Genomic DNA, 55,455 nt, shown 5'->3' with positions numbered 1-55,455 from the left:
GGCCGCCGACCACGGCGTCGACTGGCGCACCCGGCGCGAACGGGTCCGCGACCACATGGCCCTGATGCGCGCCCTGTGGGCCCCGGCGCCCACCGGCCACCAGGGCCCGTACGCCCGCGTCCAGCCGAGCTCCGCCCACCCCAAGCCGGTCCAGCCGCCGCGCGAACTGGCCCCCGGACAGCCCCTGTACGGTCCGCGCACGCTGATCGGCGGCTCGGCCGGCCCGAAGCTGTTCGCGGCCATCGCCGACCACTGCGACGGCTGGCTCCCCATCGGCGGACGCGGCCTCACCGAATCGGTGCCGGTGCTGCGCCGGGTCTGGGAGGACGCCGGGCGCGACCCCAAGTCCCTCCAGGTCGTCCCGTACGCCGTCCAGCCGACCCCCGGCAAGATGGGCCACTACGCCGAACTGGGCCTGGAGGAGGTCGTCCTCCAGCTCCCCTCGGCGCCGGAGGGAGAGGTGCTGCGGGTCCTGGACGAGTTCGCCCAGTACCTCTGAGCGGACGGGAACCGCCCGCCCGGCCCGCGCGTGTCCGCAGGTGCCGCCACCGGCCGGCCCGGCTGGTACGTTGGCGCGTTCCGCCGATCAACTCGCTTTCCCTGGGGGATTCTTCCGTGCTCGACCACCTGCGCCTGTCCGTCGCCACCGCCACCGGCATCGCCGCCGTGCTCGCCCTGACGGGCTGTGGCAGCGACGCCGCCCCGGCCGCGGACAAGAAGGAGACCCCCGTCATCGCCCCGGCCCCCGCCGCCAGCCCTTCGGCGGGCGGCGCGGGCGGAGCGGCGAAGGCGGGCACCCTCGACGGCGGCTGGATCTCGATGCAGAACCCGGGCAAGGGCGTGGTGCTCACCGTCAAGGGCCGGACCGCCTTCGTGGTCGAGGCGGCCACCGGGCTGACCTGCGAGGGCACCAGCACCGGCGCCGCCCTCGACCTGACCTGCCCGGCCGGGGCGACCCGCTCCAAGGGCAAGGTCGACTCCGTCGACGCCACCACCCTGAAGGTCACCTGGGAGGGCGCCGCCGGCACCGACACCTTCCAGCGCAGCGACGCCAAGCTGCCCTCCCTCCCGGCCCTGCCGACCAAGAAGTAGCGCCCCTAGGACTCCCACCCCGGCGCCCCGGGGGCCAGCATCTCGCCGGCCCCCGCCCGGCAGGACCAGCGGAAGACCCCGGGCTTGCCCAGGGACACCCGCGTCCCGGGCTCCGCGCCCCGGACGCCGAGGTGGTGGCCCGTACCGAACACCAGCCGCAGCGCACCCGTCCGGAAGGCCACCGCCGACAGGACGGTGGCGCCGACGAGCCGGTCCCACCCGTCCCCGGCGACCACCACGGCCCCCGGAGCGGTGGCCGGTCCCTCCGTCAGGAGCACCGGTCCGGACACCGCGAGCTCCGTCCCGTCGGCGAACGTCACCGACAGCCGCGACTCCGTACGGCGCACGGCGAGCACCCGGGTGCCCCGCAGTCCGATGCGCCAGCGGTCGCCGAGGTCCTCGATCACGGCAGCTCCGGCAGGTGGTCGAAGATGTTGCCGATGCTGTCGCCCGGCGAGCCGTCCGGCATCTGGGGGTGCACCTCTCCGGTCTTGGGGTCGACGAGCATGTCCGGGTTCTTGTTGCCGCCGATCCCGCGCCACGCTCCCTGGGCCTTCACCTTGTGGATCGCGTCCTTGATCTGCTTCACCGAGTAGCCGGTCGCCTTGGCGATCGCGGCCGGCCTGCTGCACAGTCCCCCCGCATTGTGGACCAGGACCGGGGTGGCGCCCGCGAGCACGTAGTAGGTGTGCAGGTCGTTGACCGTCAGGTTGTACGCGCCCCGGAGCTCCTTCCAGTGCGTGACCCGGTCGACCGCGACGGTCCCGCCGTCCGGGGTGCGCAGGGCGTCGCCGGAGTTGAGCTCGGCGGCGTCCTTCCACTGCCCGCGGTTCTCCACCCAGAACGGGTGGTGGTCGGTGGCCGTGAGGGCGCCCGCCCCCTGACCGACGGTGACGCCGGTGAAGTCGACGTCGTCCGGGGTGTGGATCGTGTCGTCGACCCGGCGGGGGCCGTCGGCGCCCGTCCCGGGATCGGTGGCGAAGACGGTGTCGCCGACCGCGACCTCCTCGATGGGACGGGTCGTCGTCCCGTCGCCCATCAGCACCCGCGTCCCGGCCGGGAAGCTGTTGAAGCACCCGGCGACCTTCTCGGTCTTGCGGGCCGCCCGGATCGCCTCGGCGGTCAGCGTCCCGCCGGTCTTGAGCCAGCGCAGGACGACGAGCCCGCCGATGACCCGGTCCGTGGTGCTCAGTTCCTCACCGGTCGCCAGGTTGTGCCCGGTGAGGGCCTCCACGACGCCCTTGCCGTTGCCGACGCCGGGAACCAGGTCGAGCAGCAGCCCCATCTTGCGGTCCTGCTCGGCGAGCACCTCGCGCGGCACCTGGTTCGCCCCGACCCGGTCGGCGACGTGCGAGAAGTCGAACGTGAAGTCCGGAACGGCGAGGATCTTCTCCGCGGCCTTGTTGAACCCGGCGACGGCCGTGTTCATCTGGCCCACGCCCCGGTTCATCTGACCGACGCCCTCGTTGAGCTGCGTCATCCCCCGGTTGGCCTGGTTCAGGCCCTCGTTCATGCCGTCGATGCTCTTGTTGACATCGACCATGATCCCGTTCATGTCGTCCAGGGCCTCGTTCATCTGGTCGAGGCCGCTGTTGATCTGGGTCAGGGCGCCCAGGACGTCGTCGATCCACCGGCCGAACGACCCGTCGGCGACGACCGGCGGCCGCTCCTCGCCCGGCGGGAAGAACTGGACGGCGGTCAGGAAGGCGAGCATCTCGACGGAGTCGCTCGCCGTCCCGCTGACGCGTGCCGCCAGCTCCAGCTTCCCGCGCAGCGACTCCATGGCCGGCTTGGCGGCCTTGAACGTCCTGGCGAACTGCTGGAGCACCTCCAGCCGCTTCTTCGGGTCCGTGTCCGGCTTCGGGTGCAGCAGGAGCTCCGGCTGGAGCTTGCGGAGCGCCTCCACCTCCTTCTCGATCTCCGCGAAGGCGGGCCGCTCGTCGTCCTCCATCCCGCCCTGGAGCGTGTAGAGGACCACCCCCAGGGCGAGCCCGACCTTCAGCGACTTGAGCGCGAACTCCTTGGCGCACTTGGGCCGCTCCAGCAGCGGCAGGTTCTTGCACTTCGCGTACTGCGACACCCTGGCCGCGATCTCCAGCAGGGTGGGCGGACGGTCGAGCGCATCGGCCGCCGCCGCCGTTCCGGCCGCCCCCACCGTCAGGCACATGACGGTGAGGAGGACGACTATCTTCTGTCTGACGTGCTGAAACATGCGTGTCCCCGTTGTTACTCGCGCGTACTGCGCGTGGTCGCGGCCCACGCTAAGGCGTTACCCGAGGTCATGATCATCTTCATGGCCGCCGGGCGGAACGGGCCTGATCCGGCGCGGCAGTTCGGCCCACACCGTCTTGCCGACGAGCCGGTCGGTGACCCCCCAGTCGGCGGCGAGCGCCGCCACGATCCGCAGCCCGTACCCCGACCCCGCCCGGAGGTCCCGCGCCCGCACCACCGGCCGCCGGTCACCACGGGCATCGGACACCTCCACCCGCAGCACCCCCGCCAGCAGCGTCATCCGCAACTCGAAGTCCCGCCCCGGCACCCGCCCGTGCAGGACGGCATTGGCGGCGAGCTCCGAGACGAGCAGCCCGGCATCGAGCGAGAGGGGCGTCCCCTCGGGAACCCCCCAGCCGTGCAGCTCCACGAGCGCCAGCTGCCGCGCGAGCCGCGCTCCGCGCCGGGTGCAGCTGAAACGCTGAGTGAACACGCGTACGAGGGTCCGGGCGGGGCCGGGGGGAGTGGTCATGAGGAGAACGTCCCTTGTGGGGAGGGCAGTTCCCAGCACCGCGGCTACTACTCTTCAACTGTAGTAGCCGACTCTCTGGACAGGCGCAGTCACCGACCGTGAGCATGACGCGGGGAGGTGACCGTGATGACGGCTGACGAAGACGGCACCAAGAAGACCGAACCGGACCCGGACCTGAAGAACTTCGGCGAGACGCTCGCCGCCTTCCGCAAACGAGCGGGGCTGACACAGGAGCAGTTCCACCCCTTGGTGGGCTACTCGGTCCAGTACGTGGCCTCGGTGGAACAGGGGCGACGGCATCCGTCCCCGAAGTTCGTGAGCAAGGCGAACGAGGTCCTGGACACTTTCGGCGTCCTCCAGATCGCTGCCCGCCAGATGAGACGGCGGAGCGGACTGGCGTCCTGGTTCCGCCGGTGGGCGGAACTGGAGGAGGAGGCGATCGCCCTCAATACGTACGAGTGCCGAGTCGTGCCCGGGCTCCTGCAGACCGAGGCTTACGCGCGCGCCCTGGTCGCTGACGTTCTGCCGCCTCCATCACCCTCGGATGCCGAGGACCGCGTCACGGCACGGCTCAAGCGGCAGCAGCTACTGGCGCGCATCCCTTATACGGTCTTCAGCTTCATCATCGATGAGGCGGTGATCAGCCGGCAGACCGGCGGGGCCGAAGTGAGTCGCGGAACCATCGACCACCTGCTGGAGCAAGCCGAGCTGCCAAACGTCGACCTCCAGATCATGCCGCTTGTCAGCTGCCATCACGCCGGCCTAGGCGGAGCATTTCAACTGCTCGAAACCTGGGAGCACGAATGGGCGGGATACAGCGAGGGGCAGCAATCGGGCCGCGTGCTGTGGGACCCGAAAGACGTCAGCGTGCTCCACCAAAGGTATGCCAAACTTCGCATCCAGGCCCTCAATCCTGCTGACAGCATGGGCCTGTTGATGCGAATGCGAGGATCCCTGTGAACAGCTCCCAGCTCCGGTGGTTCAAGAGCAGTTACAGCAGCGGCGACGGCGACAGCTGCGTCGAGGTCGCCCTCTCCTGGCACAAGTCCACCTACAGCGGAAGCCAGGGCGACGACTGCGTCGAGGTCGCCGCCTGCGCCACCGGTACCGTCCACGTCCGGGACTCCAAGCTCACCGCCAGCCCCGAGCTCGCGGTCAGCCCCGCCGGCTGGGTCGACTTCCTGGGCTCGCTCGACGCCTAGTTCGTACGCCATCACTCGAACGAGTGACGAAGGATCCGGACGATCCCCGGGGCCGTCCCGCACGTCACCGGACGGCCATACCGGCCCTCTCTCTACGATAACGGGCACCTTTTCGCGCCGGTGTCCGACTCGGGGCCCGAACCGGCTCTTGTCGGGATTCGCACGCGCTGCCGATCATCCCCTCCGTTGGGCCGACCGGCCCGGTCACCGTCCCGGTGGCCGGGAGCCCCGTCGGCCCCGTGACGGGTGAGGAGCCGGCCTGCCGTGGCTGACACGAAAATCGATCTGCCCCTGAGCTTCCAGGTGCCCGAGGCGTTCACCGACATCGACTTCACGGTCTCCGCCGAGATCAACACCAACCGGCTCATCGACCGGCTGAACATGGTCGACCCGCGCCCCTCGGACGCGGACATCGCGCACGCCGTGCTGACCCAGCAGTCCATGTACGAACTGCTCTCGGCGGCCGGCGCGGTCTACGCGGGCACCCTGCTCTACGGCCCGACCAAGGAGAACCCGCAGGCCACGCTGGCCTCGGCGATCCTCACCGTGACCGCCCGCCCCAGCGAGCTGTCCAACGAGAACACCGTGCACCGCCTCGCCCGCACCATGGGCGCCCTCTACCCGGAGGCCGAGGTCGGCGTGGTCGTCCTGGGCGCGGGACCGGCGGTGCTGCTGACCGAGGAACGCAAGGTGGAGCGGCCCGTCAACCTGCTCGGGGACGGCGGCGGGGCCACCGTGGTCCGCCAGCTGCACGCCTTCGTGCCGATCCCGGGCCGGCTGGCCATGGCCGACTTCGCCATCGCCACCGAGAACCTCGCCGAGTGGGAGTCCTGTGTGGAGATCCTCGCCGAGGTCTGCCGCACCATCACCTTCGACACCGCCGACGCGGCCTGAGACCCGGGGGACGACCGCCATGAAGATCGAGTACCGGCTGCAGCACAGCCTCTACAACCTGCTGTACAGCCCGGGCGCGGACAACCTGGTCTGGGCCGTGCACTCCGAGCTGAACATGTACACCGGTGACGAGTCCTCGGCCATGAAGATCTGGGGCTGGGACCCCGGCGCCCTCACGGACGTCGAGCGCTACAAGATCGACCAGCTGCTCCGGATGTTCGTCTTCCAGCGCGGCTAGGTGCTCGCCGCGCTCAGCCGGGTCGACGAGGAGCTGGGCCGGCTGCTGGCCGAGGACCCGGAGGCGGCGAAGGAGTACCGCCGGTTCGTGTACGGACTCCCGGAGCGCACCCGCAAGGCCCTGGAGGAGCACCGGTTCGACGACTTCCCCGAAGACGTCCGCACCGCCCTGGTGGAGCAGTTACGCGAGCAGCGGAAGTCCGCGGGCGGCGAGGCTGAGGCCGCACCCGAGCCGACGGACGAGCAGCTCGCCTACGGCTACCGGACCAGCTACCAGCGCCCGATGACCACCGCTTCCGGGGTGGCCGTACAGGGCGCGATGGCCTTCCAGCACCCGGCCGTGGCCCGCAACATCGGCTACAGCGCCTCCCTGGCCATGGGCGGCATCTCGTTCAGCTGTGAGCACTGGCGGCTCAAGGACAACGGCTATCCGCGCGAGTGGATCAAGAACGCCGAGCTGTGGGACATCCTCGACATGGCCCTGGCCCTCCAGGCAGAGCTCCAGCTCCAGTGCCTGCTGACGGACCGGGAGTTCACCCGGCTGATCGAGACCCGGGGCGCCGAGTTCGAGTGGCTCAAGGCGGAGGCGGCCCGCCGGGCGGCCGAGGAGGCGGGCGGCGGGTTCTGGGGCTTCCTCGGGGACGTACTGGGCGTCGTCTCGGCGGTCGCGGGCGTCCTCGCCCTGATCCCGGTGCTGACCCCGATCGCGGGCCCGATCGCCGCCGTCACCGCCATCGCCTCGCTCGGCGCGCACACCGTCGACGCGGCCATCAAGGGCGACTGGGACGCGATGACCATCGTCGGTCTGGGCGCGGACGCGCTCGCCGCGCTGCCCGGGGTCGGCGCGGTCGCCAAGGGCCTCAAGGCGGGCCGGACGGCGATGAAGACCATAGGCACCGGAGCCAAGGCCGTGACCAAGGCGAGCGTGGTCTCCAAGGCGGCGGGCAGGTCCTTCCTCGCCACGACCGGCGGCACGGGCGCCTCGGAAGCCTCCGCCGTCTTCAACTACCTGGGCACCAAGGGCGCCAAGGCCGTCGGGGCGTCCACCACCGCGGGCAAGCTCAGCGGCAAGGTGCTCCAAGGTTCCGTCAACCTGTCCACCCAGGTGCCGGTGGTCGTGGAGATGACGACCGGCGCCGACATGGCCGATCCGAAGAACGTGGCCGCTGGCAGCGCGCTGACCGCCAACTACGGGCAGTCCATCGGCAACTGGGGCGCGGGTGGGAACGGCGGCGAAGAAGGCCGGAACGGTCTCCCTGGCCGCGTTCGCCGGGGTGATCGGCCGCCGCTGACCCGGAGGCCTCCCGGCCGGGGGCCGGTGGCGCCCCTACGGGGGCGGCACCGGCCCCGGGGCCCGTTCGCCCCGGGCCGGACGCCAGAAGCGCCCGTCAGGCAGGGCCTGACGGGCGCCGAGGAAGTACTCCGCGTCGCGCTGGAAGCGGACTCCCGGCACGGCGCTGCGGACGCGGGCCCATATCCCGGGGGCCACCCGGTACTCGCCCGCCACCATCCAGGGATCGTCACCGAGCACGAACAGGTTCCGTATCTCCAGGAACTGGTCCCGGTCCAGGGTCACGGACTCGACCAACTCCTCGTCCGCATCGCCGAAGCCGCTCAGGTCCCAGACGAGGTTGTACCCGTCGGCGAATGGATAGTCGCTGCTCATCCGCCTCAAGCTAGGCGGCGTGCGAGGGCGGACGCACCTGCTTTTCACGGCGGCGGACGGGGCCGGGGGTGGGCGGTGCACCCCCGAGGGAGCCGGAGGGGCGCTGGGGGCTGCCCGTCAGTCCACTGTCCTTCCGCGTCGGGCCGGTCCCTCAAGGGCGCTCCTTCGTCGCGTCGCTTCGCGATGGCCTTCGGCCACCCTTGACCGACCGTCCCGCCACGAAACGCCAAAGACTGCCGGGAAGCCCCCAGGGAAACGGCAGGGGGGACGGAGCATGCCCGGGCCCGTCAGAGAAGAGAACGAGGGGCCGGGCCCCGCCAGACCACCCGAAACAGCGACCACAACACCTCACCGGGAGGTTGGGCGCGTCAGATCGCCACGCGCTTCGCCCGGCTTGGCGTCTGCGGCCCGCCCGTGGCTGGACATAAGCCGCCCAAGGCAGCGAAATGCCCCTGCTCGACGGGCGACTGACCCCCGGCAGAAGCCAACCGGCCCCAGACCGCAAGAAGACCCACCTGCGTCGACCGCAAGAAGACCCACCTGTGTCGACCGCAGGAAAAGCCACCTGCGTCGCTCTCTCGCTCCACCAAGCCGCAGACGCACGATCACACCAGGCAACTGGCGGCCATGGGCGGCTTATGTACGGCCACGGACGGTCCGCAGACGCCAAGCCGAGCGAAGGGGATGGCGATCTGCTGCGCGCGGGGGCTTCTGCCGTGCTCGCAGGGTCGTCGTGTCGCTGTTTCGGGTGGTCTGGCCGCCCGGACGGGGATGAGGCAGGCGCACGGCCCGGTTGCCCGGTTGGGTCTGGCGGGGAGGGGTCGAGGGTCCCTGACGAGGGCAGGACATGTCCACTGCCCCGTGACCGTTCTTTTGGGGGTTTCCCGGGAGTCTTCGTTTTTCCGTGGCGGGACGGTCGGTCAAGGGTGGCCGAAGGCCATCGCGAAGCGACGCGACCGAAGGGAGCGCCCTTGAGGGACCGGCCCGACGCGGAAGGACGATGAGACGGACGGGAGACCGCCAAACCCTCCCTGATCCGGATCCACTGCACCCCGCCACTCCCCCGCCCCGCCCGGCGGACGTAGCCTCCCCGCATGATCACTGCCAACACCCACATCAGGGTCGCGCGGCCCTCGCTCGACCTCGCCGCCGCCGAGCGGTTCTACGTCGACGGGCTCGGGCTCGACGTCCTGTGGCGCACCAGCGGGCACGTGCCCGGGGAGCACGACCTCGTGATGGTCGGCCCGGCCGGCGGCGGCTGGCACTTCGAGCTGACCCGGGACCCGGACAGCCCGCTGGCGCCGACGCCGACCGTGGACGACCTGTTCGTGGTCTACCTCGGGGAAGCCCCCGACGAGGCGCTCGTGCGGCGGCTGGTCGAGTGCGGCGGGACCCGGGTGGCCTCCCACAACCCGTACTGGGACGAGTACGGGGTCACCGTCGCCGACCCGGACGGCTACCGGCTGGTGCTCTGCTCCCGCACCTGGGGCTGAGCGGCGCCCCCGAGCGCGCCGGTCAGCCCGCCTTCGGGGTGCTGGGGAGTCCGGCCGTCAGGGCGGAGCCGGCGCCGGTGAGGGAGGTGTCGGCGGCCTGGGAGGCGGCGCCGGCCGCCTGGGCGGTCACCCCGACGGCGGTCTTCGTGTCCTGTACGGCGTGCCCGGGGTGGTCGACGATGTCGCCGACGCGCTTGGCGATCGGCGCCACGGCGGGCTGTGCGTCCCCGTCGGCGGCGTGCGCGACGGCGGGGGTGAGGGCGAGGGCGGCGCCGCCGGACAGCAGCAGGGCGGTGAGGGTGCGCTTCATGGCAGTCATGCCCCGCCCAACGACCCCGCCGTACGCCGGGTCACCCCACACCCTCTTTGGTGTGAGCTCCCTCCACGCACCGACCCCCGATTATGACGCTTGCGTAATATGCCACACCCGTCATACTCGAAGGGAAGGTCCGTGGACTGGGAAGTGATCGTCGTGGAGCCCGCTTTGTCCTGGCTGCACAGTCTCCGCCAGGGTGACCGCCCCACTCTCATCCAGATCAGCAAGGCCCTCAAGGAGCTACGGCCGGGTTCCGCAGGTGCCACCGAGGTCCGGCTCCTGTTCGTCTTCGACCCACTGCGGCGGGCGGTGTTCCTCGTCGGAGGCGACAAAGCCGGCGACTGGCGCGGCTGGTATCGGTCCGCGGTACCCCGGGCCGAGAAGGCGTACGAGGATTACCTGAAGCAACTGGAGGAGGACACCGCATGAGCCAGACGCCCGACGGCCCCCCCGGGGCCGCACGCTGGGACGATCTCGTCGACGAGTTCGGCTTCTCCCCTGCCGAGCAGGAGGACATCGACCGCGGAGCGGCGGAGATGATCGCCGTCGTCCGTGCTCACCGGCTGGCGGAGGTGCGCAAGCGCCAGCACACGACACAGGTCCAGGTGGCCGAAGCCATGGGGGTGACCCAGGCGCGCGTCTCCCGGATCGAGAACGGAGAGCTGGAACGCAGCGAGGTCGAAACCCTCGCCGCTTATGTCCGAGCCCTCGGCGGCAGGCTGAGGATCGTGGCCGAGTTCGGAGACGAGCAGTACGTCCTCGGGTGAACGGGGCCGCCAGAGGAACGGCCGCCGCCCCGGAGCGGGTCCGGGGCGGGGCGGGCGGGGCCGGGGCGGGCGGGGCCGGGGGTCAGTCCTGGACGACCAGGGACGGGGTGGCCTTGGTGAGGACCTCGCCGCGGAAGAAGGCCGGGGTGCGGCGCTGGAGGACGAGCATGATGACCAGGCCGAGGGCCAGCAGGCCGACGCCGATGACGAAGACGCTGCCGACGCCGAGGCCGGGGATGGAGGAGCCCGAGCCGTAGGAGGGGTCCCAGGCGTCGGTCAGGGTCTTGAAGAAGACCGCCGCGAGGAGCAGCCCGCCCAGGACCGGGAAGACGCCCTTGAAGAGCAGGCTGCGGACGGAGTCGCGCAGCTCGCCGCGGAAGTACCAGGCGCAGGCGAAGGCCGTCAGCGAGTAGTAGAAGCAGATCATCAGGCCGAGCGCGAAGATCGTGTCGGTGAGGACGTTCTCGCTGACCAGGGTCATGACGGTGTAGAACGCGCCGGTCGCGGCGCCCGCCATGACGGTGGCGCGGCCCGGGGTCTTGAACTTGGGGTGCACCCGGGCGTAGGAGGCGGGCAGGGCCTCGTAGGTGGACATGGCCAGGACCGTGCGGGCCACCGGGATGAAGGTGGTCTGCAGGGAGGCGGTGGCCGAGGCGAGGACGGCGACGAAGAGCAGGATGCCGAGGACGGGGCCCATGACGGGACCGGCGAGGGCGGCGAAGACGTTGCCGGAGGTCTCCGGGTTGCCGAGGCCGAGGCCGGAGGTGCCGGAGCCGACGGCCATCTGGGCGGCGACGCCGGTGGCCAGGTAGGAGCCGACCAGGACGACCATCGCGATGAGCGAGGCGCGGCCGGGGGTCTTGGCGGAGCCGGTGGTCTCCTCGTTGGTGGCCAGGCATGCGTCCCAGCCCCAGTACATGAAGATCGAGAGGGAGAGCCCGGCGGTGAAGGAGCCCATGGAGCCGACCGCGAAGGGGTTCATCCACTCCCACGAGAAGTCCAGGCCGGTGCCGAAGCTTCCGGCGGAGGCCTTCTGGAGCGCCATGGCGACGAACAGGGCGAGGACCGCGAGCTGGAGGCCGACGAGGGTGTACTGGACGCCCTTGGTGGCGGTCATGCCGCGGTAGCTGATGGCGGTCGCGGCGGCGATCAGGGTGAGGCAGGTGGCGATGTGGACGGCCTTGTTGCCGTCCAGGTCCGCGATCGAGGGGTTGTTCGTGATCTCGCCCGCGAGCAGCCAGAAGTAGGACGTGGCGACGCCGGCCAGGTTGGACAGCACGATGATCGTGGCGATCACCAGGCCCCAGCCGCACATCCAGCCGATCCGCGGGCCGAAGGCCTTGACGGTCCAGGTGAAGGAGGTGCCGCAGTCCGGCATGGCCTTGTTGAGCTCGCGGTAGGCGAAGGCGACCAGCAGCATCGGGAGGAACCCGGCCAGGAAGACGGCGGGCATGTGGATGCCCACCTCGCCGGCGGTGGAGCCGAGGGTCGAGGTCAGGCAGTAGACGGGGGCGACGGTGGAGATGCCGATGACCGCGCTGCCCACCAGGCCGACGGACCCCTTGCCGAGGCCCTTGCCGCGGACCTCGCCGTCGCCCTGACCCTGGCCCCGGGCGACGCCGCTTACCGTGTCTCCGACCTGCGGCCGAACGTCCAGCTGTGTCATGTGTCAGGACGTTAGACGGTGCGGTTTCCACATTCGGAGGACTTAAGTCCGGATCCAAAGACCCCAAAATCCCTGGAATCTTGAGGTCGAGAGAGTTAACGAGCTCGTAATGCAAGGTTCACGGGCCCGCCGATCATCGTTTCGGCGGGCCCGGAGCTTCGCTTTCGCCATGCGGAAACCGCAGCAGTGTCCGTTTTGAGGCTTTTCAAACTTTCCGGTTCAACTTTTGGTCAAGCCCATACGATCGACTGGATTTCGCTGTATGCGTGCAGCGCGTACGAGCCCACGTCCCGCCCCACACCGCTCCGCTTGAACCCGCCGAACGGCGCTTCCATGTTCCGGCCGATCGTGTTCACCCCGACCCCGCCGGCCCTCAGCCGCCGCGCGACACGGAAAGCGCGGGCCGCGTCCCCCGACCAGACGTAGCTCAGCAGCCCGAAATCGCTGTCGTTGGCCAGCCGGACCGCCTCGTCCTCCGCCTCCTGCCCCTCCCCGTCGAAGGGGACGACCACGACCACCGGCCCGAAGATCTCCTCCCGGACCACCCGCATGTCGCTCGTGCAGTCGACCAGCAGCGTCGGCGCCACGTAGAACCCGCGGCCGTCCCCGACCACCGGCCGCTCCCCGCCGTACGCGATCCGCGCCCCCTCCTTGCGGCCCAGCTCCACGTACGACTCCACCCGGTCCCGGTGCGCCGCCGAGATCACCGGCCCCACCACCGTGCCCCGCTCCCGCGGATCGCCCACCTTCATGAAGGCCAGGTAACCGGTCAGCTTCTCCACCAGCTCCGCGTACACCGACCGGTGCACGATCACCCGCGTCGGCGCGGTGCAGATCTGCCCCGAGTAGAAGGAGAACGTCGTACCGATGCCCAGCACCGCCGCGTCCAGATCGGCGTCCGCCAGGACGACCGCCGCCCCCTTGCCGCCGAGCTCCATCAGCTGCCGCTTCATGCTCCGGCCGCACACCTCGGCGATGCGCTGCCCGACCCCCGTGGACCCGGTGAAGGACACCATGTCCACGTACGGGGAATCCACCGCCGCCTCGCCGGCCTCCGCCGAAGCGCCCGACACCACGTTCACCACCCCGGCCGGCACCCCCGCCTCGTGCAGCGCCTCGGCCATCTTGAACACCGACAGCGGATCCTGCGGCGCCGGCTTGACCACCACCGTGTTCCCCATGGCCAGGGCCGGGGCCACCTTCCCCGCCGGATTCGCCCACGGGTTGTTGTACGAGGTGATGCAGGTGACCACCCCGACCGGCTGGCGCACCTCCAGCGCCCCCAGCACGCTCGCCCGCCCCATCGGACCGGCCTCGGTCACCTGCGGGGGCAGCCCGCGCTCCACCGGCTCCAGCGCGCCGCGCGCGTACCGCCGGAAGCGGGACACCCCCACGCCCACCTGCATCCCCCGCGCGATGCCCACCGGCGCGCCCGTCTCGGCCCGCGCGAGCTCCGCCCACGGCTCGAACTCCCGCTGCATGATGTCGGCGGCCCGGTCCAGGATCGCGGCCCGCTCCCGCGGCTCCGTGCGCGACCAGGCGCCGAAGGCCTCCGAAGCGGCCCGCGCCGCCTCCTCGACCTGGGCCCGGGAGGCCTCGGGGGCCAGCCCGACGACGGACTCGTCCGCCGGGTCGATCACCTCGTAGTGGCCGCCCGCGGGCTCCACCCACTCGCCGCCGACGTAGAGCTTCTGGGGCGCCTGGCTCATCGGGTGCTCACCGTCCTCGTGTCCCGGCCCGAACGGAGCACGGTCCCCGGGACCGCCCCCGTCACCTCGTCGTCGCGGATGGTCTCCACGCCGTTGACCCGGACCGAGACGATCCCGATGGCACGGGCGTCCAGGCGCGGGCTGTCCCCCGGCAGGTCGTGCACGAGCGTCGCCGGCCCGGCCTCGATCCGCTCCGGATCGAAGAGGACCAGGTCCGCGTGGAAGCCCTCGGTGATCCGGCCGCGCTCGCGCAGCCCGAACAGCCGCGCCGGGTCGTCCGTCAGCATCTTCACCGCCGCTTCGAGCGGGACCAGCTTGCGGCCGCGCAGGCAGTCGCCGAGGAACCGGGTCGTGTACGGGGCCCCGCACATCCGGTCCAGGTGCGCGCCGGCGTCCGAGCCGCCCAGCATCACGTCCTCGTGCTCCCAGGTCCGGGCGCGCAGCGCCCAGCTGGCCGGGTCGTTGTCGGTGGGCATGGGCCACAGCACCGTGCGCAGGTCGTCGTTGGCGCAGATCTCGACGAGGCAGTGGAAGGCGTCCTGGCCGCGCTCGGCGGCGATCTCCCCCACGACCCGGCCCGAGAGGCCCTCGTTCTCCTTGCTGTACGTGTCCCCGATGACGTACCGCCCGAAGTCGGCCAGGCGCCGGAAGACGCCCGCCTCCTTGCTGTCGGCGCGGCGCAGCAGCTCGGCGCGCACCCCGGCGTCGCGCAGCCGCTCGATCCGCTCGGGGACGGGCAGGGCGAGCACCTCGCCCCAGCCGGGGATGAGGTTCAGCGCGCAGAAGGTGCGCAGCGACATGTTCATGGGGGTCAGGATCGGCATGGTCAGCGCCACGATCCGGCCGCCCGCGGCGCGGGCCCGCTCGCTGGCGAGCAGCTGGCGCGGGACCCGTTCGGGGACGGCGGCGTCGATGGTGAGGACGTTCCAGTTCAGCGGGCGGCCGGCGGCGGCGCTCATGTCGACGAACAGGTCGATCTCGGCGTCGGAGAACTGGTCCAGGCAGCCCGCGACGATCGCTTCGAGCTGGGTGCCCTCGTGGTCGGCGACGGCGCGGGAGAGCGCGAGGAGTTCGGCGGGCAGGGCGTGGCGGGAGGCGACGGGGGCGCCGTCGCCGTCGGAGTGGGTGGAGGACTGGGTGGTGGACAGGCCCCAGGCGCCGGCGTCCATGGCCTCGTGGAAGAGGTCGAGCATCCGCCGGAGCTGCTCGGGGGTGGGCTGCCCGCCGACCGCCGCCTCGCCCATGACGTGGCGGCGCAGGGCGCAGTGGCCGACCATGAAGCCCGCGTTGACCGCGATGCGGCCCTCCAGGGCGTCGAGGTACTCCCCGAAGGTGGACCAGGACCAGTCGACGCCCTCCTCCAGGGCCTTGAGGGCCATCCCCTCGACCTTGCTCATCATGCGGCGCGTGTAGTCGGCGTCCTCGGGGCGGGCCGGGTTGAGCGGGGCCAGGGTGAAGCCGCAGTTGCCGCCCGCGACGGTGGTGACGCCGTGGTTCATGGAGGGGGTGGCGTACGGGTCCCAGAACAGCTGGGCGTCGTAGTGGGTGTGGGGGTCGACGAAGCCGGGGGTCAGCACGAGCCCGGTCGCGTCCTCGCTCGTGCGGGCCTCCTCGGTGACGGTGCCGGGGGCGGCGACGACGGCGATCCGGCCGTCCCGGATGCCGATGTCCGCGGGGCGCGCGGGGGCGCCGGTGCCGTCGACGAGGGTCGCTCCGCGGATGAGGTGGTCGAGCATGACGGTTCCCCTCCTGGGTGGTTCGGGATTCCGGCGGCCCCGGAGGGGGCTCCGGGGGTGTGCGCGTCGGGCCGGGGCGGGGGCAGGCCGCTGCCGCCCGCCCCGGCCCGACGCGGTGCCCTGCCGGGCGGCGGTCCGGGAAGACGCCGCCGCGGCGGGGGGTCGGAGGGCCCCCGGGGGTCAGGCGGACTGGCGGAAGCGGGTCGTGCGGTGGACCGGGTCGGTGTCGATGTGGGGGATGACGTGTTCGCCGATCAGCTTGATCGTGGTCAGCGTGTCCTCCTTGGAGACGCCCGTCGGCAGGCCGAAGGACAGCTGGTCCGCGCCCGCCTGCTCCCACCGCTTGCACTGGGCCCGTACCTCCGACGGGTCACCGCAGATCAGCAGCTCCTCCGCGATGAGGAGTTCGATGATCTCCGCGTTGTACTCCGGCAGGGTCTCCGGCCACTGCGGGATCGCCTCCGGCCGCGGGAAGGTGTCGTGGTAGCGGAAGACCAGCGACTGGAAGCGGTTCATGTTCGCGTTGACCGCGATCTCGACCGCCTTCTCGTGGGTCTCGGCGCAGATCGCCGTCGAGGTGACCATCACGTTGTCGTTGACGAAGGCACCGATCGCCTTCGCCTCCCGGATCGCCGTCTTGTACTGGTCGAGCACCCACTCCATGTCCGAGACCTTCTGGACGCTGAAGCCGAGCACCCCCAGGCCCTTCTTCGCCGCCATCGCGTACGAGGCCGGCGAGCCCGCCGCGTACCACATGGCCGGGTGCGCCTTGCCGTACGGCTTCGGGAAGACCTTCCGCGGGGGCAGCGACCAGTGCTTGCCCTGGAACCCCTCGTACTCCTCCTGGAGGAACATCTTGGGGAACTCGGCGATGGTCTCCTCCCAGATCTCCTTGGTGTGGTTCATGTCCGTGATGCCGGGCATGAAGCCGAGGATCTCGTGGCTGCCCGCCCCGCGTCCGGTGCCGAACTCGAAGCGGCCCTTGGAGAGGTGGTCGAGCATGGTGACCTTCTCGGCCACCTTCACCGGGTGGTTGACCGGCGCGAGGGGGTTGAAGATGCCGGAGCCGAGGTGGATGCGTTCGGTCGCCGCGGCGAGGTAGCCGAGGAAGACCTCGTTCGCCGAGAGGTGGGAGTACTCCTCCAGGAAGTGGTGCTCGGAGGCCCAGGCGTACTTGAAGCCGGACTGGTCGGCCTGGATGACGTACTCGGTCTCCTCGAGCAGCGCCTTGTGCTCCGCCTCGGGGTCGACCTTGGACCGCGCCTGGGGCACGTATCCCTGCACGAAGAGCCCGAATTCCAAGGGGGTTCACCGTCCTTAGGTTTCTGACATGTCGTCAGATTCGATGGGTCCGACTGTTCCACCGCCGGGCGGGGGCGTCAATACCCGCGCCCAGCTGAGCTGACGGTCCATCAGAAACAGGGGGAGCGGGGTCAGAGGATGCTCACCCCGGCCATCCAGCCGCCGTCCACGACGAACGGCTGGCCGGTGATGTACGAGGAGTCGTCGCCGGTCAGGAACAGGGCCAGGCGGGCGATCTCCTCCGGCCGGCCCACCCGCCCGAGCGGCACCACCCGCCGGTAGAGCTCCGCCATCGCCCCGCGGGCCTCGTCCGTCATCCCGTCCGGGTCCAGCAGGCCGGGATTGGCCATCGGGGTGTCCACCGCCCCCGGGCACATGGCGTTGACCCGGATGTTCTTCGCCGCCAGCTCCAGCGCCGCCACCCGGGTCAGCCCGAGGATCGCCGCCTTCGTCGCCGCGTACGCGCCCACGTACGCCATGCCCGTCAGCCCCGTGTACGAGGAGGTGTTCACGATGGTCCCGCCGCCGGCCGCGGCGATCTCGGGCGCCACCGCCTTGATCCCGAGGAAGGCACCCACCTGATTGACCTCGATGACCTGCCGGAACTCCTCCAGCGGGGTCGCCGTCAGCTCGTTGAAGCGCAGGATGCCCGCGTTGTTGACCAGGCCGGTGACGGGGCCGAAGGCCTCCTTCGCGGCGGCGACGGCGGCCGCCCAGTCCTCCTCCCGGGTCACGTCCAGGCGCACGTACCGCGCCCGGTCCTCCCCCAGCTCCTTCGCGACGGCGCCGCCCTGCTCGTCCAGTACGTCGCCCAGCAGCACCCTCGCGCCCTCGGCGGCGAAGAGCCGGGCCTCCTGCTCGCCCTGGCCGCGCGCCGCACCGGTGACGATGACGACGCGCCCGTCCAGCTTGCCCATGACCGTGCTCCTAGTCGTTGAGGAGGGGGGCCACTTCGGCCCCGAAGGCGGTGATCTGGTCGATCAGCTCGGCCCGGTCGCGGCTGCGGAAGCGGACCTGGATCTGGTCCACGCCCAGCGCCCGGTACTCCCGCAGCGACTCCGCGAGCACCTCCGCCTTGCCGGTCAGGGCCCGGCGGCCGGTGTCCCAGCCGGGCTCGCCGACGTACAGCGCCTCGGTGATCGCGCCGATCTCGACGGGGTCCGCCACCCCGGCCGCCTCCCGCAGCGCGCGCAGCCGGGCGATCTGCTCCGGCAGCTTCTCCCGCGGGTCGCCCTGCGGGAGCCAGCCGTCGCCGCGCACGGCGGCCCGGCGGACGGCGGCGGGCGAGGAGCCGCCGACCCAGACGGGGATCCGCGCCTGGGCGGGCCGGGGCAGCTGGCCGAGGCCCTTGAAGGAGAACAGCTCCCCCTCGAACTCCGGGTACTCCTCGGGCCCGAGGGCGGCGCGCAGGGCGTCGAGGCTCTCGTCGAGGACCGCCCCGCGGCGCGCGAAGTCCACGCCGAGCACCTCGAACTCCTCCTGGACGTGCCCGGCGCCGACCCCGAGGACCAGGCGGCCGCCGCTGAGGTGGTCGAGGGTCGCGTACTGCTTGGCGGTGACCAGCGGGTGGCGCAGGCCGACGATGGCGACGTGGCTCAGCAGCCGCACCCGCTCGGTGATCCCGGCCAGGAAGGCCAGGGTGGCGACCGGGTCGTACCAGACGGTGCTCATGGGACCGGCGAGGCGGCGCGGGATCGCCACGTGGTCGCAGGTGGCGAGGTAGCCGAAGCCCGCCCGGTCGGCGGCCCTGGCCACCTCGGCGAGGTCGGCCGCGCCGGCCGAGGCCTCCCAGGGCTCGGCGTAGATGGTGCTCTGCGACTGGACGGGAAGCTGCATCCCGTACGCCAGCCGGCCTTCCGGAAACACGCGTGCCATGCCGGGCCCGCCTCGCCTTCGTCTGCCGGATCGTGGTGCCGGTCGTGGGGCCGGCGTGGTGGGCCGGTCGTGGGGCCGGCCGTGGTGCGGGCGCCGTCTCACGGGCGCCGTGTGCCGGGCCATCGTCGTAGCTGACGGGTCGTCAGGCAAGGGGTGGGGCGGCCACGGCCACTGACCCGCGCTGCGCCCGACGGGTGTCCGGGCCCGGCGGATCCGTGCCCGGCACCCGCTCCCCGTTCCGAACGGACCGCTCCGGGCCTAGGGTGCGCGCGTGGAACTGATGCTCACGCTCATCAGCGGGCTCGCCTGGACCCTCGTGTACCTGGAGGCGATCCGGGTCGGGCTGCGCGACCGGACGTACGCGGTGCCGGTGGCCGCGCTCGCGCTGAACTTCGCCTGGGAGGCCACCTACGCCGTCGTCGAGCTGCGCGGCGGCCCCTCCGCCCAGGGCGTGGTCAACGTCGTGTGGGCCCTCGCCGACACGGTGATCATCTGGACGTACCTGCGCCACGGCCGCGCCGAACTGCCCGGCTTCGTGACCCGGCCGCTGTTCGCCGCCTGGAGCGGGCTGCTCTTCGCGACGGCCTTCGCCGTCCAGTGGCTCTTCCTCGCCCACTTCGGGACGCACGACGCCACCCGCTACTCGGCGTTCCTGCAGAACCTGCTGATGTCCGGCCTGTTCATCTCCCTCTACGCCGCCCGGCAGGGCCCGCGCGGGCAGTCGCTGCTCATCGCCGTCGCCAAATGGCCGGGCACGCTGGCGCCGACCCTGCTGTTCGGGGTGCTGGAGGGGTCCGGCTTCGTCCTCGGCCTGGGCGTGCTGTGCTCGGTCTTCGACCTCGCCTACATCGCACTGCTGCTCAGAAGCCGGGCGGACCCATCGCGATGACCGGGTGCGCGGCCGGGTCCAGGGTCGCCAGGAGCTTCTCCATCGCCTCCTTCGGGATGCCCACACAGCCCTGGGAGGGGCCGTCGTGGTCCACGTGGAGCCAGATGTTGCCGCCCTTGTCCTCGCCGTCCGGCTTCGCCGGGTCGAGCGGAGACACGCCCTGCCTGCGGTTGTAGTCGATCGCCACGACGTAGTCGAAGGAGCCGGCGAGGGATTCGCCGTTCACGCCCCGGCCGCTCGCCACGAAGGCCGGATCCCGGTCGTACGGGAGCTTCGTGCCGGACGGGGGCGCCAGCAGGCCGCCCGCGTCCGTGAGGGAGAACACGCCCTCGGGGGAGGTCAGGTCCCCGTACGAACGCCCCGTGGACCAGCCCTTGGCACCGTTGCGGGCGGGCCACTGCGCGGCGGGGGTCCACTCGGCGCCCGCGGCGGTGCGGGTGTAGAAGGTGACGGTGGACTCCGAGGAGTCCTTCGCCTTGCCGGTGACCAGCACCAGCTGCCGCGACTCCGCGGGGATCTCGGCCCGGGCCGCGTCGCCGAGGGTGACGGGCAGGCCCTGGCGGGGATCCGGACGGTGGGCGTCGCGGGCCGCCCGGTCCTTGCTCTGCGGGCGGGCGTCCGCACGGGCCGCCGGGACGGGCGCGCCCGGCTGCTCGTGCAGCGCGTGCACCCAGCCGGCGCCGAACGCCAGCAGGCCGACGGTGGCCACCACGGTCAGCGCCCTCGGCCGGCGGGCGGCGGAGCGGGAGCGCGGACGGGTGCTGCCCCGGGAACGGGAACGGGCTCGGGCGTGCTTGCTCATTGCCCCGACCGTACAGGAGCCGATCTTCGTTCCCGCCGAACTCCCGCCCCCACGAGCGCGCCGGGACCCCGCTAACTGCCCGCCGACGGCCGGAAACGGACCCTGATCGTCAGGCCGCCGTCGGGGGCCGGATTGGCCTCGGCCCGCAGGCCGGCGCCGTGCGCCCGGGCGATCGAGGCGACGATCGACAGCCCCAGGCCCGCGCCCTCGCCCGCCGTGTGACGGCGCTCCGCTCGGCGGCGGAACGGCTCCAGCAGCCCCGGCACCTCCGACGGCTCTATCGGCGGCCCGGTGTTGGACACCGTCAGCACCCCGCCCGGGGCGGTCGACACGCGCAGCCGGCCGCCCGCGCGGTTGTGGCGGACCGCGTTGGCCAGCAGGTTGCGCACGAGATGGCCCAGCAGGGCGCCGTCGCCGCTCACCGTCAGCGGCCCGAAGTCGCCCACGGCGTCCACCCCCGCGGCCGCCGCCTCCTCCCGCACGGCCGCCAGCTCCGCCGCCGCCAGCTCCGCCACGTCCACCGGCCGGGCCGACTCCAGCCCCTCCTCGGAGACGGCCAGCAGCAGCAGCGACTCCACCATGTGCTCGCTGGAGTCGGCCACCGCGATGAGCCGCTCCCGGATCCGCGCCACCTTCGCCGGCTCCGGCTCCCCGGCCAGCCCGATCTCGGCGGCTGCCCGCTGCACGGCGAGCGGGGTGCGCAGCTCGTGGGCGGCGTTGGCCGCGAACCGGCGCTGCGCCCCGACCAGGTCCTCCATCCGGTCGAGCATCCCGTCGAAGGTGTCGGCGAGCCGCTTGAGCTCGCCGGGCGGCGCCTGGAGGGCGATCCGCTCGTGCAGGTTCACCCCGGACAGCCGGCGGGCCGTCTCGGTGATCACGGCGACGGGGCGCAGCACGCGGCCCGCCATCCACCAGGCCAGCCAGGCGGAGAGGACGGCGAAGAGGGCGAGCGCGATGAGGGAGACGAGGGTCAGCTCCTGGAGCGTGGCCCGGGAGACCGCGTCCGAGAGGTCCTTGGTGGCCTGCCACTGCGCGACCTCCGCCGGGGCGGGGGTGGTACCGGGCGGCAGTTTGCGGGCCGGTTCGTGGGGCGGGACCGTGCCGTCCGCGTCGAGCCGGATGCCGGGCATGACGGTGGTGACCGCGCCTGCGACGCGCCCGCCCAGGCCCTTGCGCAGCAGTACGTTGACCAGCGCGACCAGGCCGCCGCCCGCGAGGAGCAGCAGCGTTCCGTAGAGGGCGGTGAGCCGGGCGCGCTCGGAATGGAGCACCGCTCTCATCGCGGACCGGCGCTCTGCGGGCCGGTACCGCCCGGGGCCGCCGTCGCGATCCGGTAGCCCGCCCCCGGCACCGTCTCGATCAGCGGGGGCTCGCCGAGCTTGGCGCGCAGCTTGCTGAGGGTGACCCGGACGGCGTTGGTGCTGTAGGCGGTGTCCTGCTCCCACACCTGCTCGATCAGGTCGTCGCTGCTCAGCACCGCCCCCTGCGCCCGCAGCAGCGCCTCCAGCACCGCGAACTCCTTGCGCGACAGCGCGAGCCGGTGCCCGTCGCGGGACGCGGAGCGCCGCGCGGTGTCCAGGGCGAGCCCGGCGCGCTCCAGGACCGGCGGCAGCGCCGGGCGGGTGCGCCGCCCCAGCGCCAGGACCCGCGCGAGGAGCTCGTCGTAGGCGAAGGGCTTGGTGAGGTAGTCGTCGGCGCCGAGGCCGAGCCCCTCCACCCGGTCCCGTACGGTCCCCGAGGCGGTCAGCATCAGCACACGGGTCAGCAGCCCCTCGCGCACCACCTGGCGGCAGACCTCGTCCCCGTGCAGGCCGGGCAGGTCGCGGTCGAGGACGAGGACGTCGTAGTCGCCCAGGCGCAGCCGGTTGAGCGCCTCCAGGCCGTCGCCCGCCTCGTCGACGGCCAGCGCATCGCGGCGCAGCCCCTCGGCGATCATCTCCCGGAGGAACTCCTCGTCCTCCACCACCAGTACTCGCATCCGTCCTCTCTACAGCAGGAGGACATTTCGCCGTTGTAAGCGGCCTGCGAGAGGGAAGCGAAACCCCCCTTTCCCGCACCCTCGGGCCCATGAAGCGATCCCTGACGATGACCACGGCCGCGTTCCTCACCGGCCTGACCCTGTTCGTCACCGCCTGCACCAACGGCGGGGCGTCGGACGAGAAGGACGGCGGGAGCGGCGGGACCAGCTCGGCGAGCGGCGGCGGCGGGGCCGGCGGCGCCGACGCCGACAACGCGCTCAAGGTGCGCAAGTGCCTGCGCGACCACGGCATCGACGCCCCCGACCCCGAGCCCGGCCAGGACCCGCGGGGCATGACGCTCGGCGGCGGGGCGGACCCGCAGAAGATGGGGGAGGCCATGAAGGCCTGCGGGATGCAGGCCCCCGGCTCGGGCAAGGAGCCCACGCAGGAGGAGAAGGACAAGGAACTGCGCTGGATCCAGTGCATGCGCAAGAACGGCGTGGAGCTCAAGGACCCCACCTACAACGGCGGCATGAAGAGCGCCACCGAGATCCCCAAGGGGCAGGAGAAGGCCTTCGAGGAGGCCCAGAAGAAGTGCGAAGCGGCCTGATGGCCCGGCGCGGCGCATGGCTGCTCGGCTCCCTCGCCGTGGTCCTGGCCGTCTCGGGCGGCGGCTACGCCGTCCTCGACCGGCCCGCGCAGGGCGGCGAACGCCAGCAGCGCACCGACGGGCTGCCGCCCGAGACGGCGCCGGTGCGGCGCGGGGACCTGTCCACCGGGATCCAGGTGGACGGCACGCTCGGCTACGCGCAGGAGCGCAAGCTGAGCGCGTCCGGCCCGGGGGTGCTGACCTGGACCGCGCCGGAGGGCTCGGCGGTCGAGCGGGACGGGCGCCTCTACGACGTCAACGGGAAGCCGGTGCGGCTGATGTACGGGGCCGTGCCGATGTACCGGCCGCTGAAGGCCGGTGACAAGGGCGAAGACGTCAAGCAGCTCAAGCGGAACCTGGTGGCACTCGGTTACGGGACGGGCCTGGACGCCTCGGACGCCACCTTCACGGCGGGCACGACGGCGGCGGTCAAGCGCTGGCAGAAGGCCCACAAGGTGACGGAGTCGGGTGAGGTCGCCAAGGAGGACATCGCCTTCGCGGCGGGCCCGCAGCGGGTCAAGCGGAACGACGCCGCGGTGGGTGACGAGCCGGGTCCCGGGAAGCCGGTGCTCACGGTCACCGGCACCGAGCGGATCGTCCGCCTCCAGCTGGAGGCGGCGAAGGCGGGCTCGGCGAAGACCGGCGACAAGGTGACCGTACGCCTCCCGGACGGCGCCGGCGCACCGGGCAAGATCGACTCGGTGGGCGGCACGGCCGGCCCCGACGACCAGAACGGCGGCGCGGGCGGCGGGGGCGGTGGCGGCGGTGGCGGCGACAAGAAGGCGAAGGTCGAGGTGAGCGTCGTCTTCGACAGCCCGGGCGACGTCAAGGGCCCGGACCAGTCCCCGGTGTCGGTGTCGCTGACCGGCGAGACGCGCACCGGCGTGCTGTCGGTCCCCGTCAACGCGCTGCTGGCCCTGCCCGGCGGCGGCTTCGGCGTCCAGGTCGTCGAGGGCGGCCGGGCGCGCGACGTACGGGTGGAGCTCGGCATGTTCGGCAACGGCCGGGTCGAGGTGACCGGCGGGGACCTGAAGGACGGCATGCGGGTGGGGGTGCCGAAGATATGACGGCGCCCGGCCGGTACGGCCCCCACAGCCCGCAGGATCCGTCCGCCCCGCTCGACCCGCTCGACCCGCTCGACGCGACCACCCCGACCACCGCGCTCGACGCGAGCGCCCCGCGCGGGGGTGCGCGGGGCGGCGCCCGTCACGGGCATCCCGTCGTCGAACTGGCCGGGGTCACCAAGGAGTACCCCGGCGGGGTCGCGGCCCTGCGCGGGGTGGACCTGACCGTCCTGAGCGGGGAACTCCTCGCCATCGTCGGCCCGTCGGGCTCCGGCAAGTCCACCCTGCTGCACATCGTCGGCACCCTGGACCGGCCGACCGCGGGCCGCGTCGCCATCGCCGGGCACGACGTGGCGACCCTGTCCGACCGGGCCCTGTCGGCCCTGCGCTCGCGCCACGTCGGCTTCGTCTTCCAGTCCTTCCACCTGGTGCCGGGCCTCAGCGCCCGGGCGAACGTCGCCGAGGGCCTGCTGTACTCCGGGCTCTCGCGCGGCGAACGCGGGCGCCGGGCGGAGCGGGCCCTGGAGCGGGTCGGCCTCGGGGACCGGATGGACCACCGGCCGCACGAACTGTCGGGCGGCCAGAAGCAGCGGGTGGCCATCGCCCGGGCGGTGGCGGGCGAACCGGACCTGCTGCTGGCCGACGAGCCGACCGGAGCCCTGGACACGGCCTCGGGCCGGTCCGTGATGGAGCTGCTGCACGAGCTGAACGAGGACGGCGCCACCATCGCGGTGATCACGCACGACACCGAGATCGCCGCGGCCCTGCCCCGTCAGGTCCGCATCCGGGACGGCGAGGTCGTGGCGGACGTGTGGAACCGCCCCGGAACGGAGGCGGCGTGAGCAGGGCCCGTACGCGGCTGAGGCCGCCCCGGCTCTCGCCCCGCGACGTCCTGCACGCCGGTTCGGCGGGGCTGCGCTCGCGCCCGATGCGGGTCTTCCTCTCCGCCCTCGGCATCGCCATCGGCATCGCGACGATGATCGCGGTCGTCGGGATCTCTTCGTCCAGCCAGGCCAAGCTCCTGCGGGAACTCGACAAGCTGGGCACGAACATGCTGGTGGCCACCCCCGGCCAGTCCATGTTCACGGGGCAGGACACCAAGCTGCCCCCGGAGGCCCCCGGCATGATCGCCCGCATCGAGGGCGTCGAGTCGGTCGGTACGACGGGGGACGTGGCGCAGTCCGTGCGCCGGTCGGAGAACATCCCGGCCGGGGAGACGGGCGGCATCGCCCTGAAGGCCGTCAAGGACGACCTGCTCGGCACGCTGCGGGCCGGCGTGCGCAGCGGCACCTGGCTGAACGCCGCCAACGGCCGCTACCCCGCGGTGGTGCTCGGGCACGTCTCGGCGCAGCGCCTGGGCATCACCGCGCCGGGACAGCAGGTCTTCATCGGCGGCCGCTACTTCACGGTGGTCGGCATCCTGGAGCCGGTCGCGCTGGCCCCGGAGATCGAGCGCTCGGCGCTGATCGGCTGGGAGGCGGCGACCGGGCTGCTGGACTTCGACGGCCACCCGACGGCGGTCTACGAGCGTTCGGCGGACGACCGGGTGGCGGAGGTCCGCAGGCTGATGGCGCCCAGCGCCAACCCCCAGACCCCGAGCGCGGTGTCGGTGACGGACCCGTCGGCGGCGCTCCAGGCGAAGGCGGCCACGGAGGGCGCGTTCAGCACGCTGTTGCTCGGGCTGGGCGGGATCGCCCTGCTGGTGGGCGGGGTCGGCGTCGCCAACACCATGATCATCTCGGTGCTGGAACGCCGCCACGAGATCGGCCTGCGCCGCTCACTCGGCGCCACCAAGGGGCAGATCCGGATCCAGTTCGTCACCGAGTCGCTGCTGCTCTCCGGACTCGGGGGCCTGGCCGGCATCGCGCTCGGCGGGGCCGCCACCGGGATCTACGCCCGGGCGGGCGACCTCCCCTGGGTGGTCCCCCTGTGGGCGGTCACGGGCGGCTTCGCGGCCACCCTGGCCATCGGCACCGTCGCGGGCCTCTACCCGGCGGTCCGCGCGGCCCGCCTCTCCCCGACGCTGGCCCTCCAGGCGGCGTAGCCCGCAGGCGGGACGGGAGGACGGGGCGCGGCGTCGGGGAGAAACGACACTGCGGGCGCGCCGGTCCCATGATCAGACAGCAAAGGCCACCTGATCAGGGGAAATGCCCGCCCGAACCTCCCCCCTCGGGGCCCCGGGACGCTATGACTGGTCGGGCCGGCCGCACGCCTTGCCCAGGCGGCCGACCCGACCAGGAGGATCAGTCATGCGGAAGTCCGCGACCCTGCTCGCCGCCGTCGCCCTCGCCTTCGCCGCCGCTCCGCCCGCCAGCGCCGAGGTCAACAGCCAGTGCGGCCGGTACATCTGCGTCATGACGGCGCACCACAACCGCTTCGTGCAGGACATCACCGTCCAGACCCGCGACGGCAACCCCGGTGTGCTGCGCGCCTACTGGGGCGAGTTCCGCTCCGGCCGGGTCACCGCCGCCTCGCACCGCTGGGCCGTCGGGTACGAGCAGGCCGGAGCCAAGCTCGTCTGCGGCGGCCTGGAGCGCGACGGCCGCACCATCGAGGACGGCATCTGCGTGACCATCTGACCCCGCCCGGCGCGGCGTTCGCCCCCGGCTGCGGCCGTGCGGCGGGAGCGGCCCGACCCCTCCCGCCGCAGGGGCCCCCGGACGTACCCTCAAATGATGAGAACTCCTCGTCAGGCAGCGCGCATCGTCGTCCTCTCCCCCGGCGGATCGGTGTTCCTCTTCCGGGAGAACAACATCGAAGTCGGCATCCACTGGCTGCCCCCGGGCGGCGGGATCGACCCGGGCGAGAGCCCCGAGGAGTGCGTGCGCCGCGAGTTGCGCGAGGAAACCGGGTGGACCGACCTCGAACCGCAGCGGCTGCTGTGCACCTGGGAGCACGACTTCACCCACCAGGGCATCCCGGTCCGCCAGCACGAGCACATCTACGTCACCACCGGCCCGCAGCGCGAACCGCGGCTCGAAGCCCCCGGCATCCACTGGCAGTGGCTCTCCCCGCAGCGCCTGGCCACCCTCGGCGAACCCCTGTGGCCGCCGCGGCTGGCGGACCTGCTCACCGAAGCCCCGGCCGCACCGGTCCACCTGGGCCTGCTGGCGTAACCGCCCGGCGGGCCGGCCGGACGGACCCGGCTGACGGCCGGCCGCCAGCGCCGCTACCCTGCGGGAGCCCGACCACACGGCACCACGGGGAGAAGGCGTGAGCATGCACACGGGGGACGAGCACCCGGACCCGGCCGGCGGACCCCCGCCCGGGGGACCCTCCGGCCCGTACGCACCGGGTCCCTACGCCCCGGGCCCGTACGCACCGGGTCCCTATGCCCCGGGTCCGTACGGCGGGCCTCCGCGGCCCGGTTACGCGCCCGGGCCGTACGGAGTCCCCGCGCAGGCCAACCCCTACGCGGCGCCGCCACCCCCGCCCCCGTCGCGGGGCCGGCGGATCGCCCGCTTCGTCTTCAACCCGCTGTACGCCGCCCAGCGCGCGTTCCGCCCCTCGCGCCCCGGCGTCGTCACGGACCCCCTGGTGCGCAAGCTCCAGCTGTGGCGCACGGTGTTGGGGTTCGCCGCCTGGCTCGCGCTGACCCTCTCGTACTCGGCCGTCACCGACCCGGCCGACGGCGCCGGCGCGGCCGCCCAAGACCGCCTCGACCAGAGCTGGAACAGCACCCTCGTCCTGGCCTGCACCCTCCCCCTGCTGGTCGGCGCCTTCGCCGCCGCCGCCCGCGGCCGGCTGCGGCGCGATTACCTCAAGCGGGCCCTGCGCCCCCTCGGCGCCGTCCTGGCCCTGATGGCCTCGATGGCCACCTTCCCGCTCGCCGTCACCGAAGAGACCCAGGGGCTGCGCGACGCGGTCGGACTGCCGGGCAAGATCGTCATGGGGCTGATGTGCCTGTGGTCGCTCGGCTTCGCGCTCTACGGCATCGGGCTCTCGCTCGTCCACGTCTTCCGCACCGCGGACGTCCACGAGCTGCTCCCGCCCGCGCTCGCCACCGCCCTGGTGTGGGAGATGGCGGTGGCGGACCTCGTCAGCGGGAACTACGCGGAGGTGCCGTTCGCCGCGCGGCTGGTGTTCGTGCTGGGCGCGCCCGTCTCGGTCACGGCGCTGGCGTGCTGGGAGACGTACCGGCTGCACCGCCACCACGGCCTCACCCTGCGGTCGGCGCTGGGGCGCTGAGGCTCCGGGGCGCGGGGGGCGGGCCGTTCGTCAGCGGGCCGTGGCCTTCGCGTAGAGCTTCGCCGCGTAATCGCCGAGGACGGTGCTGGTGGAGACGTCGTCCGTGTCCCCGCCCGTCAGGATCCCGATGACCTTCCCGTCCCGGCCGATCCAGGCGCTGCCGCTGGTGCCGCCCGGGAAGTCGGCGCAGTCGAAACGCTGCTCCGTCGGGCTGAGGCGGGTGGCGACGGCCGTACAGGTCCGGGGGACCTTGCGGTCGGCGGGATAGCCCGTCACCGTGACCTCCTCGCCCGCGCGGCCGGAGGTGTCCAGGGGGGCGGCGCCGGTGACGTCCTCGATCCTGCGCCCCTTGTCGTCGGGGGCGACCCTGGCGAAGGCGAGGTCGTAGTCGTCGTCGGTGCCCTCGGCCCAGCGCTCGTCCTCGTAGACGTGCTCGATCTTCCACGTCCCGTACGGGGCCACGCCGTTCGCGTACGCGGGCGCGAAGACGGCGCCGTCCTCGCCGCCCTGCTCACCCTCCATCAGGCAGTGCCCGGCGGTGATGAGGAGGTTCTTGCCGGGGCTGCGGACGACGGTGGCGGTGCAGAAGTGGTCCCCGTCCAGCCCGCCGGTGAACAGGGCGCCGGTGAAGGCGGCGGGCCCGCCGGGCTTGGGGGTCACAGGGGTCGGCGCGGGCTTGGCCAGCTGCGGCTTGGAGGCCTGTGAGCGCGACGGCCCCGTGGGCGAGCCCGACGGCGTCGCCGGCTCGGCCCGGACGGCGGCCCGGGCCCCGTCGGGCGGGGGCACCAGCTCGGCCATCGCCGCGGAGGCCCCGAGGGCGGCCACCGCACACAGCACAGCCGTCACCACGGTCCGCTTGTCCACCGCCACGTTCCCTCCCGCTCAACCCCCGCGAAGCATGCCCCGCGCCCGGGGTGGGGTGCAAGGTCATCGAGTGTCGCCACGACCGCACGAGGGGCGGTGGACGGGGGGTGGGGGCGGGTGGTCGGCCCGGGGGGCTGCGGGGGAACCCCGGCGGGATGCCCCCCGGCCGGTCTCGCGGAACGGCCGGGGGTTTCCCGTCAGTCCACTGTCCTTCCGTGCCGGGCCGGCCCGTCAAGGGCGCTCCTTCGTCGCGTCGCTTCGCGATGGCCTTCGGCCACCCCTGACCGGCCGTCCCGTCCCGGAACGCCAAAGACTGCCGGGAAGCCCCCGAAGGAACGGTCTGGTCTGCACGGACGAGGAGCGGGCCCGTCAGAGACGACGATCCGCGGCCACGGACAGGAACGGCCACCCTCCGGCCCACTCGCAGCCCCGTTCCGGGCCGGGCGTGGACTTCCCCACATCTACGGCCAACCAGAACAGCCAACGGGCCCACCCACGCATCAGATCGCTGCCCGCTTCGCTCGGCTCAGCGACCGCGGGCCGTCCGTGGCCGAATCAGCCGCACAGGGCTGCCGCGGGCACCTTCGCCAGTCCACTGCCCTGCGGCACGGGGCGTTGCTGCTTCAGTTCCGCGGCGAGGTCGTAGACGTTGGCGGCCAGGACCAGCTGTCGTTGACCGTCCGTGGTGGTGAGGGACACGCTGGTGAAACCGGGTCCGGCGCCGTCGGTTTCCCAGGTGCTGACCTTCCTGGCGTCCGGTCCCGGGCCGCACGGCACGTCCACGCGCTGCACCCCCAGTCCGTGCGCGGCCCCGTCGGACTCCACCGTGGTGAGGAGTTCTCGCTGCTGGGCGGGGCGCAGCAGCGTGCCCGCGAAGAGGGCCCGGTGGAAGCGGGCCAGATCGTCGACCGTGGAGATCATGGCACCGGCGGTCCAGTCGTACGACGGGCTGAACCGGGTGATGTCGCGCCCGGCGAGGTCGTATCCGTGCAGATGGGGGCCGTGCACGTCCGGATCGGTCAGCGGGAAGGAGGTGTCCTTGAGGCCGAGCGGGGTGAGGATCCGCCGCTGGATTTCGGTGGGCGCGCCGTGGTGCGTGACCGCCTCGATCACCAGGCCGGCGAGCAGGTAGTTGGTGTTGGAGTACTGCCATCCTTCGCCCGGGTCGAACGGCCGGACGTGCCGGACGGCCCGGGCGACCACCTGCCGGGGTGTGTACACGTAGTCCCACTCGTGGCGCTCCAGGTAGGGAGCGAAGAACTCCGGCTCATTGGTGGGGTCGTAGATGCCCGAGGTGTGGTTGAGCAGGTGCCGGACGGTGATGCTCCTGCCCTTTCCCCGGAACGTGCCGGGCAGCCACTTCTCCACGCTGTCGTCGAGCGAAAGCCTTCCTTCCCCCTCCAGTTGGAGGAGCACCGTCGACACGAACGACTTGGTGTTGCTGGCGATCCGGAACCGGTGGTCCGGCCGGGCCCGCTCGCCGGTCGCGGTGTCCGCGAGGCCGGCCGCCATGCGCGATTCCCGCTCTCCCTGCCTGGCGTAGGCCACGACGCCGGGGAACCCGTCCGCGACCGTCTGGTCGATGGCCGCCTTGAGTCCGTCCCGCTCCGCCGCGGCCGCGGCCGCGGGGAAGAACCCCGGGACCGCCACCATGCACATCCCCGCCAGCAGTGCCACTGCCCCCGTACGTACCTTCACCGACTGCTCCCGCTCCTGGTTCCCGTCTCCTGCCCGCCCAGCGTGCCGGGCGCCGCTGCGGGCGCCCATCCCGCTGGCGCCCGGATGGAAGCGGGGGTTGTCCCCCTCAGAGCGTCTTCGTCATGAAGGTGCTGAGCGGGTCGGGCAGGTAGTCGGCGAACGGCTCGCACGTGGTGAAGCCGAACTTCTCGTACAGCTTCCTGGCCGGCAGGAAGAATTCGGCCGTGCCGGTCTCCAGGCTCAGCCTCGTGAAGCCCGTGCGCGTGGCCTCGGTGAGGATGTGCCCCAGCAGGAAAGACGCGATCCCGCTTCTCTTGCGGGCCGGGGAAGTGCGCATCGACTTCAGCTCCGCGTGGCCCGCGTCGAGCCTCTTGAGCGCACCGCAGCCCAGTACGGTGCCGCCCTCCCGCACCGACCAGAACGTGATCGCGGGCTCGCGCAGGGCGTCGAGGTCGAGGGCGTGTTTGCTCTCCGGAGGGGAGATGGACCGCATCTGCTGGACGTGCGCGGAGAGGAAGGCCGCGATCTCGGGGCCGGAGAGGTCGTCTACCGCGATCTTCACCCTGCTCGTCCCTCTCCAGGCCACCTGACGCTACGTGTTCGAGGAGTCTGCCACGCACGGAGGGGCGAGTGTCCGATCGGCCACGGACGGCCCGCGGTCGCTGAGCCGAGCGAAGCGGGCAGCGATCTGATGCGTGGGTGGGCCCGTTGGCTGTTCTGGTTGGCCGTAGATGTGGGGAAGTCCCCGCCCGGCCCGGAACGGGGCTGCGAGAGGGCCGGAGGGTGGCCGTTCCTGTCCGTAGCCGCGGATCGTCGTCTCTGACGGGGCCGCTCCTCGTCCGTGCAGACCAGACCGTTCCTTCGGGGGCTTCCCGGCAGTCTTTGGCGTTCCGGGACGGGACGGCCGGTCAAGGGTGGCCGAAGGCCATCGCGAAGCGACGCGACGAAGGAGCGCCCTTGACGGGCCGGCCCGGCACGGAAGGACAGTGGACTGACGGGAAACCCCCGGCCGTTCCGCGAGACCGGCCGGGGGGCATCCCGCCGGGGTTCCCCCGCAGCCCCCCCCTTACGCCCCCGCCCAGAGGCCCTCCGGGGTCAGGCCCAGCAGGTCGATCGCGTTGCCGCGGACGATGCGGTCGACCACGTCCGGGGACAGGTGGCCCATCTGGCCCTCGCCCACCTCCCGGGACTTCGGCCAGGTGGAGTCCGAGTGGGGGTAGTCCGTCTCGTAGAGGACGTTCCCGACGCCGATCGCGTCCAGGTTCCGCAGGCCGAAGGGGTCGTCGAAGAAGCAGCCGAAGACGTGCTCGGCGAAGAGTTCCGACGGCGGCCGGTGGACCTTGTCCGCGACCCCGCCCCAGGCGCGGTTCTCCTCCCACACCACGTTCGCGCGTTCCAGGATGTAGGGGATCCAGCCGATCTGGCCCTCCGCGTACATGATCTTGAGGTTCGGGAAGCGTTCGAACTTGCCGCTCATCAGCCAGTCGACCATCGAGAAGCAGCAGTTGGCGAAGGTGATGGTCGAGCCGACGGCCGGCGGGGCGTCGGCCGAGGTGGAGGGCATGCGCGAGGAGGAGCCGATGTGCATGGCGATGACCGTGCCGGTCTCGTCGCACGCCCGGAGGAACGGGTCCCACTCGTCGGTGTGGACGGACGGCAGGCCCAGGTGCGGCGGTATCTCGGAGAAGGCGACCGCGCGCACCCCGCGGGCCGCGTTGCGGCGGACCTCGGCGGCGGCGAGCCGGGCGTCCCACAGCGGGACGAGGGTGAGGGGGATGAGGCGGCCGCGGGCTGCGGGGCCGCACCACTCCTCCACCATCCAGTCGTTGTACGCCCGTACGCCGAGCAGGCCGAGCTCGCGGTCCTTGGCCTCGGTGAAGGTCTGTCCGCAAAAGCGCGGGAAGGTGGGGAAGCAGAGGGCGGACTGGACGTGGTTGACGTCCATGTCGGCGAGCCGGTCGGGAACCGAGAAGGATCCCGGGCGCATCTGCTCGTAGGTGATGACTTCCAGTTTGATCTCGTCGCGGTCGTACCCCACGGCCGTGTCGAGCCGGGTGAGCGGACGGTGCAGGTCCTCGTACACCCACCAGTCGCCGATCGGGCCGTCGTCGCCCTTCGCCCCCATGACGGGGGCGAACTTGCCGCCGAGGAAGGTCATTTCCTTCAGGGGAGCGCGGACGATCCGGGGGCCGGTGTCGCGGTATTTGGACGGGAGCCGGTCCCGCCAGACGTGAGGGGGCTCGACCGTGTGATCGTCCACCGAGATGATCTTCGGGAAGGTCTCCATGCGTTCTACCGTAGCGCCGATCTGACGAACCGTCAGCTATCTGGCGCACAGTCGCCCGCAGAACGGGGAGCGGCTCCCTCCGCTGCGGGCTGACGTGTACGTGCAAGACAGGGCAGACTGACCCTTAAACCGACGGAAGGCAGGGGGGACGACAGATGGACGGCATACCGGCCATCCCGCACCAGCGGAACCACCCCGAGGCAGCCCGGTCCCGGAACTCCGCCGACGTGCCCGCATCCCCCGTACCCCCGGCACACCCCGAGAGCCCCGTACCCCCCGAGAGCGCCCTGCGCCCCGGTCCGGCGGCCGAACCCTCCCCCGCCGACAACCGGTTCGCCGTCCTCGGCCCCATCCGCGCCTGGCGCGGCGCCGAGGCCCTGCCCTCCGGCAGCCCCCAGCAGCGCGCCCTGCTCGCCGTGCTGCTGCTGCGCGACGGCCGCACCGCGACCGCCCCCGAGCTGATCGACGCCATCTGGGGCGAGGACCCGCCCCCACAGGCCCTGGCCACCATCCGTACGTACGCCTCCCGGCTGCGCAAGGTCCTCGACCCCGGGCTGCTCGTCAGCGACGCCGGCGGCTACGCGGTCCGGCTGCGCCACCAGGAGGCCCTGGACCTCGGCATCGCCCGCAGCCTCGCCGCCGACGCCGATGCCGCCCGCACCGCCGGGGACCGCGCCCTGGCCCGTACGCTGCTCGCCCGCGCCCTGGACCTCTGGGACGGCGAACCCCTCGCCGGAGTCCCCGGCCCGCACGCCGACACCGAGCGGACCCGGCTCGCCGAATGGCGCCTCCAGCTGCTGGAGACCCGCCTCGACCTCGACCTGGAGGTCGGCCACCACGCCGAGGCCGTCTCCGAACTCACCGCCCTCACCGCCGCCCACCCCCTGCGCGAGCGGCTGCGCGAACTGCTGATGCTGGCCCTGTACCGCAGCGGCCGCCAGGCCGAGGCACTCGCCGTCTACGCCGACACCCGCCGCCTGCTCGCCGGTGAACTCGGCGTCGACCCCCGGCCCGAACTCTCCGCGCTCCAGCAGCGCATCCTCAACGCGGACGCCGAACTGGCCCGCGCCGAAGACCCCGCCCCGGCGGCGGCACCCGTACTCGTGAGGCCAGCGCAATTGCCCGCCACCGTCCCCGACTTCACCGGCCGCAGCCCCTTCGTCAGCGAACTCGGCGACATCCTCTCGACCGCCGAGGGCCAGGTCATGGCCGTCTCCGCGCTCGCCGGCATAGGCGGCGTCGGCAAGACCACCCTCGCCGTGCACGTCGCGCACGCCGCCCGCCCGCACTTCCCCGACGGCCAGCTCTACGTCGACCTCCAGGGCACCGACCCCCGCCCGGCGCTCCCCGAGGCCGTCCTCGGCTCCTTCCTGCGCGCCCTCGGCACCCCCGACAGCGCCATCCCCGACTCCGCCGCCGACCGGGCCGCCCTCTACCGCACCGTCCTCGACGGCCGCCGCGTCCTGGTCCTCCTCGACAACGCCCGCGACGCCGCCCAGGTCCGCCCGCTGCTGCCCGGCACCGCGGGCTGCGCCGCCCTCGTCACCAGCCGGGTCCGCATGTCGGGCCTCGCCGGGGCCCATCTCGTCGACCTCGACGTGATGAGCCCCGATGAGGCCCTGCAGCTGTTCACCCGCATCGTCGGCGCCGAACGCGTCGGCGCCGAACGCCAGGCCGCCCTCGACGTGGTCGGCGCCTGCGGCTTCCTGCCGCTCGCCATCCGCATCGCCGCCTCCCGGCTCGCCGCCCGCCGGACCTGGACCGTCTCCGTCCTCGCCGCCAAACTCGCCGACGGGCGCCGCCGCCTCGACGAGCTCCAGGCCGGCGACCTCGCCGTCAAGGCCACCTTCGAGCTCGGCTACGGCCAGCTCGAACCCGCCCAGCAGCGCGCCTTCCGCCTCCTCGGCCTCGCCGACGGCCCCGACATCTCCCTGGCCGCCGCGGCCGCCGTCCTCGACCTGGCCGAGCACGACACCGAAGACCTCCTGGAGGCTTTAGTCGACTGCTCCCTGCTGGAGTCGGCCGCCCCCGGCCGCTACCGCTTCCACGACCTCGTACGCCTCTACGCCCGCGCCTGCGCCGAACGCGACGAGCAGCCCCCGGCCGGCCGCGAGGACGCCCTCGACCGGCTCCTCGACTTCTACCTCGCCACCGCCTCCCGCGTGTACGCGCTGGAACGCCCCGGCGACCGGCTGCCCGCCCACCTGTCGGCCACCCGCCACCCCGGACTGGTCCTGACCGAGGCCCGCGCCGCCCTCGACTGGCTGTTCGCCGAGGCCGACCCGCTGCTGGCCTGCGTACGCCAGGCCGCCGGCCGGCCCCCCGGGCTGCGCCGGGCCGTGGACCTGCTGTGGGCGGCGAAGGACCTGGCCGAGTCCGGAGCGAACTCCAAGCAGTACGAGTCCGCCGCCCTGACCCTGCGCGAAGCCGCGCAGGCCGCGCGGGACCCGCGCGCCGAGGGCCGCGCCCGGATCACGGCGACCATCGTCCACCTGGTCGCGGGCCGCTTCGCCGACGCCGACGACGAGGCCCGCCAGGCCATGGACCTGGCCCACGAGGCCGGCGACCCGCTGCCCAGCTGCTGGGCGCCCAACGACCGCGGGATCATCGCCCTCTACCAGGGCCGCCACCGCGACGGCGAGCGCCACCTGCTGGAAGCCATCGAGAACTTCCGGGCCGACGCCAACCTCGTCGGCGAGGCCAGCGCCCTGTGCAACCTCTCCCGCATCCACGTCGAACTGGGCCGCCTGTCCTCCGCCATCGACCTGGCCCAGCAGGGCATCGCCATCTACGACCGGATGGGCCTGACCCTGCGCCTGGCCAACGGCCGGTACGCGCTGGGCATCGCGCTGACCCAGGCCGGACGGCTGCGCGAGGCGCTCACCGAGCTCGCCGAGGCGCTGTCGCTGTTCCACGAGAACCGCCAGCCCCTGTGGGAGGGCGTGACGCACTTCCGGCTCGCCGAGGCCCACCTCGCCGCCCGGCGGCCGACCCTGGCCGCCAAACACGCCGAGCAGGCCATCGCGCTGCGCGGGATCGGCGGCGAGTGGCGGCGGGCGACGGTGCTGACCGTGCTCGGCAAGGCGCTGCGCGGGCTCGGCCAGCCGGACCGGGCGCGGGCCTGCTGGCGGGACGCGGAGGGCGTCTTCGCCCAGCTGGGCTCGGCCGAACTGGCCGAAGTGCGGGCCCTGCTGGCCTCCGAACTGGCCGCCTGACCGGGTCCGATCACGGGCCCGGAGCCGATGGACGGGCGCGTTCATCGTTCGTTTATCGCCACGCGCGACGATAGGTGCATCGACCCGGTGCGTCGGGGGGCAACCGGGCCGGCTGGAGGACTACCCGTTCGGCGGTCCTCGGGGGAATCGCCGAACGGGACCGACTCATCCATCAGGAGATCCGATGACGACGAACGAGAACAGCCTGCCGCTCGACGGGGACATCAGACCGCTCGACAACCACGCTTCGGGCGCCGACATCAATCCGCTGGATCCGCTCGACCCGCCGGCCCCGAAGAAGCCGGGCGAGAAGCCGCTCGACAACCACGCCTCTGGCGAGGAAATCGTGACGCTGGACAACCACGCGTCGGGAACGCGCCCGTAACCAGGGCCCGTTCCGGCGGTACGGAGCACGGGGGAAACGTACGGGGGAAACGTACGGGGGGCCTGCGGGGAGCGGTGCGCACGGGGGACCGCGAGCGGACGTACGGGGGAACGTACGGGGGAACCGCTCGCGGGACGACGGGGATGCGCACGGGGGACGAACCCCGCAGGAACGTACGGGGGGAAACGTACGGGGGACGTACGTACGGGGGAGCACGACGGGGGACGTACGGGGGACGTACGGGAACGGCGGCCGCGGTGGCCAGGAGGGGGACCACCGCGGCCGCCGCGCGCCCGCGTCCGGACCCGGACGGGCCGGTGCGGGCCGCCGGGGTGGTGGTGGGGGCCTCGGAGATCCGCAGGGTCCGAAGGTCCCGACCGGCGCTCCGCGCGGCCCCGCGGTGGCTACGCTGACCCCGTGTTCACCTCCCAGGGCCCAAACCTGCGCGAACTGGCCGTCCAGGCCCTCACCTCCGTCGAGCGGGGCTACGACCTGCTCGCCCCGAAGTTCGACGAGACCCCCTTCCGCACCCCCGACCGGATGCTCGACGCCGTCGAGGAGACCCTGGCCGGGCGGGAGGGCTCCTTCGGCGACGGACTGGACCTGTGCTGCGGCACCGGCGCGGGCCTGCCGATGCTGCGCCGGCTGTGCCGGGACCGGGTCACCGGGACCGACCTCAGCGCGGGCATGCTGGCGCAGGCCGCCCGGCGCGGCCCCGCCGGGGTGGACCTCGTACGGGCCGACGCGCTGGCGCTGCCCGGGACGTTCACGGACGCCTACGACCTCGCGGTGAGCTTCGGGGCCTTCGGGCACTTCCTGCCGGCCGAGCGGCCCGCCCTCTTCGCGGGCGTGCACCGCGCGCTGCGGCCCGGCGGGGTCTTCGCCTTCCCCGTGGGCGCCCCGATCCCGGCGGCCTCGCCGCTGTGGTGGGCGGTGGCCGGCTTCGACGCGGCGATGCGGGTGCGCAACGCCGTGTGGCGGCCGCCCTTCGTCATGTACTACCGCACCTTCCCGCTGGGCCCGGTCCGCGCGGACCTGACGGCTGCGGGCTTCGCCGTGGAGACGGCCCCGCTGGAGCACTTCGGGTACCGCGAGGACGGCAGCCCGCGCTGGCGGCTGCTGCTCGCCCGCAAGCCCGGCCCGGCCGGTGCCACCGCCCACGCCACGGGCGCGGCGGCGGGCGCGGGAGCAGCAGCCGTCTGATCAGCCGGTCCGGTCGAAGGTGAGCCGGACCCGCTCCTGGTCGGTGAGGTCGCCGCCGTCGCGCAGCCGGGCCATGTCGTTGCCGGACAGCGCGCGCCCGTAGATCCGTACGTCGTCCAGCGCGCCCGCGTAGAAGGCCTTGTAGTCGGGCTGCGTGCCGAGGTGGACGGTGAAGGCGCCGGTGGGCCGGAAGTCGGCCCGCCCGGGCCCGAGCGGGGCGGTGGCGGCCCGGCCGCCGTCCACCGACAGGGCGAGCAGGCCGCCCCGGCGCTGGAAGACCACGTGGTGCCAGGCGTCGTCGTCGGTGCGGTCCGGGGCGGTCACGGACACCGGTCCCGGCCCCGGTCCGGCGTTGACGGTGGCCACCAGGCGGCCGGTCTGCGGATCGGCCTCGACGCGGAACTGCCGGGCATCGGGGCCCTGTCCGTACGCCCACACCAGGGGCTGGCGCAGACCGCTCTCCCGGTCCTGGCCCCGGGTCTTGTACTTGACCCAGGTGGCGACGGCGAAGTCCCCGTCGCCCAGGCGCAGCGAGTCCGGGCAGTCGATCAGGCGCAGGAAGTCGTCCTTGCCGTCGAAGCGCATGCTCTTGCCGCCGCCCGGCCGGTTGCCGGGCCGGGGCGCGCCGTGGACCACGGCGTCGTTGTGGTGGGGCGTGGCGTCGGGGGTGTAGCGGGGGGTGAGGTCCTCGGCGGCCTCCCGCAGCTCGTGCGGGCCGAAGGCGGTGAACTTGATGTAGCCGTGCGGGGTGCCGTTGGCGGTCTCGTAGAGCATGCCGACGCGGCCGCCGGGCAGGACGGCCATGTCCGAGTAGCCCGCGCGTTCGCGCAGGACGACGGCGCCGTCCTTGGACCAGGTGCGGCCGCCGTCCGCCGAGGTGCGCACGGCCAGGGTCCAGCGGTCGGAGAACTCGGCGCCGGGGCGGCTGGGCGCCGACAGCAGGAGGGGGCCGGCGGCGGGCAGCTGGAGCAGGGAGCCGGAGGCGGGCGGGGCGGTGAGGCCGGTGACGGGGGCGAAGCCGGGCGCCGGGAAGGCGGGTGCGGCGGCGTCGTCGACGAGGGCGGCGACCCGGTGGTCGGCGGTCCCGCAGGTGGCGGTGGAGCGGGCGTTGACGTAGATCCGGCCGTCGGGGAGCTGCGTGAGGGCGGGCTCGTTGGGTGCGGGGGTGCCCTCGGGGGCGCCCCAGCGGGCGCCGGCCAGCCAGGTGAGGCCGCCGTCGTCGCTGTAGAGGAGCTGGGCGCCGGATTCGTTGGACTCGGTGCGGTAGTCGGCGCCGACGACGAGCCGGCCCGGGCGGTCGGGGCGGGTCGGGGTCAGCTGGATGCCGTGGCCGGGGCCGACGGAGACCCAGGCCCAGTCGGCGCCCTTGAGCTGCGGCTGCGGATTGGGTTCGGCGCTCCAGTGGGCGCCGTCGTCGGTGCTGTGCGCCAGGCGCAGTTCGCGGGGGCCTCGGACCCGGTTGCCGGCGGCGTCGGGGGCCCAGGTGCTGTAGGCGTAGAGGAGGGAGATGCGGCCGGAGGCGGAGTCGACGACGGGAGCGGGGTTGCCGTAGGCACCGGGGTCGCCGGCTCCCCGGACGACTTCCATGGGGCCCCAGGTGCGGCCCTCGTCGGTGGAGCGCTTCATGACGAGGTCGATGTCGCCGATGTCGTTGCAACTGGCGGTGCGGGCCTCGGCGATGGCCAGCAGGGTGCCGTCCTTGGTGGTGGTGAGGGTGGGGATGCGGTAGCAGTCGTAGCCCTCGGTGAAGGCGCTGAACGGGGCCGACACGGCGGCCGTCAGCCCGGGCCGGCCGCCCCCGTCCCGGCCGTCGCCGCCGCCCGCGCCGTCCGCCCCGGGGGGCCCGTCGGGGAGCAGGGCGAGGAGCAGGACCACGACGAGGGCGGCCCCGGCCCCGGCCGCCGCCCAGAGCCGGGCCCGGGTACCCCCGGGAATTCGGACAACCGGCTGGTTCGAGCTCACCCGTGCAGGCTAACGCGCCGACGATCACCCCCACCGCCCCGGGCGGCCCCCCGCGGGTACGCCGGCCCGGGGTGACACGGCGGGGACGTGATCCCGGCCGTCAGTCCCCGGAGGGGCCGGCGGAGCGGCGGCGGGCGCGCAGTTCGGTCTTGAGCACCTTCCCGCCGGCGTTGCGCGGGAGGGCGGTGACGAACTCCACCGACCGGGGCACCTTGTAGTTGGCCATCTCGCGGCGCGACCAGGCGATCAGGTCGTCGGCGGTGAGGACGGAGCCGGGGCGCCGCACCGCGTACGCCTTGCCCACCTCCCCGAGCCGGGGGTCTGGGATGCCGATCACGGCGACGTCGGCGATGTCGGGGTGGAGGCCGAGGAGCTGCTCGATCTCGGCAGGGTAGGCGTTGAAGCCGCCGACGATGAACATGTCCTTGATCCGGTCGGTGATGCGGAGGTTGCCGTCGCCGTCGAGGACGCCGACGTCGCCGGTGCGCAGCCAGCCGTCGGGGGTGATGGCGCGGGCGGTGCCCTCCGGGTCCTCGAAGTAGCCCCGCATCACGTGGTGGCCGCGGACCCACACCTCGCCGGGCGTGCCGTCGGGCCGCTCGTCGCCCTCGGGGCCGGTGATGCGCAGCCGGGTGCCGGGGATGGCGCGTCCCGAGGTCTCGGAGACCACTTCGGCCGGGTCGCCGCGCCGGCACATGGTGACGATGCCGCTCGCCTCGGAGAGCCCGTACGCGGTCAAGACGGTGGCGATGCGCAGTTCGGCGCGGAGCCGTTCGACGAGCTGGAGGGGGACCACGGCCGCGCCGGTGACGACCAGGCGCAGGGCGGAGAGGTCGTGGTGGTCGCGCTGGGGGTGGTCCAGGAGGGACTGGTGCAGGGTGGGCGGCCCGGGGAGCACGGAGATCCGCTCGGCGGCGATGTTGGCGAGGACGGTGTCCACGTTGAAGACGGGCTGCGGGACCATCGTGGCGCCGCGCATCAGGCAGGCGATGATCCCGGCCTTGTAGCCGAAGGTGTGGAAGAAGGGGTTCACGATCAGGTAGCGGTCGCCCTCGCGCAGTCCGGCGAGTTCGCTCCACACGGCGTAGCAGCGCAGGGTCTGGGCGTGGGTGAGGACGGCGCCCTTGGGGCTGCCGGTGGTGCCGGAGGTGAAGACGATGTCCGAGGGGTCGTCGGGACCGATCGCCCCGGCCCGGGCCCGGACGGCCGCGGCGGGGACGGTGTCGCCGCCCGCGAGGAAGTCCTTCCAGGTGCGGAAGTCCTCCGGGGCGTCGTCGGCGAGGACCACCACCTGCTCCAGGTGCGGCAGCCCGGGCAGCGGCCCGCGGGCGGCGGTGTCGGGCGCGGCGGTGTCGGGGGCGTCGGCTTCGGGGGCGTCGGCTTCGGCGGTGGCGCGGCGCAGGGAGGCCACGTAGGAGGTTCCGAGGAAGGTGCCGGTGACGAACAGCAGGCGGGCGCGGCTGCGCCGCAGGACGTACGCGGCCTCCGCGCCCTTGAAGCGGGTGTTGAGCGGGACGAGCACCGCGCCCGCGCTGACGGCGCCGAGGGCGCAGACGATCCACTCCAGGGTGTTGGGCGCCCAGACGGCGACCCGGTCACCGGGCTCGACCCCGGCGGCGAGGCAGGCGGCGGCGGCCCGCTCGACGCGCTCGCCGAGCTGGGCGTAGTCGAGCCGGACCCGCCCGTCGACCACGGCCTCGCGGTCGCCGTAGCGCTCGGCGGCGTCCCGGACCAGGGCGGCGATGGTGCCCCACCGCAGGTCCCCGCGGGGATCGGCGCCGTCCGGCCCGGCCTGGGCGTCGGGCCCGGCCTGGGTGTCCGGCCCGGCCTGGGTGTCACGCCCGTCCTGTTCGTACCGTTCGCCCCGGTCGAAACCCTCCGTGCCCGCGACTTCCGCCATCGCCCGCCCCTCACCGCGATCCCAGTAGCTGACTATCCGTCAGATTAGCTGTAGCCTTCGCGGCTGTCAGCACTGGCGACCGCACCCCCGGAGGTGGCGATGGCGGCAACGCTCAAGGACGCTACGGCAATCGTCGGCATCGGCCAGACCCCCTTTGCCAAACAACTGCCCGCATCCGAAAAGGAATTGGCCTGCCGCGCCATCCTCGCGGCACTCACCGACGCCGGCATCGCGCCCGCCGAGGTCGACGCCTTCGCCTCCTACACCATGGAGGAGACCGACGAGGTCGAGGTCGCCAAGGCCATCGGCGCCGGCGACGTCACCTTCTTCTCCAAGGTCGGGTACGGCGGCGGCGGCTCCTGCGCCACCGTCGGGCACCTCGCCTCGGCCGTCGCCACCGGCCAGGCCACCGTCGGCGTCGCCTGGCGCTCCCGCAAGCGCGGCTCCGGCCCCCGCCCCTGGAAGAACACCGCCGTCCAGCTGCCCACCCCCGGCCAGTGGACCCGCCCCTTCGGGCTGCTGCGTCCCGCCGACGAGATCGGCATGCTGGCCCGCCGCTACATGCACGAGTACGGGGCCACCCGCGACCACCTCTTCAACGTCGCGATGGCCTGCCGCAACCGGGCCAACGAGAACCCGGCCGCCATGATGTACGAGCGCCCGCTCACCCGCGAGATGTACATGACCTCCCGCATGATCAGCGAGCCGCTCTGCCTCTTCGACAACTGCCTGGAGACGGACGGCGCCCTGGCCTGCGTGATCGTCTCCGCCGAACGGGCCCGCGACTGCCGCCAGAAGCCCGTCTACGTGCACTCCGTCGCCCAGGGCCTGCCCGCCCAGCACCACGGCATGGTCAACTACTGGAACGACGACCCCCTCTCCGGCCCCGCCTGGACCGCCGCCCGGCACCTGTGGAAGCAGGCCGACTTCGGCCCGCAGGACGTGGACGTCGCCCAGATCTACGACGCCTTCACCCCGCTGATCCCCCTCTCCCTGGAGGGCTACGGCTTCTGCGGGCGCGGCGAGGGCGCCGCCTTCACCGAGGGCGGGGCCCTGGAGATGGGCGGCCGGCTCCCGATCAACACCGGCGGCGGCGGGCTCAGCGAGGCCTACGTCCACGGCTTCAACCTGATCAACGAGGGCGTCAAGCAGCTGCGCGGCGTCTCCACCGCCCAGGTGCCGGACGCCGCGACCTGCCTGGTGACGGCGGGCGAGGGCGTCCCCACGTCCGCGATCCTGCTGCGCGCCTGACGCGCCCGATGCGCCCCACGGACCCGAGGAGCCGAAGATGACCACGCCGACGACCGCACCCGCCGAGGGGCTGCTCCTGCCCGTCCCCGACGACGACGGCGCCCCCTTCTGGGAGTACGCCGCCCGCGGCGAACTGCGGATCCAGGCCTGCGCCGACTGCGGCCGGCTGCGCTTCCCGCCCCGCCCCTGCTGCCCGCACTGCCAGTCCTTCGACAGCGAGTGGCGCCCGATGAGCGGGCGGGGCCGGATCTGGTCCTACGTCCGGCCGCACCCGCCGCTGCTGCCCGCGTACGCCGCGCAGGCCCCGTACAACGTGATCCTCGTGGAGCTCGTCGAGGATCCGCTGATCCGGCTCGCGGGCAACCTGGTCATCTCCGCCGACGCCCCGCTGGACTCGGTGGACCCGGCCCGGCTGCGGATCGGCGCCCGGGTCCAGGTGGTCTTCACCGAGACCGGCGGGATGAGCGTGCCGCGCTGGATCCTGGAGAAGGCGTGACGCTGCGGGTGGAACGGGACGGGGCCGCAGGGGTCGCGGTCCTCACCCTGGACCGGGAGCGCCGCCACAACGCGATCGACCTCGCGACGGCCGCCGAACTGGCTTCGGCATGGCGGGAGTTGCGCTTCGACGACAGCGTGCGCGCGGTGGTGCTGACGGGCGCGGGCCGGGCCGCGTTCTGCACCGGCATCGACCGGGGGGTGGAGGTGGCGCAGCCCGCGTCCCCGTACTCGGTGGACGATCCGCTCGTCGCGATCGGCCCCAAGGCCAACGATCTGTGGAAGCCGGTGATCGCCGCCGTCAACGGCATGGCGTGCGGCGGGGCGTTCTACCTCCTGGGGGAAGCCGAGTTCATCGTCGCGTCCTCGTCGGCGACGTTCTTCGACCCGCACACGACGTACGGCATGGTCAGCGCCTACGAAGCGGTCTACATGGCGCAGCGGATGCCCTTCGGGGAGGTCGCCCGGATGTCCCTGATGGGGACGGCGGAGCGGCTCTCGGCGCAGCGGGCGTACGAGACCGGCCTGGTCTCCGAGCTGGCCGGGCCCGGGGAACTGCTGGAGGCGGCCCTGCGGTCGGCGCGGACCCTGGCGGGCTTTCCGACGGAGGCGGTGCAGGGCACCGTACGGGCCCTGTGGTCGGCGAAGCAGGCGGCGCTCCAGCAGGCCCTGTCCCAGGCCCCGGCCCTGATCGCGCTGGGCAACCTGGCGCCCGGCCGACAGGCGGAGCTGTTCGGCGCCCGCCGCCCGGGCGCGGAGTTCCGCCTGCGCTGATCAGCGGCGGGGCCGGGTGGCCTTGGGGCCGGGCCGGGTGGCCTTGGGGTCCTTGGGGGCGGGCTTGAGGGTGGGCTTGGGGGTGGGCCCCGGGGTCCGGTCACCGGAGTCGGGCGAGGCGGTGCCCGGGGCCTCGCGCACGCCGTCGAGCCGGCAGTCCGCGACCTCACCGGCCCGGGCGGGCTCGGCCATCGCGACGGCGGCCGTACCGGTGGCGCGCGCGTCCAGGGTCACCGTCCCGGTGGCCGTCTCGATGAGGGCCCCGCCCGCCGCCCGCCGGGACAGGGAGACCAGGAAGGTCGCCTTCCGGTCGAGCAGGGAGGTCACCTCGACGGTGGCGGAGGGCCGGGAGGCGTCACCGCAGGAGGTCACGCGGGCGGTGGCCGCGCGCGGGGTGGCCGTCGGCGAGGCGGTGGCCGTACCGCCGCCCGTACCGCGGGTGGAGCTCCCGGCACCCCCGGAACCGCCGGAAGTCTTGGAACTGCCGGAACTCTTGGAACTCTTGGAACTGGAACACCCGTGGCCGCCGCCGTCGCCCTTGCCGCTGCTCCCACCGCCCGTCGAGAACCCGGTCAGCGCCAGCACGACGCCCACCAGCACCGCGCCGAACCTGACCCGGCTCCTCCCCCGTCCCGCGAACATGACGTGAACCCCTCCCCGTGGCCGATGGCGGGCACGCTACCAAGCCGGCCGCCACCGGGGCGGGGGCGTCTCACGGGCCCCGCCCGACGTATCCGCATACGCCACCCCACAAACGGACTCGCCCCCTCCACTCTCTCCGCCACCAGCGAAGACGCCCCACCGGCCCGCCCCCGGCCCGGCGAACCGTGGTTCCATCCCGACACCCGAACCCGGCGGCAGCCGCAACCCCCGCGTCCCTTCGGTGAGCACCGACCCATCACGAGGAGCACGGCACCAGTGCGCACCATCGCCACCGAAATCACCATCGACGCGACGCCCGAAGAAGTCTGGGCGACGCTGACCGACCTGCCCCGGTACTGCACGTGGAACCCGTTCATCCGGGAGGCCTCCGGCGACCCGGTGCCCGGCTCCCGGCTGCACCTGGTCATGTACCCGGAGTCGGGCAAGCCGACCGTCTTCCGGCCGACCGTCCTGGTGGTCACCCCCGCCGTCGAGTTCCGCTGGATCGGCCGCTTCCTGGTCCGCGGGCTCTTCGACGGCGAGCACTACTTCCGCCTCGCCGAGGGCCCGGGCCGCACCACCCGCCTGGAACACGGCGAACGCTTCCGCGGGCTGCTGGTCCCCTTCCTCGGCAAGCTCCTGGACGGCACGGCGCGCAACTTCACCGCGATGAACGAAGCCCTCCGCACCCGCGTCGAATCGGCCCGCGCCACCCCCTGAGCCCCGGGCCACACCGGCCGTCGCCACGGCCGGCCCCCACCACCCGGGGCCGGGTGTGGCGGCGGCCCCGGTCCCCTGGTGGGGGCGGGGCCGCACGGCCTTGCAGGGGTGGGTCAGGCGGCGTCGACGACGCCGGAGGCGGCGATCTCGACCTTGCCCTTGGGGGCGCCGGACTGGGAGCCCAGGGCCTCGATCTGGTCGACCAGGGCCTGGCCCTCGACGACCTCGCCGAAGACGACGTGCTTGCCGTCGAGCCACGGGGTGACGACGGTGGTGATGAAGAACTGCGAGCCGTTGGTGTTGCGGCCGGCGTTCGCCATCGACAGCAGGTACGGGCGGTCGTGCTTCAGGTTGAAGTTCTCGTCCGCGAACTTCTCGCCGTAGATGCTCTTGCCACCGGTGCCGTTGTGGTTGGTGAAGTCGCCACCCTGGAGCATGAACTGCGGGATGACGCGGTGGAAGCCGGAGCCGGCGTAGCCGAAGCCGTTCTGGCCGGTGGCCAGCTCGCGGAAGTTGCGCGCGGTCTGCGGGACGACATCGTCGAACAGGTTGAAGACGATGCGGCCGGCCGGAGCGCCGTTGATGTTGATGTCGAAGAAGACGTTGCTCATGGGCCCCATCCTGTCACTCCTGGTGCCGTGCGCTACCCGGAGGGGGGCCGGGTCGCCCCGCGCGCACCGCGCGGGGCGACCCGGCCCGAGGTCAGGAGGCCGTACGGGTGCCCGTCCCCTTCGCCGCGTCCAGGGCGTAGACGCAGCGGTCCTTGCTGCACGCGTAGACCACCCCCGCCTCCGCCACCGGCGCTCCGGTGATCTCCCCGCCCGTGGCCAGTTTCCAGCGCAGCTGGCCGCCCGCCGCGTCCAGGGTGTACAGGCAGTGGTCGGCGGAGCCGAAGTGGACCCGGCCGTCCGCGACCGCCGGGGAGCCGGTGATCTCGCCGCCCGCCGCGAACCGCCACTTCGGGGTGCCGGTGACCGCATCCAGGGTGTACAGCGCGCTGCCCGCGCCCAGGTGGACGTTGCCGCCCGCCACCAGCACCGCGTCCGACGCCGGGCGCGGCTCGGTGGCGATGCGCCAGCGGTCCTTGCCGGTGGCGGCGTCCAGGGCGTAGACCGTCCCCAGGTAGTCGGCGAGGTAGACCCCGCCGCCGGTCACCGCCGGGCCGGGGGCGAACGCCGGGGGCGCCAGGAAGACCGCCGGGGCCTCGAAGTGCCAGCGGACCCGCCCGGAGGCCCGGTCCACCGACAGGACACGGGTCCCGGCGCTGATGTAGACGTTGCCGTCGGGGGCGGGCGTGACGCGGACCGGGACGTTGCCGCAGGAGGCCGCGTCGCCGACCGGGTAGGACCAGGCCTCCTGGCCGGAGCGGGCGTCGAGCGCGCGCAGCCGGGCGTCCTGCCACACGTACACGGTGCCGTCGTGCAGGACGGGGGCCGCCTCCGGCGTCTCGAAGTCCGACTGGGCCCCGGACAGCTCCCACAGCTTCTGGCCGTTCGACGCCTCCCAGCCCTGTACGCCGCCACCGCGCGTGGCGGTGATGACCGTGCCCCGCCCCGCGCGCAGGGCGTACACCCAGGCGTCGGTGGACAGCCGCCACCGCTCCGCGCCGTCGGTGGCGTCCAGCGCGTAGAGGGAGGGGCCGTCGGAGGCGTGGATGCGGCCGTCGGCGACGGCCATGGACCAGGCGACGTCCCGCGTCTTGAACTGGCGGCGGCCGCTGCCGACGTCCAGGGCGTGCACCTCGAAGGAGGTGACGTACAGCAGGTCGCCCGCGACGGTCGGAGTGCCCCAGACCTCGTTGGACATGCGGAAGCGCCACGGCCGCCAGCGCCCGCTGTCCGGAGCCGGACCGGGCGCCGGTACGGAGGACGAGGAGACCGGCGCCGGAGCCGCCGCCACGCTGCCCAGGGGCGGCCGCACCCAGCCCGTCGCCGCCGCGTCGGCGACGGCGTGCCCGGCCGCGGCCGGAGCCGCGGCGCGCGGCCCCGGCCCGATCGGCACCGGCGAGGACCCGATCCGCACGGGCGCGCCCGGGGCGGCGGACAGCGCCGCCACCGCGGCCACCGGCGGGCGGTCCGGGCGCGGCGGAGCGGCCTGCCCGGTGCGCGGGTCGGCCCACGGGTCGGCGGCGCCGCGCGGACGGCGGTGCGTGGCGGGCCCGGCAGCGGGCCCCGCCGGCCCGGAGACCGGACCCGAGCGGGGGCCGGCGTGCGGCCGGGGCGCGACGACGGGCGCGACGGCGGCCGTACGGTGACCCGCCCGGCGGGCCTCGATCATCGCGACGGCCCGCTCCGGCAGCCACGCGGAGGCCGTACCGCTCTCGTCCCCGCCCTCGAAGAGGTGCGGCGCCAGCTGCGCCTGCAGGTCGGCGGGGGTCGGCCGCTGGGTGGCGTCCATCTGCATGCAGGAGTCGATGAGCGGCCGCAGCTCCTCGGGCAGCCCCTCCAGGTTGGGACCCTCGCGCAGCAGCATGAACACCGTCTCCACCGGGTTGGCCCCGTGGTACGGCGGATGCCCGGTCGCGGCGAAGACCAGCGTCGAGCCGAGCGAGAAGACGTCACTGGCGCCCTTGACGCTGCGCGAGTCCTTCGCCTGCTCGGGCGACATGTACGCGGGCGTGCCGACGGCGACGTTCGTCATGGTCAGACGGGTGTTGGAGACCCCGCTCGCGATGCCGAAGTCGATCACGCGCGGGCCGTCCTCGACGACGAGCACGTTGGACGGCTTCAGGTCGCGGTGGACCAGGCCGGCGCCGTGGATCGACTGCAGCGCCTCGGCGATGCCCGCCGCGAGCCAGCGCACCGCCTGGGCGGGCATCGGCCCGCACTCGTTGATGATCTCCTCCAGCGAGGGCGCCGGAACGTACGCGGTCGCCAGCCACGGCACGGCGGCGCGCGGATCGGCGTCCACGACGGCGGCCGTGTAGAACCCGGAGACGGCACGCGCCGCCTCCACCTCCCGGGTGAAGCGCACCCGGAACAGCTGGTCCTCGGCGAGCTCGGTGCGCACCGTCTTGATCGCGACCCGTCGCCCCGATGCCGACCGTGCGAGATAGACCAGCCCCATGCCGCCGGCGCCGAGCCGTCCCAGCACCTCGAAGGGGCCGATCCGTCTCGGGTCGTGCTGCGTCAGCTGCTCCACCACTCGCCTCCACACCTCCCCGTACGGGCCCCTGCCGGACCCGCTGCTCCTACCGGCACTCCGCCGTGCGCGCCACCGGCACGCAGCCGGCGCGCACGGCGGCACGGCGGCCGGACCCTGCGGCGTCCGTCCCCCGTTCCGTGCAGCGTGCACCGCGGGCGGGCCCGCGGTCGCGCACGTCGATTCTGTCAGGCCCGCGCCTGGTCCGGCCCCGGCTCCCGTGCCCGTTTCACGTACCGGTCTTCACACGGGGCTCCGAAAGCAGTCCGAAGACGGCTCCCTGGTTGTCCGCGACGACCGCGATCCGCCCGTACGGCGTGTCGAACGGGTCGGCGGTGACGCGCCCGCCGAGGCGCTGGACGGTGGCCACGCTCTGGTCGCAGTCGGGGACGGCGAAGTAGGCGAGGAAGTGGGCCGGCATGATCTCCGGGAACGCGTCGGTGATCAGGGTGCGGCCGAGGACGGCGGTGTCGGAGCCGGGGGCCGTGCCGGGCGGGGACCAGACGCGGTAGGCGATGCCGGTCTCGGGGTCGTCCTGGTCTTCGGGGACGTAGCCGAAGACCTTGGCGTAGAAGGCGTCGACGGCTTCCCGGGCCCGGGTGTAGACCTCGGACCAGCAGTACGTGTACGGCTCCTGCTGGGCGTCGAAGCCGTGGTGGGTGCCGGGCTGCCAGAGCCCGAAGACGGCCCCGCCGGGGTCGGCGGCCATCGCGGCGGTGCCGTAGGGGCCGACGGGCTGCGGGTCCATGACCATCTGGCCGCCGGCCGCGCGGATGCGCTGGGCGCAGGCGTAGGCGTCGTTGGTGTACAGGTACACGCCCCACACGGTGGGCATCCGGCCGTCGGGCTTGGGGGCGAGGGCGGCGATGTTGCGGCCGCGGCTGTACGCCTGGGTGTAGTGGCCGTACTCGGGGCCCGCGCTGTCGGGGAAGGTCCACCCGAAGAGCTCTCCGTAGAAGCGCTTGCCGGCCTCGACGTCGGGCAGCGAGGCGTCGACCCAGCAGGGCGAGCCCTCCACGAATCCGGCCATGGGACGGGTTCCCTTCCGTTCGGGTTCGTGCTGTTTTCGTGCGTTTCAGACATGATCCGCCCGAAAACTTGTCCACAGCCTGTTGATAAGACTATTCGGGGGATACGCCACGATACGGGTGGGCCCGGACGGGACGGGCGGGCGGGTCCGCGGACGGGAGCGCGGGCGCGGGCCCCGGCGCGGATCGCGGCGCGCCGTCGGTGCGGGCCCGTTGCCCCGCGGCCGGAATTCGCCGTCCGCCGCGCACCGCACGCCCCGTCCCCCCAGGTCGGCGGGTGCGTAACCCCATTTGCAGGCGGCCGAATAGCGCGCCCATCCCCCCTCGGTAAGCTGACGGCATGACAGGACAAGTACGCACCGTCGACGGGCGTGTCGCCGGCCGGCGCGGTCAGGCGACGCGGCAGAAGCTGCTCGACTGCCTCAGCGAGATGCTCAGCTCCTCGCCGTACCGCGACGTCAAAGTGATCGATGTCGCCCGCAAGGCCGGTACCTCCCCCGCGACCTTCTACCAGTACTTCCCGGACGTCGAAGGCGCCGTCCTGGAGATCGCCGAGCACATGGCCACGGAGGGCGCCCAGTTGACGTCGCTCGTCGAGGGCCGCAACTGGGTCGGCAAGGCCGGCTGGGCCGCCGCCGAGGAACTCGTCGAGGGATTCCTTGAGTTCTGGCGGCGCAACGACGCCATCCTGCGGGTGGTCGACCTGGGCGCGGCCGAGGGCGACAAGCGGTTCTACAAGATCCGCATGAAGATCCTGAACTCCGTCACCAACTCCCTGACGGAGTCGATGAAGGAGCTCCAGGCCAAGGGCAAGGTCGACAAGGACCTCAGCCCGGCGGCGATGGCCGGTTCCCTGGTCGCGATGCTCGCCGCGGTGGCCTCGCACCAGAAGGGCTTCCAGACCTGGGGCGTCAAGCAGGCCGAACTCCGCCCGAACCTGGCCCTGCTCGTGCACCTGGGCATCACCGGGAAGAAGCCGACCAAGTGACGGTGGACCCTCACCGGGGGTGAGGGTCCGCCGGCCTTGCCCCGGCCCCGGGCGTCACCCGCCTGCGATCAGCGTCGCTCCAGGCGGAACAGCCTGATCTCGCGCTCGATGCGCGCCTGGTACGCCGCGTACGGCGGCCAGAACCCCAGCACCGCCCGCCACGCCGCCGCGCGCTCCTCCCCGGCCAGCAGCCGGGCCCGTACGGCGATGTCCCGTCCCTGCCAGTTCACGTCCGCGTCCGGGTTCTTCAGCAGGTTCCCGGTCCAGGCCGGGTGGCCGGGGCGGCCGAAGTTCGAGCCGATGAGCAGCCAGCTCTCGCCTCCGTCCTCCGGCATGCAGGCGAGCGGGGTGGTCCGCGGCTCGCCCGTCTTCGCACCCTTGGCCGTGAGGATCACCCCGGGCAGCATCCGCGCGCTGAGCAGGACCTTCCCCCTGCTCAGGCGGTGCACCGCCTTGTCCATGGCGGGAATGAAGTGCGGGGCGATCCTGGCGAACAGCATGGTCGAGGAGACCTTCTGCATCAGCTTCACGCCGAGGTGCACAGCCATCAGACGGCCACCTTCTCGTTGCCGGAGGTCGGGGTGAACAGCCCGGACCGCTGCGCGGCGTGCGCGCGGAGCCGGTGGACGGGGCCGAAGAGCAGCTCGTCGGCGGCCGCCCGCTTGAAGTACAGGTGGGCCTCGTGCTCCCAGGTGAAGCCGATGCCGCCGTGCAGCTGGACGGCCTCCCCCGCGGTGATCCGCAGGGCCTCCAGGGCCTGGGCCAGGGCGAGGGGGCCCTGGCCGGGGTCCCAGGCGGCGTAATAGGCGGCCGAGCGGGCCGCCTGGACGTGTACGTAGAGGTCGGCGAGGCGGTGCTTGACCGCCTGGAAGGAGCCGATGGCCCGGCCGAACTGCTCCCGCTCGCGCACGTACTCCACGGTGCGGGCCAGCGCGCGGTCGGCCGCGCCGACCGCCTCGGCGGCGAGGACGGCGGCGGCGGTCCGGCCGGTGGCGGCGAGGGCGGGCAGCGGATCGGGCCAGGAGGCCCCGGCGGAACCTGCGGACCCGGCGGATCCGGCGGACCCGGCGGACCCGGCGGAACCTTCCTGGGTGCCGAGCAACTCCGCCGGGACGTCGCGCAGTTGTACGCGGCCCTGCGGGCGGGTCTCATCGAGGGTGGGCTGCCGGGTCCGGACGAGGCCCGGTGCGTCGCCCCGTACGAGGAACAGCAGCGTGCGGCTGCGGGCGAAGCCGCCGGTGTGGGCGGCGACGAGGAGCAGACCGGCGGCGTGGCCGTCGAGCACCTGGGCCACCTCCCCGTAGAGCCGCCAGCCGGGGCCGGGGGCCGGGGCTCCGGCGGCGTCCGCCGGGGCCGCGGCGCGGGCCTGCACCCCGCCCGCCCGGCCCCCGCCGGCCCAGTCGCCGGGGGCGTTCTCGCCGGTCAGCCCGAGGGCGGTCGCCAGGGCGGGCCCGGGCACGGCGAGCGCCGCCGTCAGCTCCCCGGCCGCCAGCGGGGGCAGCAGGTCCGCCCGCTGGCCGGGGGTTCCGAGGGCGGCGATCAGCGGGGCGGCGAGCACGGCGGTGGCCAGCAGGGGCGAGGGCAGCAGGACGCGCCCGGTCTCCTCGCAGGCCAGCGCCAGGTCGGCGGGGGCGCAGCCGACGCCGCCGTACTCCTCGGCGATGGCGATGCCGGGCAGCCCGAGCTGCCCGGCGAGGCGGCGCCACAGTTCGAGGTCGTGTCCGGTGGCGGTGCGGGCGGCGGCCTTGACCTCGTCCGGACCGCAGCGTTTGCCCAGGATCTCGCGCAGGGTGCGGCGCATCTCGTCCTGCTCCGCGGTGAAGGCGGCATCCATCGTCGGGCTCCTCCCCGTATCTGACGGGCCGTCATGTTAGGGCGGGCGGGACGAGAAGCACAGGGGGCGGACGGTGCGGCGTCGGCCGGGAGGCGGGGCCGGGCAGGAGGCGGGGCCGGGCGGGAGGCGGGGCCGGGCGGGAGACGGGGTCAGGCGGCGGGTGCAGGAGCGGCCGGTCGCCGTCTAGCACCTGACGGTGCGTCAGTTGTACCGTCCCCTCATGCCTGGACCCACTTCCGGACCCGCCCGCGGCCCCCTGTCCCGCGCACCCGAGTCCCGCCCGCGCCGCCGCGTCGCGGTGGTCGGCGTCGCCCTCTCCGACTGCGGCCGCGTCGACGGCCCGACCCCCTACGCCCTGCACGCCCAGGCCGCCCGCCGGGCCCTGGCCGACTCCGGCCTGGAGCGCTCCGTCATCGACGGCTTCGCCTCGGCGGGACTCGGCACCCTCGCCCCGGTGGAGGTCGCCGAGTACCTGGGACTGCGGCCCACCTGGGTTGACTCCACCTCGGTCGGCGGCTCGACGTGGGAGGTCATGGCCGCCCACGCGGCCGACGCCATCGCGGCGGGCCACGCCAACGCCGTCCTGCTCGTCTACGGATCGACCGCCCGGGCCGACATCAAGGCACGCCGCCGCACCTCGAACCTCTCCTTCGGAGCGCGCGGACCGCTCCAGTTCGAGGTCCCGTACGGCCACACGCTGATCTCCAAGTACGCGATGGCCGCGCGCCGCCACATGCACGAGTACGGCACGACCCTGGAACAGCTCGCCTCCGTGGCCGTCCAGGCCCGGGCCAACGCGGCCACGAACCCCGACGCGATGTTCCGCACCCCGCTGACCGTGGACGAGGTCCTGGGCTCCGAGATGATCGCCGACCCGTTCACGAAGCTGCACTGCTGCATCCGCTCGGACGGCGGCTGCGCGGTGCTGCTGGCGGCGGAGGACTACGTACCGGACACGGCGAAGGCACCGGTGTGGGTGCTGGGCTCGGGAACGTCCGTCTCGCACACCACGATGTCGGAGTGGGAGGACTTCACCGTCTCCCCGGCGGCGGTATCGGGCCGCCTGGCCTTCGAACGGGCAGGCCTGACCCCGGCGGACGTCGACTTCGCCGAGATCTACGACGCCTTCACCTACATGACCCTGGTGACCCTGGAGGACCTCGGGTTCTGCGCCAAGGGCGAGGGCGGGGCCTTCGTGGAGAAGGGCCGCCTGCTGCGGGAGGGCGAACTCCCCGTCAACACGGACGGCGGCGGCCTGTCGGCCTGCCACCCCGGGATGCGGGGACTGTTCCTGCTGGTGGAGGCCGTACGCCAACTCCGCGGCGAAGCCGGCCCGGGCCAGGTCCTCAAGCCGGGCGGCCACCCTCCCCGGGTGGCCCTGGCCTCGGGCACGGGAGGCTGGTTCTGCTCCTCGGGAACGGTCCTGCTGGGGCGGGAGTAGGGACGGAGTCCCCGTGCCCCGTGTCAGGGAGGGTTTGGTGGTCTCCCGTCCGTCTCATCGTCCTTCCGCGTCGGGACGGTCCCTCAAGGGCGCTCCTTCGTCGCGTCGCTTCGCGATGGCCTTCGGCCACCCTTGACCGACCGTCCCGCCACGGAAAAACGAAGACTGCCGGGAAACCCCCAAAAGAACGTTCACGGGCAGGACAAGGGGAGGAGCGACCCCGTCAGGGACCCTCGACCCCTCCCCGCCCGGCCCAACCGGGCATCCGGGCCGTGCGCGCGGCGATCCCCGCCCGGGCGGCCAGACCACCCCAAACAGCGACCAGGACAGCCAACCGGCAGGTCGGGCGCGTCAGATCGCTACGCGCTTCGCCCGGCTTGGCGACTGCGGCCCGTCTGGGGCCGTACATAAGCCGCCCAAGGCCGCCAGTCGCCGGTGTGGTCAGGCGTCTGCGGCCTGGTGGAGCACTTGACGTGGTGCTTGGTGGAGTGAGAGGGCGACGGGCGTGGCTTTTCCTGCTGTCCGGGGACGATCGCCGTCCACCGGGGGCCGGTCAGCCGTCAAGCCGGACCATTGCGACGTCTCGCTGCGCGCGGCTCGCGAGGGGTGGCGAGCCGCGCGCAGCAGACAGGGAACGGCGGACCGTGTCAGGTCCGTCAGGCGCGCGGGTTACGGCGGCCCACGCCCCACTCGCCGAGCGGCGTCACGAGGTTGGAGTCGGACAGCTGGGTGCCGAAGGCCACGGTTGCCTGCGGGGCGGGGGTGGAACCGGACCGTCCGCCGTCCGCCGCGGACGCCTGGCTGGTGGCCACGGCCGCGAGGATGACGCCACCGGCCACGGCCATGGCACCGGCAACCAAAATGCTCTTCTGCTTCATGCTGGCTCTTGCCTTTCGTTCTGCTCGACATGTCCCGCCGCGCCTTCCCGGACCACCGAGGGGCCAGGAAGGGGAGGCGCTGTGCATCGGCGGCGGGGTAGTCCGCCGTTGCGGGGGCAGCGCCCTGCGGCAGGCCCAGTCGACCACTGTGGAGGGGCACGGCCCCAGGCAATTCCACCCGCAGAAATAAGGTCGTCGCTGTTTTGCCGGGCATCCGACCAACCGTGCCAGTCCACCCGATGCCACGCCCGTCGCCCTCTCGCTCCACCAAGCCGCAGACGCGTGACCACGCAGGCAACTGATGGCCGTGGGCGGCTTATGTACGGCCACAGACGGGCCGCAGTCGCTAAGCCGGGCGAAGCGCGTAGCGATCTGACGCGTCTGAGGTGCCGGTTGGCTGTCCTGGTCGCTGTTTCGGGTGGTCTGGGCCCCCCCCCCCCCCCCCCCCCCCGCCCGCCGCCCGGCCGCCGCCGCGCACGAGCACGCGGAGGAGGGACGGGA

Annotated in this window: 53 protein-coding genes (1 of these 53 only partly in view); 27 read left to right on the top strand and 26 right to left on the bottom strand. The window is 73.2% G+C overall.

Annotated elements, in window-relative coordinates; genetic code table 11:
- Positions 1-499, top strand: partial view of a TIGR03619 family F420-dependent LLM class oxidoreductase gene (locus ACGFXC_RS31650; RefSeq protein WP_393718318.1) — the 3' portion only. 362 nt of this gene lie to the left of the window's left edge; only the last 499 of its 861 coding nucleotides appear in the window; its start codon lies off the left edge, out of view; its stop codon occupies positions 497-499.
- Between the two features lie 116 nt (positions 500-615).
- The gene (locus tag ACGFXC_RS31645) at positions 616-1,092 is read left to right on the top strand and encodes a hypothetical protein (protein WP_393718317.1); all 477 of its coding nucleotides are present in this window, start codon (positions 616-618) and stop codon (positions 1,090-1,092) included.
- A 5-nt stretch (positions 1,093-1,097) separates the two neighbouring features.
- On the opposite strand, the gene ACGFXC_RS31640 is transcribed toward ACGFXC_RS31645, so the two are convergent.
- From ACGFXC_RS31640 to ACGFXC_RS31630, 3 genes are read right to left on the bottom strand one after another with little or no spacing between them, the layout of a single operon-like run.
- The gene (locus ACGFXC_RS31640; RefSeq protein WP_393718316.1) at positions 1,098-1,499 is read right to left on the bottom strand and encodes a DUF6188 family protein; all 402 of its coding nucleotides are present in this window, start codon (positions 1,497-1,499) and stop codon (positions 1,098-1,100) included.
- Positions 1,496-3,304, bottom strand: a complete 1,809-nt coding sequence (locus tag ACGFXC_RS31635) for a polymorphic toxin-type HINT domain-containing protein (protein ID WP_393718315.1) — start codon at positions 3,302-3,304, stop codon at positions 1,496-1,498. Before ACGFXC_RS31635 ends, ACGFXC_RS31640 begins: the two co-directional genes overlap by 4 nt.
- Positions 3,305-3,361: 57 nt before the next feature.
- The gene (locus ACGFXC_RS31630; RefSeq protein WP_393718314.1) at positions 3,362-3,835 is read right to left on the bottom strand and encodes an ATP-binding protein; all 474 of its coding nucleotides are present in this window, start codon (positions 3,833-3,835) and stop codon (positions 3,362-3,364) included.
- Positions 3,836-3,961: 126 nt separating this feature from the next.
- Between ACGFXC_RS31630 and ACGFXC_RS31625 the strand changes: the two genes are divergently transcribed.
- From ACGFXC_RS31625 to ACGFXC_RS31600, 6 genes are all read left to right on the top strand, one after another.
- The gene (locus ACGFXC_RS31625; protein WP_393718313.1) at positions 3,962-4,795 is read left to right on the top strand and encodes a helix-turn-helix domain-containing protein; all 834 of its coding nucleotides are present in this window, start codon (positions 3,962-3,964) and stop codon (positions 4,793-4,795) included.
- Positions 4,792-5,037 carry a DUF397 domain-containing protein gene (locus ACGFXC_RS31620; protein WP_393718312.1) on the top strand — a complete coding sequence of 82 codons (246 nt, stop codon included), beginning with the start codon at positions 4,792-4,794 and terminating at the stop codon, positions 5,035-5,037. Before ACGFXC_RS31625 ends, ACGFXC_RS31620 begins: the two co-directional genes overlap by 4 nt.
- Before the next feature lie 264 nt (positions 5,038-5,301).
- On the top strand, positions 5,302-5,931 hold the full coding sequence (locus ACGFXC_RS31615; RefSeq protein ID WP_393718311.1) for a hypothetical protein: 630 nt from the start codon (positions 5,302-5,304) through the stop codon (positions 5,929-5,931).
- Positions 5,932-5,950: 19 nt separating this feature from the next.
- Positions 5,951-6,169 (top strand): hypothetical protein, encoded by a 219-nt coding sequence (locus ACGFXC_RS31610; RefSeq protein ID WP_393718310.1) that lies wholly within the window; start codon positions 5,951-5,953, stop codon positions 6,167-6,169.
- Positions 6,170-8,038 carry a hypothetical protein gene (locus ACGFXC_RS31605; RefSeq protein ID WP_393718309.1) on the top strand — a complete coding sequence of 623 codons (1,869 nt, stop codon included), beginning with the start codon at positions 6,170-6,172 and terminating at the stop codon, positions 8,036-8,038.
- An 890-nt stretch (positions 8,039-8,928) separates the two neighbouring features.
- Entirely contained in the window at positions 8,929-9,327 is a 399-nt protein-coding gene (locus tag ACGFXC_RS31600) for a VOC family protein (protein WP_393718308.1), read from the top strand.
- Positions 9,328-9,349: 22 nt separating this feature from the next.
- Here the strand turns inward: ACGFXC_RS31600 and ACGFXC_RS31595 are convergent, their stop codons facing one another.
- Positions 9,350-9,646 carry a hypothetical protein gene (locus ACGFXC_RS31595; RefSeq protein WP_393718307.1) on the bottom strand — a complete coding sequence of 99 codons (297 nt, stop codon included), beginning with the start codon at positions 9,644-9,646 and terminating at the stop codon, positions 9,350-9,352.
- Positions 9,647-9,778: 132 nt separating this feature from the next.
- On the opposite strand from ACGFXC_RS31595, the gene ACGFXC_RS31590 reads away from it, so the two are divergent.
- Complete coding sequence (locus tag ACGFXC_RS31590) at positions 9,779-10,072, top strand: type II toxin-antitoxin system RelE/ParE family toxin (protein ID WP_393718306.1); 294 nt, start codon at positions 9,779-9,781, stop codon at positions 10,070-10,072.
- The gene (locus ACGFXC_RS31585) at positions 10,069-10,410 is read left to right on the top strand and encodes a helix-turn-helix domain-containing protein (protein ID WP_393718305.1); all 342 of its coding nucleotides are present in this window, start codon (positions 10,069-10,071) and stop codon (positions 10,408-10,410) included. Before ACGFXC_RS31590 ends, ACGFXC_RS31585 begins: the two co-directional genes overlap by 4 nt.
- An 82-nt stretch (positions 10,411-10,492) precedes the next feature.
- Here ACGFXC_RS31585 and ACGFXC_RS31580 read toward each other — a convergent pair whose 3' ends face one another.
- The 6 genes from ACGFXC_RS31580 to ACGFXC_RS31555 all read right to left on the bottom strand — a co-directional run bounded on the left by ACGFXC_RS31580 (position 10,493) and on the right by ACGFXC_RS31555 (position 18,698).
- Complete coding sequence (locus ACGFXC_RS31580) at positions 10,493-12,076, bottom strand: APC family permease (RefSeq protein WP_393718304.1); 1,584 nt, start codon at positions 12,074-12,076, stop codon at positions 10,493-10,495.
- 230 nt (positions 12,077-12,306) lie between these two features.
- The gene (locus ACGFXC_RS31575; RefSeq protein WP_393718303.1) at positions 12,307-13,785 is read right to left on the bottom strand and encodes an aldehyde dehydrogenase family protein; all 1,479 of its coding nucleotides are present in this window, start codon (positions 13,783-13,785) and stop codon (positions 12,307-12,309) included.
- Positions 13,782-15,521 (bottom strand): amidohydrolase family protein, encoded by a 1,740-nt coding sequence (locus ACGFXC_RS31570; RefSeq protein WP_393718302.1) that lies wholly within the window; start codon positions 15,519-15,521, stop codon positions 13,782-13,784. Before ACGFXC_RS31570 ends, ACGFXC_RS31575 begins: the two co-directional genes overlap by 4 nt.
- A 180-nt stretch (positions 15,522-15,701) precedes the next feature.
- Entirely contained in the window at positions 15,702-16,823 is a 1,122-nt protein-coding gene (locus tag ACGFXC_RS31565) for an LLM class flavin-dependent oxidoreductase (protein ID WP_351831204.1), read from the bottom strand.
- A gap of 131 nt (positions 16,824-16,954) precedes the next feature.
- The gene (locus ACGFXC_RS31560; RefSeq protein ID WP_393718301.1) at positions 16,955-17,740 is read right to left on the bottom strand and encodes an SDR family NAD(P)-dependent oxidoreductase; all 786 of its coding nucleotides are present in this window, start codon (positions 17,738-17,740) and stop codon (positions 16,955-16,957) included.
- A 10-nt stretch (positions 17,741-17,750) separates the two neighbouring features.
- A complete protein-coding gene (locus ACGFXC_RS31555; RefSeq protein WP_393718300.1) occupies positions 17,751-18,698 on the bottom strand; it encodes an LLM class F420-dependent oxidoreductase in 948 nt (315 codons plus the stop codon).
- Positions 18,699-18,978: 280 nt separating this feature from the next.
- Between ACGFXC_RS31555 and ACGFXC_RS31550 the strand changes: the two genes are divergently transcribed.
- On the top strand, positions 18,979-19,587 hold the full coding sequence (locus ACGFXC_RS31550; RefSeq protein WP_393718372.1) for a hypothetical protein: 609 nt from the start codon (positions 18,979-18,981) through the stop codon (positions 19,585-19,587).
- On the opposite strand, the gene ACGFXC_RS31545 is transcribed toward ACGFXC_RS31550, so the two are convergent.
- The 3 genes from ACGFXC_RS31545 to ACGFXC_RS31535 form a co-directional block, all read right to left on the bottom strand.
- Entirely contained in the window at positions 19,559-20,389 is an 831-nt protein-coding gene (locus tag ACGFXC_RS31545) for a L,D-transpeptidase family protein (protein ID WP_393718299.1), read from the bottom strand. The two genes, ACGFXC_RS31550 and ACGFXC_RS31545, sit on opposite strands and share 29 nt — an antisense overlap.
- A gap of 71 nt (positions 20,390-20,460) precedes the next feature.
- On the bottom strand, positions 20,461-21,669 hold the full coding sequence (locus ACGFXC_RS31540) for an ATP-binding protein (protein WP_393718298.1): 1,209 nt from the start codon (positions 21,667-21,669) through the stop codon (positions 20,461-20,463).
- Entirely contained in the window at positions 21,666-22,367 is a 702-nt protein-coding gene (locus ACGFXC_RS31535; RefSeq protein WP_393718297.1) for a response regulator transcription factor, read from the bottom strand. Before ACGFXC_RS31535 ends, ACGFXC_RS31540 begins: the two co-directional genes overlap by 4 nt.
- Positions 22,368-22,456: 89 nt before the next feature.
- Between ACGFXC_RS31535 and ACGFXC_RS31530 the strand changes: the two genes are divergently transcribed.
- The 7 genes from ACGFXC_RS31530 to ACGFXC_RS31500 all read left to right on the top strand — a co-directional run bounded on the left by ACGFXC_RS31530 (position 22,457) and on the right by ACGFXC_RS31500 (position 28,248).
- Positions 22,457-22,957 carry a hypothetical protein gene (locus tag ACGFXC_RS31530; RefSeq protein ID WP_393718296.1) on the top strand — a complete coding sequence of 167 codons (501 nt, stop codon included), beginning with the start codon at positions 22,457-22,459 and terminating at the stop codon, positions 22,955-22,957.
- Positions 22,942-24,063, top strand: coding sequence for a peptidoglycan-binding protein (locus tag ACGFXC_RS31525; RefSeq protein ID WP_393718295.1), 1,122 nt, complete (start codon positions 22,942-22,944; stop codon positions 24,061-24,063). The genes ACGFXC_RS31530 and ACGFXC_RS31525 overlap by 16 nt, the downstream gene beginning before the upstream one ends.
- The gene (locus ACGFXC_RS31520; RefSeq protein WP_393718294.1) at positions 24,060-24,902 is read left to right on the top strand and encodes an ABC transporter ATP-binding protein; all 843 of its coding nucleotides are present in this window, start codon (positions 24,060-24,062) and stop codon (positions 24,900-24,902) included. Before ACGFXC_RS31525 ends, ACGFXC_RS31520 begins: the two co-directional genes overlap by 4 nt.
- Entirely contained in the window at positions 24,899-26,104 is a 1,206-nt protein-coding gene (locus ACGFXC_RS31515; protein WP_393718293.1) for an ABC transporter permease, read from the top strand. The genes ACGFXC_RS31520 and ACGFXC_RS31515 overlap by 4 nt, the downstream gene beginning before the upstream one ends.
- Before the next feature lie 205 nt (positions 26,105-26,309).
- The gene (locus ACGFXC_RS31510; protein ID WP_393718292.1) at positions 26,310-26,639 is read left to right on the top strand and encodes a hypothetical protein; all 330 of its coding nucleotides are present in this window, start codon (positions 26,310-26,312) and stop codon (positions 26,637-26,639) included.
- Between the two features lie 96 nt (positions 26,640-26,735).
- Positions 26,736-27,176, top strand: a complete 441-nt coding sequence (locus ACGFXC_RS31505; RefSeq protein WP_393718291.1) for an NUDIX hydrolase — start codon at positions 26,736-26,738, stop codon at positions 27,174-27,176.
- A gap of 103 nt (positions 27,177-27,279) precedes the next feature.
- Positions 27,280-28,248 carry a hypothetical protein gene (locus ACGFXC_RS31500; RefSeq protein ID WP_393718371.1) on the top strand — a complete coding sequence of 323 codons (969 nt, stop codon included), beginning with the start codon at positions 27,280-27,282 and terminating at the stop codon, positions 28,246-28,248.
- 30 nt (positions 28,249-28,278) lie between these two features.
- On the opposite strand, the gene ACGFXC_RS31495 is transcribed toward ACGFXC_RS31500, so the two are convergent.
- The 4 genes from ACGFXC_RS31495 to ACGFXC_RS31480 all read right to left on the bottom strand — a co-directional run bounded on the left by ACGFXC_RS31495 (position 28,279) and on the right by ACGFXC_RS31480 (position 33,097).
- On the bottom strand, positions 28,279-29,112 hold the full coding sequence (locus ACGFXC_RS31495) for a trypsin-like serine peptidase (protein WP_393718290.1): 834 nt from the start codon (positions 29,110-29,112) through the stop codon (positions 28,279-28,281).
- Between the two features lie 555 nt (positions 29,113-29,667).
- Positions 29,668-30,810 carry a serine hydrolase domain-containing protein gene (locus ACGFXC_RS31490; protein WP_393718289.1) on the bottom strand — a complete coding sequence of 381 codons (1,143 nt, stop codon included), beginning with the start codon at positions 30,808-30,810 and terminating at the stop codon, positions 29,668-29,670.
- Between the two features lie 106 nt (positions 30,811-30,916).
- Positions 30,917-31,372, bottom strand: coding sequence for a GNAT family N-acetyltransferase (locus ACGFXC_RS31485; RefSeq protein WP_393718288.1), 456 nt, complete (start codon positions 31,370-31,372; stop codon positions 30,917-30,919).
- A 504-nt stretch (positions 31,373-31,876) separates the two neighbouring features.
- Positions 31,877-33,097 (bottom strand): amidohydrolase family protein, encoded by a 1,221-nt coding sequence (locus ACGFXC_RS31480; RefSeq protein ID WP_393718287.1) that lies wholly within the window; start codon positions 33,095-33,097, stop codon positions 31,877-31,879.
- Positions 33,098-33,252: 155 nt separating this feature from the next.
- On the opposite strand from ACGFXC_RS31480, the gene ACGFXC_RS31475 reads away from it, so the two are divergent.
- The 3 genes from ACGFXC_RS31475 (at position 33,253) to ACGFXC_RS31465 (ending at position 37,900) form a co-directional block, all read left to right on the top strand.
- A complete protein-coding gene (locus tag ACGFXC_RS31475) occupies positions 33,253-36,312 on the top strand; it encodes a BTAD domain-containing putative transcriptional regulator (protein WP_393718286.1) in 3,060 nt (1,019 codons plus the stop codon).
- A gap of 184 nt (positions 36,313-36,496) precedes the next feature.
- The gene (locus ACGFXC_RS31470; RefSeq protein ID WP_393718285.1) at positions 36,497-36,697 is read left to right on the top strand and encodes a hypothetical protein; all 201 of its coding nucleotides are present in this window, start codon (positions 36,497-36,499) and stop codon (positions 36,695-36,697) included.
- 417 nt (positions 36,698-37,114) lie between these two features.
- Positions 37,115-37,900, top strand: a complete 786-nt coding sequence (locus ACGFXC_RS31465; protein ID WP_393718284.1) for a class I SAM-dependent DNA methyltransferase — start codon at positions 37,115-37,117, stop codon at positions 37,898-37,900.
- On the opposite strand, the gene ACGFXC_RS31460 is transcribed toward ACGFXC_RS31465, so the two are convergent.
- The gene (locus ACGFXC_RS31460) at positions 37,901-39,862 is read right to left on the bottom strand and encodes an exo-alpha-sialidase (protein ID WP_393718283.1); all 1,962 of its coding nucleotides are present in this window, start codon (positions 39,860-39,862) and stop codon (positions 37,901-37,903) included. It lies immediately after the preceding gene.
- Between the two features lie 100 nt (positions 39,863-39,962).
- Positions 39,963-41,762: a fatty acid--CoA ligase family protein gene (locus ACGFXC_RS31455; protein WP_393718282.1), complete on the bottom strand. Its 1,800-nt coding sequence runs from the start codon at positions 41,760-41,762 to the stop codon at positions 39,963-39,965.
- A gap of 99 nt (positions 41,763-41,861) precedes the next feature.
- Between ACGFXC_RS31455 and ACGFXC_RS31450 the strand changes: the two genes are divergently transcribed.
- Genes ACGFXC_RS31450 through ACGFXC_RS31440 form a run of 3 tightly spaced genes read left to right on the top strand, consistent with a single transcriptional unit; the run spans position 41,862 to position 44,282 of the window.
- Positions 41,862-43,013, top strand: a complete 1,152-nt coding sequence (locus ACGFXC_RS31450; protein ID WP_393718281.1) for a lipid-transfer protein — start codon at positions 41,862-41,864, stop codon at positions 43,011-43,013.
- A gap of 37 nt (positions 43,014-43,050) precedes the next feature.
- Entirely contained in the window at positions 43,051-43,509 is a 459-nt protein-coding gene (locus tag ACGFXC_RS31445; RefSeq protein WP_393718280.1) for a Zn-ribbon domain-containing OB-fold protein, read from the top strand.
- On the top strand, positions 43,506-44,282 hold the full coding sequence (locus ACGFXC_RS31440; protein ID WP_393718279.1) for an enoyl-CoA hydratase/isomerase family protein: 777 nt from the start codon (positions 43,506-43,508) through the stop codon (positions 44,280-44,282). Before ACGFXC_RS31445 ends, ACGFXC_RS31440 begins: the two co-directional genes overlap by 4 nt.
- Here ACGFXC_RS31440 and ACGFXC_RS31435 read toward each other — a convergent pair whose 3' ends face one another.
- Positions 44,283-44,924 carry a hypothetical protein gene (locus tag ACGFXC_RS31435; RefSeq protein ID WP_393718278.1) on the bottom strand — a complete coding sequence of 214 codons (642 nt, stop codon included), beginning with the start codon at positions 44,922-44,924 and terminating at the stop codon, positions 44,283-44,285.
- A 276-nt stretch (positions 44,925-45,200) separates the two neighbouring features.
- Between ACGFXC_RS31435 and ACGFXC_RS31430 the strand changes: the two genes are divergently transcribed.
- Positions 45,201-45,644 (top strand): SRPBCC family protein, encoded by a 444-nt coding sequence (locus tag ACGFXC_RS31430; protein WP_393718277.1) that lies wholly within the window; start codon positions 45,201-45,203, stop codon positions 45,642-45,644.
- Positions 45,645-45,757: 113 nt separating this feature from the next.
- On the opposite strand, the gene ACGFXC_RS31425 is transcribed toward ACGFXC_RS31430, so the two are convergent.
- The 3 genes from ACGFXC_RS31425 to ACGFXC_RS31415 all read right to left on the bottom strand — a co-directional run bounded on the left by ACGFXC_RS31425 (position 45,758) and on the right by ACGFXC_RS31415 (position 49,815).
- The gene (locus ACGFXC_RS31425; RefSeq protein WP_371677265.1) at positions 45,758-46,255 is read right to left on the bottom strand and encodes a peptidylprolyl isomerase; all 498 of its coding nucleotides are present in this window, start codon (positions 46,253-46,255) and stop codon (positions 45,758-45,760) included.
- A gap of 91 nt (positions 46,256-46,346) precedes the next feature.
- The gene (locus tag ACGFXC_RS31420; RefSeq protein ID WP_393718276.1) at positions 46,347-48,788 is read right to left on the bottom strand and encodes a PQQ-binding-like beta-propeller repeat protein; all 2,442 of its coding nucleotides are present in this window, start codon (positions 48,786-48,788) and stop codon (positions 46,347-46,349) included.
- A gap of 226 nt (positions 48,789-49,014) precedes the next feature.
- On the bottom strand, positions 49,015-49,815 hold the full coding sequence (locus ACGFXC_RS31415; protein ID WP_393718275.1) for a VOC family protein: 801 nt from the start codon (positions 49,813-49,815) through the stop codon (positions 49,015-49,017).
- Between the two features lie 338 nt (positions 49,816-50,153).
- Here ACGFXC_RS31415 and ACGFXC_RS31410 point away from each other — a divergent pair, with 338 nt between their 5' ends.
- Positions 50,154-50,801 carry a TetR family transcriptional regulator gene (locus tag ACGFXC_RS31410; protein WP_393718274.1) on the top strand — a complete coding sequence of 216 codons (648 nt, stop codon included), beginning with the start codon at positions 50,154-50,156 and terminating at the stop codon, positions 50,799-50,801.
- A gap of 68 nt (positions 50,802-50,869) precedes the next feature.
- Here the strand turns inward: ACGFXC_RS31410 and ACGFXC_RS31405 are convergent, their stop codons facing one another.
- Together ACGFXC_RS31405 and ACGFXC_RS31400 are read right to left on the bottom strand one after the other, a co-directional pair.
- A complete protein-coding gene (locus ACGFXC_RS31405) occupies positions 50,870-51,349 on the bottom strand; it encodes a nitroreductase family deazaflavin-dependent oxidoreductase (protein ID WP_393718273.1) in 480 nt (159 codons plus the stop codon).
- Positions 51,349-52,635, bottom strand: coding sequence for an acyl-CoA dehydrogenase family protein (locus tag ACGFXC_RS31400; protein ID WP_393718272.1), 1,287 nt, complete (start codon positions 52,633-52,635; stop codon positions 51,349-51,351). The genes ACGFXC_RS31405 and ACGFXC_RS31400 overlap by 1 nt, the downstream gene beginning before the upstream one ends.
- A 220-nt stretch (positions 52,636-52,855) precedes the next feature.
- On the opposite strand from ACGFXC_RS31400, the gene ACGFXC_RS31395 reads away from it, so the two are divergent.
- Positions 52,856-54,076 carry an acetyl-CoA acetyltransferase gene (locus ACGFXC_RS31395; RefSeq protein WP_393718271.1) on the top strand — a complete coding sequence of 407 codons (1,221 nt, stop codon included), beginning with the start codon at positions 52,856-52,858 and terminating at the stop codon, positions 54,074-54,076.
- Positions 54,077-54,732: 656 nt separating this feature from the next.
- Here the strand turns inward: ACGFXC_RS31395 and ACGFXC_RS31390 are convergent.
- The gene (locus ACGFXC_RS31390; RefSeq protein WP_393718270.1) at positions 54,733-54,954 is read right to left on the bottom strand and encodes a hypothetical protein; all 222 of its coding nucleotides are present in this window, start codon (positions 54,952-54,954) and stop codon (positions 54,733-54,735) included.
- Positions 54,955-55,455: the final 501 nt, after the last annotated feature.

The organism is Streptomyces sp. NPDC048507 (genome assembly GCF_043199995.1).
In the GTDB taxonomy this organism is placed as follows: Bacteria; Actinomycetota; Actinomycetes; order Streptomycetales; family Streptomycetaceae; genus Streptomyces.
This window is presented reverse-complemented; position numbering and strand designations above follow the sequence as displayed.

Excerpts from the sequence above, each read along its gene's own strand:
- ACGFXC_RS31455 (WP_393718282.1), bottom strand. The coding sequence starts at position 41,762 with ATGGCGGAAGTCGCGGGCACGGAGGGTTTCGACCGGGGCGAACGGTAC.
- ACGFXC_RS31445 (WP_393718280.1), top strand. The coding sequence starts at position 43,051 with ATGACCACGCCGACGACCGCACCCGCCGAGGGGCTGCTCCTGCCCGTC.
- ACGFXC_RS31560 (WP_393718301.1), bottom strand. The coding sequence starts at position 17,740 with ATGGGCAAGCTGGACGGGCGCGTCGTCATCGTCACCGGTGCGGCGCGC.
- ACGFXC_RS31535 (WP_393718297.1), bottom strand. The coding sequence starts at position 22,367 with ATGCGAGTACTGGTGGTGGAGGACGAGGAGTTCCTCCGGGAGATGATC.
- ACGFXC_RS31595 (WP_393718307.1), bottom strand. The coding sequence starts at position 9,646 with ATGACTGCCATGAAGCGCACCCTCACCGCCCTGCTGCTGTCCGGCGGC.
- ACGFXC_RS31570 (WP_393718302.1), bottom strand. The coding sequence starts at position 15,521 with ATGCTCGACCACCTCATCCGCGGAGCGACCCTCGTCGACGGCACCGGC.
- ACGFXC_RS31575 (WP_393718303.1), bottom strand. The coding sequence starts at position 13,785 with ATGAGCCAGGCGCCCCAGAAGCTCTACGTCGGCGGCGAGTGGGTGGAG.
- ACGFXC_RS31585 (WP_393718305.1), top strand. The coding sequence starts at position 10,069 with ATGAGCCAGACGCCCGACGGCCCCCCCGGGGCCGCACGCTGGGACGAT.
- ACGFXC_RS31390 (WP_393718270.1), bottom strand. The coding sequence starts at position 54,954 with ATGAAGCAGAAGAGCATTTTGGTTGCCGGTGCCATGGCCGTGGCCGGT.
- ACGFXC_RS31475 (WP_393718286.1), top strand. The coding sequence starts at position 33,253 with ATGGACGGCATACCGGCCATCCCGCACCAGCGGAACCACCCCGAGGCA.
- ACGFXC_RS31630 (WP_393718314.1), bottom strand. The coding sequence starts at position 3,835 with ATGACCACTCCCCCCGGCCCCGCCCGGACCCTCGTACGCGTGTTCACT.
- ACGFXC_RS31410 (WP_393718274.1), top strand. The coding sequence starts at position 50,154 with ATGACAGGACAAGTACGCACCGTCGACGGGCGTGTCGCCGGCCGGCGC.
- ACGFXC_RS31505 (WP_393718291.1), top strand. The coding sequence starts at position 26,736 with ATGAGAACTCCTCGTCAGGCAGCGCGCATCGTCGTCCTCTCCCCCGGC.
- ACGFXC_RS31600 (WP_393718308.1), top strand. The coding sequence starts at position 8,929 with ATGATCACTGCCAACACCCACATCAGGGTCGCGCGGCCCTCGCTCGAC.
- ACGFXC_RS31610 (WP_393718310.1), top strand. The coding sequence starts at position 5,951 with ATGAAGATCGAGTACCGGCTGCAGCACAGCCTCTACAACCTGCTGTAC.
- ACGFXC_RS31470 (WP_393718285.1), top strand. The coding sequence starts at position 36,497 with ATGACGACGAACGAGAACAGCCTGCCGCTCGACGGGGACATCAGACCG.
- ACGFXC_RS31425 (WP_371677265.1), bottom strand. The coding sequence starts at position 46,255 with ATGAGCAACGTCTTCTTCGACATCAACATCAACGGCGCTCCGGCCGGC.
- ACGFXC_RS31520 (WP_393718294.1), top strand. The coding sequence starts at position 24,060 with ATGACGGCGCCCGGCCGGTACGGCCCCCACAGCCCGCAGGATCCGTCC.
- ACGFXC_RS31415 (WP_393718275.1), bottom strand. The coding sequence starts at position 49,815 with ATGGCCGGATTCGTGGAGGGCTCGCCCTGCTGGGTCGACGCCTCGCTG.
- ACGFXC_RS31500 (WP_393718371.1), top strand. The coding sequence starts at position 27,280 with ATGCACACGGGGGACGAGCACCCGGACCCGGCCGGCGGACCCCCGCCC.
- ACGFXC_RS31530 (WP_393718296.1), top strand. The coding sequence starts at position 22,457 with ATGAAGCGATCCCTGACGATGACCACGGCCGCGTTCCTCACCGGCCTG.
- ACGFXC_RS31545 (WP_393718299.1), bottom strand. The coding sequence starts at position 20,389 with ATGAGCAAGCACGCCCGAGCCCGTTCCCGTTCCCGGGGCAGCACCCGT.
- ACGFXC_RS31510 (WP_393718292.1), top strand. The coding sequence starts at position 26,310 with ATGCGGAAGTCCGCGACCCTGCTCGCCGCCGTCGCCCTCGCCTTCGCC.
- ACGFXC_RS31435 (WP_393718278.1), bottom strand. The coding sequence starts at position 44,924 with ATGTTCGCGGGACGGGGGAGGAGCCGGGTCAGGTTCGGCGCGGTGCTG.
- ACGFXC_RS31450 (WP_393718281.1), top strand. The coding sequence starts at position 41,862 with ATGGCGGCAACGCTCAAGGACGCTACGGCAATCGTCGGCATCGGCCAG.
- ACGFXC_RS31480 (WP_393718287.1), bottom strand. The coding sequence starts at position 33,097 with ATGGAGACCTTCCCGAAGATCATCTCGGTGGACGATCACACGGTCGAG.
- ACGFXC_RS31555 (WP_393718300.1), bottom strand. The coding sequence starts at position 18,698 with ATGGCACGCGTGTTTCCGGAAGGCCGGCTGGCGTACGGGATGCAGCTT.
- ACGFXC_RS31405 (WP_393718273.1), bottom strand. The coding sequence starts at position 51,349 with ATGGCTGTGCACCTCGGCGTGAAGCTGATGCAGAAGGTCTCCTCGACC.
- ACGFXC_RS31635 (WP_393718315.1), bottom strand. The coding sequence starts at position 3,304 with ATGTTTCAGCACGTCAGACAGAAGATAGTCGTCCTCCTCACCGTCATG.
- ACGFXC_RS31550 (WP_393718372.1), top strand. The coding sequence starts at position 18,979 with ATGCTCACGCTCATCAGCGGGCTCGCCTGGACCCTCGTGTACCTGGAG.
- ACGFXC_RS31580 (WP_393718304.1), bottom strand. The coding sequence starts at position 12,076 with ATGACACAGCTGGACGTTCGGCCGCAGGTCGGAGACACGGTAAGCGGC.
- ACGFXC_RS31400 (WP_393718272.1), bottom strand. The coding sequence starts at position 52,635 with ATGGATGCCGCCTTCACCGCGGAGCAGGACGAGATGCGCCGCACCCTG.
- ACGFXC_RS31625 (WP_393718313.1), top strand. The coding sequence starts at position 3,962 with ATGACGGCTGACGAAGACGGCACCAAGAAGACCGAACCGGACCCGGAC.
- ACGFXC_RS31395 (WP_393718271.1), top strand. The coding sequence starts at position 52,856 with ATGCCTGGACCCACTTCCGGACCCGCCCGCGGCCCCCTGTCCCGCGCA.
- ACGFXC_RS31540 (WP_393718298.1), bottom strand. The coding sequence starts at position 21,669 with ATGAGAGCGGTGCTCCATTCCGAGCGCGCCCGGCTCACCGCCCTCTAC.